This window comes from Rhizobium beringeri, assembly GCF_004306515.1.
Lineage (GTDB): Bacteria > Pseudomonadota > Alphaproteobacteria > Rhizobiales > Rhizobiaceae > Rhizobium > Rhizobium beringeri.
Window position 1 is genome coordinate 2781909 of record NZ_SILG01000001.1, and the last position, 56343, is coordinate 2838251.

The 56343-nt window shown below is 61.4% G+C and carries 53 protein-coding genes, 1 other RNA gene and 1 pseudogene (1 of these 55 cut by a window edge); 14 read left to right on the top strand and 41 right to left on the bottom strand.

The window, feature by feature from the left end; translation table 11 throughout:
• Positions 1-18: 18 nt before the first annotated feature.
• Complete coding sequence (locus ELH03_RS14115; protein ID WP_128411005.1) at positions 19-684, top strand: dihydrofolate reductase family protein; 666 nt, start codon at positions 19-21, stop codon at positions 682-684.
• Between the two features lie 100 nt (positions 685-784).
• Here ELH03_RS14115 and ELH03_RS14120 read toward each other — a convergent pair whose 3' ends face one another.
• Entirely contained in the window at positions 785-1048 is a 264-nt protein-coding gene (locus ELH03_RS14120) for a DUF2164 domain-containing protein (protein ID WP_105008197.1), read from the bottom strand.
• Between the two features lie 133 nt (positions 1049-1181).
• Between ELH03_RS14120 and ELH03_RS14125 the strand changes: the two genes are divergently transcribed.
• Together ELH03_RS14125 and ELH03_RS14130 are read left to right on the top strand one after the other, a co-directional pair.
• Positions 1182-1913: an AzlC family ABC transporter permease gene (locus ELH03_RS14125; protein ID WP_105006755.1), complete on the top strand. Its 732-nt coding sequence runs from the start codon at positions 1182-1184 to the stop codon at positions 1911-1913.
• A gap of 3 nt (positions 1914-1916) precedes the next feature.
• The gene (locus ELH03_RS14130) at positions 1917-2225 is read left to right on the top strand and encodes an AzlD family protein (RefSeq protein WP_128400053.1); all 309 of its coding nucleotides are present in this window, start codon (positions 1917-1919) and stop codon (positions 2223-2225) included.
• A gap of 30 nt (positions 2226-2255) precedes the next feature.
• On the opposite strand, the gene ELH03_RS14135 is transcribed toward ELH03_RS14130, so the two are convergent.
• Positions 2256-4091, bottom strand: coding sequence for an aminopeptidase P family protein (locus ELH03_RS14135; protein WP_128411006.1), 1836 nt, complete (start codon positions 4089-4091; stop codon positions 2256-2258).
• 279 nt (positions 4092-4370) lie between these two features.
• Here ELH03_RS14135 and ELH03_RS37420 point away from each other — a divergent pair, with 279 nt between their 5' ends.
• A complete protein-coding gene (locus ELH03_RS37420; protein ID WP_012758267.1) occupies positions 4371-4544 on the top strand; it encodes a hypothetical protein in 174 nt (57 codons plus the stop codon).
• A gap of 427 nt (positions 4545-4971) precedes the next feature.
• Here ELH03_RS37420 and ELH03_RS14140 read toward each other — a convergent pair whose 3' ends face one another.
• Together ELH03_RS14140 and ELH03_RS14145 are read right to left on the bottom strand one after the other, a co-directional pair.
• A complete protein-coding gene (locus ELH03_RS14140) occupies positions 4972-5850 on the bottom strand; it encodes a 50S ribosomal protein L11 methyltransferase (protein ID WP_130766431.1) in 879 nt (292 codons plus the stop codon).
• A 68-nt stretch (positions 5851-5918) separates the two neighbouring features.
• Entirely contained in the window at positions 5919-6521 is a 603-nt protein-coding gene (locus ELH03_RS14145; RefSeq protein WP_128411008.1) for an SCO family protein, read from the bottom strand.
• Positions 6522-7007: 486 nt separating this feature from the next.
• On the opposite strand from ELH03_RS14145, the pseudogene ELH03_RS14150 reads away from it, so the two are divergent.
• Positions 7008-7385, top strand: a pseudogene (locus ELH03_RS14150) (methyl-accepting chemotaxis protein); the annotation flags it as partial.
• Between the two features lie 2 nt (positions 7386-7387).
• Positions 7388-7855, top strand: a complete 468-nt coding sequence (locus ELH03_RS14155; protein WP_017965084.1) for a chemotaxis protein CheW — start codon at positions 7388-7390, stop codon at positions 7853-7855.
• Positions 7856-7964: 109 nt separating this feature from the next.
• Here the strand turns inward: ELH03_RS14155 and ELH03_RS14160 are convergent, their stop codons facing one another.
• Both ELH03_RS14160 and ELH03_RS14165 read right to left on the bottom strand, forming a co-directional pair.
• Positions 7965-8459 (bottom strand): CreA family protein, encoded by a 495-nt coding sequence (locus tag ELH03_RS14160; protein WP_128411010.1) that lies wholly within the window; start codon positions 8457-8459, stop codon positions 7965-7967.
• Between the two features lie 75 nt (positions 8460-8534).
• Positions 8535-9125, bottom strand: coding sequence for a 3'-5' exonuclease (locus tag ELH03_RS14165; RefSeq protein WP_128411011.1), 591 nt, complete (start codon positions 9123-9125; stop codon positions 8535-8537).
• A gap of 284 nt (positions 9126-9409) precedes the next feature.
• Here ELH03_RS14165 and ELH03_RS14170 point away from each other — a divergent pair, with 284 nt between their 5' ends.
• Positions 9410-9946, top strand: coding sequence for a GNAT family N-acetyltransferase (locus ELH03_RS14170; RefSeq protein ID WP_128411012.1), 537 nt, complete (start codon positions 9410-9412; stop codon positions 9944-9946).
• Between the two features lie 31 nt (positions 9947-9977).
• Here ELH03_RS14170 and ligA read toward each other — a convergent pair whose 3' ends face one another.
• The 10 genes from ligA to aqpZ all read right to left on the bottom strand — a co-directional run bounded on the left by ligA (position 9978) and on the right by aqpZ (position 22804).
• Positions 9978-12134, bottom strand: coding sequence for an NAD-dependent DNA ligase LigA (gene ligA / locus ELH03_RS14175; RefSeq protein ID WP_130806689.1), 2157 nt, complete (start codon positions 12132-12134; stop codon positions 9978-9980).
• 111 nt (positions 12135-12245) lie between these two features.
• Complete coding sequence (locus tag ELH03_RS14180; RefSeq protein ID WP_128411976.1) at positions 12246-12773, bottom strand: DUF6886 family protein; 528 nt, start codon at positions 12771-12773, stop codon at positions 12246-12248.
• Positions 12774-12872: 99 nt separating this feature from the next.
• Positions 12873-14546, bottom strand: a complete 1674-nt coding sequence (gene recN, locus ELH03_RS14185; protein ID WP_130806691.1) for a DNA repair protein RecN — start codon at positions 14544-14546, stop codon at positions 12873-12875.
• A 5-nt stretch (positions 14547-14551) separates the two neighbouring features.
• On the bottom strand, positions 14552-15421 hold the full coding sequence (locus ELH03_RS14190; protein ID WP_027683752.1) for an outer membrane protein assembly factor BamD: 870 nt from the start codon (positions 15419-15421) through the stop codon (positions 14552-14554).
• A gap of 257 nt (positions 15422-15678) precedes the next feature.
• On the bottom strand, positions 15679-16635 hold the full coding sequence (gene lpxC / locus ELH03_RS14195) for a UDP-3-O-acyl-N-acetylglucosamine deacetylase (RefSeq protein WP_128400063.1): 957 nt from the start codon (positions 16633-16635) through the stop codon (positions 15679-15681).
• Between the two features lie 260 nt (positions 16636-16895).
• On the bottom strand, positions 16896-18614 hold the full coding sequence (gene ftsZ / locus ELH03_RS14200) for a cell division protein FtsZ (protein WP_128400064.1): 1719 nt from the start codon (positions 18612-18614) through the stop codon (positions 16896-16898).
• Positions 18615-18669: 55 nt separating this feature from the next.
• On the bottom strand, positions 18670-20001 hold the full coding sequence (ftsA, locus tag ELH03_RS14205) for a cell division protein FtsA (protein ID WP_003561012.1): 1332 nt from the start codon (positions 19999-20001) through the stop codon (positions 18670-18672).
• The gene (locus tag ELH03_RS14210) at positions 19998-20930 is read right to left on the bottom strand and encodes a cell division protein FtsQ/DivIB (protein WP_128400065.1); all 933 of its coding nucleotides are present in this window, start codon (positions 20928-20930) and stop codon (positions 19998-20000) included. Before ELH03_RS14210 ends, ftsA begins: the two co-directional genes overlap by 4 nt.
• On the bottom strand, positions 20918-21844 hold the full coding sequence (locus tag ELH03_RS14215) for a D-alanine--D-alanine ligase (RefSeq protein WP_128411978.1): 927 nt from the start codon (positions 21842-21844) through the stop codon (positions 20918-20920). Before ELH03_RS14215 ends, ELH03_RS14210 begins: the two co-directional genes overlap by 13 nt.
• A gap of 273 nt (positions 21845-22117) precedes the next feature.
• On the bottom strand, positions 22118-22804 hold the full coding sequence (aqpZ, locus tag ELH03_RS14220) for an aquaporin Z (protein WP_028732837.1): 687 nt from the start codon (positions 22802-22804) through the stop codon (positions 22118-22120).
• A gap of 219 nt (positions 22805-23023) precedes the next feature.
• Here aqpZ and ELH03_RS14225 point away from each other — a divergent pair, with 219 nt between their 5' ends.
• Positions 23024-24337 (top strand): MFS transporter, encoded by a 1314-nt coding sequence (locus ELH03_RS14225; protein WP_128411979.1) that lies wholly within the window; start codon positions 23024-23026, stop codon positions 24335-24337.
• Positions 24338-24505: 168 nt separating this feature from the next.
• Here the strand turns inward: ELH03_RS14225 and ELH03_RS14230 are convergent, their stop codons facing one another.
• From ELH03_RS14230 to ELH03_RS14255, 6 genes are all read right to left on the bottom strand, one after another.
• A complete protein-coding gene (locus tag ELH03_RS14230) occupies positions 24506-25384 on the bottom strand; it encodes an SDR family NAD(P)-dependent oxidoreductase (protein WP_128400067.1) in 879 nt (292 codons plus the stop codon).
• Positions 25381-26166 (bottom strand): hypothetical protein, encoded by a 786-nt coding sequence (locus tag ELH03_RS14235; protein ID WP_128411980.1) that lies wholly within the window; start codon positions 26164-26166, stop codon positions 25381-25383. Before ELH03_RS14235 ends, ELH03_RS14230 begins: the two co-directional genes overlap by 4 nt.
• Positions 26167-26176: 10 nt before the next feature.
• Entirely contained in the window at positions 26177-26770 is a 594-nt protein-coding gene (locus tag ELH03_RS14240; protein ID WP_128400069.1) for a protein-S-isoprenylcysteine O-methyltransferase, read from the bottom strand.
• Positions 26771-26820: 50 nt separating this feature from the next.
• Positions 26821-27405 (bottom strand): hypothetical protein, encoded by a 585-nt coding sequence (locus ELH03_RS14245; protein ID WP_018243379.1) that lies wholly within the window; start codon positions 27403-27405, stop codon positions 26821-26823.
• A 158-nt stretch (positions 27406-27563) separates the two neighbouring features.
• Complete coding sequence (locus ELH03_RS37950) at positions 27564-27683, bottom strand: hypothetical protein (RefSeq protein WP_018243378.1); 120 nt, start codon at positions 27681-27683, stop codon at positions 27564-27566.
• A gap of 165 nt (positions 27684-27848) precedes the next feature.
• Entirely contained in the window at positions 27849-28436 is a 588-nt protein-coding gene (locus tag ELH03_RS14255; RefSeq protein WP_164902005.1) for a L,D-transpeptidase, read from the bottom strand.
• A 230-nt stretch (positions 28437-28666) separates the two neighbouring features.
• On the opposite strand from ELH03_RS14255, the gene ELH03_RS14260 reads away from it, so the two are divergent.
• Complete coding sequence (locus ELH03_RS14260) at positions 28667-29422, top strand: SDR family NAD(P)-dependent oxidoreductase (RefSeq protein WP_128400071.1); 756 nt, start codon at positions 28667-28669, stop codon at positions 29420-29422.
• A gap of 326 nt (positions 29423-29748) precedes the next feature.
• A complete protein-coding gene (locus ELH03_RS14265) occupies positions 29749-30678 on the top strand; it encodes a UDP-glucose 4-epimerase family protein (protein ID WP_128400072.1) in 930 nt (309 codons plus the stop codon).
• 3 nt (positions 30679-30681) lie between these two features.
• On the opposite strand, the gene murB is transcribed toward ELH03_RS14265, so the two are convergent.
• From murB to ELH03_RS14355, 18 genes are all read right to left on the bottom strand, one after another.
• The gene (murB, locus tag ELH03_RS14270; protein ID WP_128400073.1) at positions 30682-31656 is read right to left on the bottom strand and encodes a UDP-N-acetylmuramate dehydrogenase; all 975 of its coding nucleotides are present in this window, start codon (positions 31654-31656) and stop codon (positions 30682-30684) included.
• Positions 31653-33068, bottom strand: a complete 1416-nt coding sequence (murC, locus tag ELH03_RS14275; RefSeq protein WP_027683743.1) for a UDP-N-acetylmuramate--L-alanine ligase — start codon at positions 33066-33068, stop codon at positions 31653-31655. Before murC ends, murB begins: the two co-directional genes overlap by 4 nt.
• Entirely contained in the window at positions 33065-34189 is a 1125-nt protein-coding gene (gene murG, locus ELH03_RS14280; RefSeq protein ID WP_128400075.1) for an undecaprenyldiphospho-muramoylpentapeptide beta-N-acetylglucosaminyltransferase, read from the bottom strand. Before murG ends, murC begins: the two co-directional genes overlap by 4 nt.
• A 6-nt stretch (positions 34190-34195) precedes the next feature.
• On the bottom strand, positions 34196-35350 hold the full coding sequence (gene ftsW / locus ELH03_RS14285) for a putative lipid II flippase FtsW (RefSeq protein ID WP_018242862.1): 1155 nt from the start codon (positions 35348-35350) through the stop codon (positions 34196-34198).
• Between the two features lies 1 nt (position 35351).
• On the bottom strand, positions 35352-36764 hold the full coding sequence (gene murD / locus ELH03_RS14290; RefSeq protein WP_130659125.1) for a UDP-N-acetylmuramoyl-L-alanine--D-glutamate ligase: 1413 nt from the start codon (positions 36762-36764) through the stop codon (positions 35352-35354).
• Between the two features lie 7 nt (positions 36765-36771).
• On the bottom strand, positions 36772-37872 hold the full coding sequence (gene mraY, locus ELH03_RS14295) for a phospho-N-acetylmuramoyl-pentapeptide-transferase (RefSeq protein ID WP_027683740.1): 1101 nt from the start codon (positions 37870-37872) through the stop codon (positions 36772-36774).
• 22 nt (positions 37873-37894) lie between these two features.
• The gene (locus ELH03_RS14300) at positions 37895-39328 is read right to left on the bottom strand and encodes a UDP-N-acetylmuramoylalanyl-D-glutamyl-2,6-diaminopimelate--D-alanyl-D-alanine ligase (RefSeq protein ID WP_130766433.1); all 1434 of its coding nucleotides are present in this window, start codon (positions 39326-39328) and stop codon (positions 37895-37897) included.
• Positions 39325-40845: a UDP-N-acetylmuramoyl-L-alanyl-D-glutamate--2,6-diaminopimelate ligase gene (locus tag ELH03_RS14305; RefSeq protein WP_130766434.1), complete on the bottom strand. Its 1521-nt coding sequence runs from the start codon at positions 40843-40845 to the stop codon at positions 39325-39327. The genes ELH03_RS14300 and ELH03_RS14305 overlap by 4 nt, the downstream gene beginning before the upstream one ends.
• A 6-nt stretch (positions 40846-40851) precedes the next feature.
• Positions 40852-42612, bottom strand: a complete 1761-nt coding sequence (locus ELH03_RS14310) for a peptidoglycan D,D-transpeptidase FtsI family protein (protein ID WP_128401188.1) — start codon at positions 42610-42612, stop codon at positions 40852-40854.
• Positions 42612-43091 carry a cell division protein FtsL gene (ftsL, locus tag ELH03_RS14315; protein ID WP_130766435.1) on the bottom strand — a complete coding sequence of 160 codons (480 nt, stop codon included), beginning with the start codon at positions 43089-43091 and terminating at the stop codon, positions 42612-42614. The genes ELH03_RS14310 and ftsL overlap by 1 nt, the downstream gene beginning before the upstream one ends.
• A gap of 1 nt (position 43092) precedes the next feature.
• Entirely contained in the window at positions 43093-44118 is a 1026-nt protein-coding gene (gene rsmH, locus ELH03_RS14320; RefSeq protein WP_128401186.1) for a 16S rRNA (cytosine(1402)-N(4))-methyltransferase RsmH, read from the bottom strand.
• Positions 44119-44135: 17 nt separating this feature from the next.
• Positions 44136-44573: a division/cell wall cluster transcriptional repressor MraZ gene (gene mraZ / locus ELH03_RS14325; protein ID WP_025395324.1), complete on the bottom strand. Its 438-nt coding sequence runs from the start codon at positions 44571-44573 to the stop codon at positions 44136-44138.
• 410 nt (positions 44574-44983) lie between these two features.
• An RNA gene (gene rnpB, locus ELH03_RS14330) (RNase P RNA component class A) lies at positions 44984-45381 on the bottom strand.
• A gap of 156 nt (positions 45382-45537) precedes the next feature.
• On the bottom strand, positions 45538-46713 hold the full coding sequence (locus ELH03_RS14335) for an NAD(P)/FAD-dependent oxidoreductase (RefSeq protein ID WP_130766436.1): 1176 nt from the start codon (positions 46711-46713) through the stop codon (positions 45538-45540).
• Between the two features lie 103 nt (positions 46714-46816).
• A complete protein-coding gene (locus ELH03_RS14340) occupies positions 46817-48007 on the bottom strand; it encodes an NAD(P)/FAD-dependent oxidoreductase (protein ID WP_130659127.1) in 1191 nt (396 codons plus the stop codon).
• 98 nt (positions 48008-48105) lie between these two features.
• Entirely contained in the window at positions 48106-48633 is a 528-nt protein-coding gene (locus tag ELH03_RS14345; protein ID WP_128401183.1) for a lytic transglycosylase domain-containing protein, read from the bottom strand.
• Positions 48634-48895: 262 nt separating this feature from the next.
• Positions 48896-49657: an N-acetylmuramoyl-L-alanine amidase gene (locus ELH03_RS14350; protein ID WP_128401182.1), complete on the bottom strand. Its 762-nt coding sequence runs from the start codon at positions 49655-49657 to the stop codon at positions 48896-48898.
• Complete coding sequence (locus tag ELH03_RS14355) at positions 49654-50361, bottom strand: J domain-containing protein (protein ID WP_128401181.1); 708 nt, start codon at positions 50359-50361, stop codon at positions 49654-49656. Before ELH03_RS14355 ends, ELH03_RS14350 begins: the two co-directional genes overlap by 4 nt.
• Positions 50362-50764: 403 nt before the next feature.
• Here ELH03_RS14355 and ELH03_RS14360 point away from each other — a divergent pair, with 403 nt between their 5' ends.
• From ELH03_RS14360 to ELH03_RS14370, 3 genes are all read left to right on the top strand, one after another.
• Complete coding sequence (locus ELH03_RS14360) at positions 50765-51976, top strand: pyrophosphate--fructose-6-phosphate 1-phosphotransferase (protein ID WP_128410752.1); 1212 nt, start codon at positions 50765-50767, stop codon at positions 51974-51976.
• A 57-nt stretch (positions 51977-52033) separates the two neighbouring features.
• Positions 52034-52669: a LysE family translocator gene (locus ELH03_RS14365; RefSeq protein WP_003561042.1), complete on the top strand. Its 636-nt coding sequence runs from the start codon at positions 52034-52036 to the stop codon at positions 52667-52669.
• Between the two features lie 115 nt (positions 52670-52784).
• On the top strand, positions 52785-53720 hold the full coding sequence (locus ELH03_RS14370) for a lytic transglycosylase domain-containing protein (protein ID WP_128401179.1): 936 nt from the start codon (positions 52785-52787) through the stop codon (positions 53718-53720).
• A gap of 29 nt (positions 53721-53749) precedes the next feature.
• Here the strand turns inward: ELH03_RS14370 and ELH03_RS14375 are convergent, their stop codons facing one another.
• Positions 53750-55174 carry a serine hydrolase domain-containing protein gene (locus ELH03_RS14375; protein WP_130766437.1) on the bottom strand — a complete coding sequence of 475 codons (1425 nt, stop codon included), beginning with the start codon at positions 55172-55174 and terminating at the stop codon, positions 53750-53752.
• 218 nt (positions 55175-55392) lie between these two features.
• Between ELH03_RS14375 and ELH03_RS14380 the strand changes: the two genes are divergently transcribed.
• Positions 55393-56343, top strand: partial view of a BtaA family protein gene (locus ELH03_RS14380; protein WP_128401177.1) — the 5' portion only. It continues 294 nt past the right edge of the window; the window shows 951 of its 1245 coding nt (coding positions 1-951); it begins with the start codon at positions 55393-55395; the stop codon falls past the right edge of the window.

Consider the following 56343-nt stretch of genomic DNA (forward strand, 5'->3'; position numbering starts at 1 on the left):
AACAATGGGAGTTGAGAGATGAGAAAGTTAGTTGCTGCCGCCTTCATGAGTTTGGACGGCGTCATGCAGGCGCCGGGCGGGCCGCGGGAGGATCCGACCGGCGGCTTCACTCAGGGCGGCTGGACCGTCAACTATTGGGACGAGCCAATGGGCGAGTTCATGGGCGGGATCTTTACCGATCCCTTCGAACTGCTGCTAGGCCGCAAGACCTACGAAATCTTCGCCGCGCACTGGCCCTTCGTCGGGAAAGACGATCCGATCGGCAAAGTCTTCAACGCCGTGACCAAATATGTCGCGACCACTTCCACAGAGCCGCTCACCTGGGCAAATTCCGTCGCCCTGCGCGGCGATGCAGCTGCCGAAATCGCCCGGTTGAAGCAGCAGGATGGCCCCGCCCTCCTGACACAGGGCAGCAGCGGCCTGTTGCAGACCCTATTGGCGCATGACCTGATCGACGAGTTCCGGCTTCTGACTTTCCCGCTCGTGCTTGGCCCGGGCAAGCGCCTGTTCGGTCAAGGCGCCAAGCCGGAGGCGCTGAAGCTCACCGCCAACACGGTGTCGACGACAGGCGTCATCATGAGCGTCTACGAGCTCGCCGGCGCAGTCAAGACAGGCACGTTCGAACTGGCGCAGCCCTCGGAGGCCGAAATCGCCCGCCGGGAGCGGATGAAGCGCGAAGGCTGAATGCCTCTGCGTTCTGCGATTACGGGCCGCGATGCCACCGCGTCCCGTTATGGGCTGCAGCGCCGCGCGCCCTTTTTATTGCGCAAGGAACGCCGTAAGCCTATGCAGCAGTGCCCTTGTTCTTGTCGTCTCGCTCCAGCAGATAGATGTCCTCGGCTAGGTCCTCCATCTTCCTCAGAAGCGCCGCATGCGCATCGCGAAGGCCCTGATTGTAATAATGGGCGCCGATCTCGTCCGCGAAGAAATCGAGCAGGAACTCCGCCGGCAGCACGCCGATCGGCTGGTCAAGCTCAGCCTCGAAATAGCGGCGAATGCTGGCAACGATCGTCGCCTTCGCCTCCTTCGAAAATTCGATCTTCTTCATCATTGCCTCTTTGCCGAATGCGATCGGGACTTTGATGGTTCAGCAAAATCGATTGGTCAATCAAGGAAATTCAATTGCCGTTGCAAGCCATAGACCATAAGGGGAAACCTGAATTCCAACAGGACAAGATCGTATGAATCGCGCCGACTTTGTTGAAGGTTTGCGGGGTGGCTCCGCCGTTGCGCTGGCATCGGCGCCCTTTGGCGCTCTCTTCGGAGCGCTTGCGGTCGAAAACGGCTTGTCGCTCTCCGAAACCGCCTTCATGAGCGCCACCGTCTATGCCGGCGCCAGCCAGATGGTCGGCATCGAACTCTTCGGTCACAATGTCCACGCCTGGCTGATCGTGCTGTCGATCCTCGCCGTCAATTTCCGCCACGTGCTCTATTCGGCGGCGCTGGCGCGCTACATCGGCCATTTCACGCCGGTGCAGAAATTCTTCACCTTTTTCCTGCTCGTCGATCCGCAATTCGCCGAAGCGGTAAAACGCGGCGAGTCCGGCCGGCAACTCACCTTCGCCTGGTATTTCGGCTTCGCCATCATCATCTACATTCCCTGGGTGCTGATCAGCGTCGCCGGCGGCATGCTCGGCGGCTTCATTGGCGATCCCAAGGCCATCGGCCTCGACATCCTGCTGCCGGCTTATTTCCTCGGCATCGTCCTCGGCTTCCGCAAGCGAGACAATTTCCTGCCGGTGGCGCTCGTCAGCGCGGTGGCTTCCGTGCTCGCCTACCGCTATGTCGGCTCGCCCTGGCATGTCAGCCTCGGCGCCGCCGCCGGCATCGTGCTCGCCGCCGTGCTGCCTTTGCCGCTGCAAGAGCCTGATCTCGAAGCCGACGCCCTTCAATCCGAAGTGCACGAGGTCTGAGCCATGGAATTCGATCTTCACATGGCGCTCGTCATCCTCGCCGCAGCACTCGCCACCTTCGCCACCCGCATCGGCGGCTATATCCTCATCACCCGAATGAAGAGCATTCCCCCGCGCATGGAAGCGGCGCTGAATGCCGTGCCGGCCGCCGTGCTGACAACGCTGGTTGCACCCGCCTTCTTTATCGGCGGCTGGGAATCGAAGCTGGCGCTGATCGTCGCCCTCTTCGTCGGCTTGCGCTTCACCCATACGTGGATGCTGGTCGCCGCCTGGATCGTCGTGATGATCTGGCGCCATGCCGGCGGGCTCTGAGCACCGGCCCGGGGCCGGCGCCTAGACATCTTAGTATTCCAGCGGCAGCGTCGCGTTTTCGAGCCACGCCCTGACATCGTGATCATGGATCAGCGGCATCAGCGCCTCGCATGTGCGGCGATGATAGTCGTTGAACCAGTGCAGCTCGTCATGGGTCAGAAGCTCGGGAATGACCAGGCTGCGGTCGATCGGGCAGAAAGTCAGCGTCTCGAATCCGAGCATCGGCGCATCGCCGCCCTCGATCTCTTCGGCCCCGCGCACATAGATCAGGTTCTCGATGCGGATGCCGAAGCTGCCGGGCCGGTAATAGCCCGGCTCGTTCGAAAGGATCATGCCGGGCAGCAGTTCCTGCGTCGAAAGCCTGGAGATGCGCTGCGGCCCTTCATGCACCGAAAGATAGGAGCCGACGCCGTGGCCTGTGCCGTGAGCGAAATCGGCGCCGGCCCGCCACAGCGCGATGCGCGCCAGCGGATCGAGATCGCAGCCGCGCGTGCCCTTGGGGAAACGCGCGGTGCTGATGTCTATCATCCCCTTCAGCACCAGCGTGAAGAAGCGCCGATGCTCTTCCGATACCGCGCCGATGCCGACGGTGCGGGTGATGTCGGTCGTGCCGTTGATATATTGCGCGCCGGAATCGATCAGAAAGAGTTCGCCGGCCTCGATCATCCGGTTGGTCTCGGTCGTCACGCGGTAATGCATGATCGCTGCATGTTCGCCGGCGCCGGAAATCGTGTCGAAGGAAATGTCCTTCAGCGGGTTCTGCATGCTCTGGCCGACGCGGGCGCGTGCCGCTTCCAGATGCTCGGCAGCTGCGATCTCGCTCACCGTGCCGGGCTTCGTCTGCGACAGCCAATAGAGGAATTCCACCATCGCCGCACCGTCCTGCAGATGAGCGGCGGCCGAGCCGTTGATCTCGACGTCGTTCTTCACTGCGCGCGGCAACTTGGCGGGATCGGCGCCCTCCACCACTTCGCCGCCGGCCTTGCGGATGATCTCCGTCAGCGCATAGGAGGCGATATCAGGGTCGATCAGCACGCGGCCGCCATCTCTCGAAACGGCAGCCAACCTCTCCTCCAGCGCCGAGGGCGGCAGCTGCGTGCAGATCTGCGCAAGATAGGCCTCCGGCTCGATGCCGGTCTTGCGCTTGTCGAGGAAGATCTCGGCCCGGCCGTCAGCATGGATGATGGCGCGCGCCAGCGGATGCGGCGTGTGCGGCACGTCGGCGCCGCGGATATTGAAGGTCCAGGCGACAGAAGAGGGATCGGCGATCAACACCGCCGCAAGATTCTTCTTCGAAAGATCGGCGGCGATCGTCGCGATCTTCTCTCTCGCCAGCACGCCGGCCTGCGCAACGTTCTGGATGCTGACCGCGCCGAGCGGCTCGGCCGGCCGGTCGCTCCAAAGCCTGTCGAGCGGATTGTGCGGCAGGAAGACCAGTGTGCCGCCGATCTGCGAAAGCGCTCTTTCCAGACGGCGCACCTCGGCACCCGCATGCAGCCAGGGGTCGATGCCGAGCCGCAGGCCGTTGCTGCCGTTTGCGGCAAGCCAGACATGCGGCGGCTCGTTGACGAGATCGCCGCCCGAAAAGACCGAACCGTCGACCTGTTCGGCAAGCTGCGTCACATAGCGCCCGTCGACGAAGACGATCGCCTGCGTGCGCAGGATGAGCGCAATGCCCGCGGAACCGGTAAAGCCCGTCAGCCACGCGAGACGCTCGGAACCTGCAGGAACATATTCGCCGTTGAACTCGTCGGCGCGCGGCACGAGGAAGGCGTCGATGCCGAGCGAATCGAAACCGGCCCGCAGCGCCGATACACGATCCCTGCCGAATTGCGGCGTGGAGGTAACCTCGAAAGACTGGAACATGCTGGAAACCCGAATGATTGAAACGAATCCGGTTAATGGGATGCCGGCCATGTTAGCGAAATTTCAACCGATGGGGAGAAAAAGCGACCAAACGAGTCGAAACCTCTGGGACCGCTCAACATTTTGACAGAACTGTGACGCCAAAAGTTAATTTGGCACGCTTTATGCATTGGCCGCATGGCTCCCATGAGCGAAACCCTCTGCCTCCGCATTTCAGAATAGCTATATAGGCGTCATCGAACGGTTCGCGATGAACCTATAAACAAAGGAATTCTTGAAATGACCGCCTCTCTCTCGCGCTTCGCATATAGCAGCCCGGTGCAGGCTGGCGAACGCCAGACCGTGCGTCACGTGATCGGCGCCCGCCGCCCGCAGAACGAGGACAGCCTCAAGCTGCTCGGCGCCGGCCAGCGGGCCACGCGCCACAAGGGCGCCCTCAGCTACGCGTTCTAAGCCTGAAAGCCAGTCCGTCTCCTCCCTCCCGGACCGGCCTATTGGAATGCAGTAGAGCCCGCTCGAGCGCTCCTCCCCTTGAGCTCGCGGGCATTGACCGGATAGACCGGTCCAAGGCGGTGCCATTGGCACCGCCTTTTTTGTTTTTTTAGGAAAGGCTTTCTTGCCCTCAGGGCAGCGCAAGAAGCGGCTTCGTTTCGATAGGTGCGCAGACCTCTCCTCACCCTCATCCCTGTGCTCGTCACAGGGATCCGGTGCGCTCAAGTCCTTGGGCGCGGGAAACTCTCTTCAAGGTCGCGGAGTCATTCACCGCGCAGACGCGCGGTGGCTGGATTCCTGTGACAGGCACAGGAATGAGGTGAGGAGGAGACGTCTCGCCTCAAATAAAGCGTGCGGTGCAGGACAAGCCTTCGCCCCGCCAAAAAACTCAGGGTCGGTCGAAGTGGATGGTCACCCAGCCGTTGCGCCAGATGGTTCTGACATGGCGAAGCCTCGCGCCGCTACAGGCGGCAATCACCTTCCAGCGCTGCCCGGCAAGGATGCCGGAGAGAATGACCGATCCGCCAGGCGCAAGATGCGTCGCAAGCTTCGGCGCCATGCGGATCAGCGGCCGGGCGAGAATGTTGGCGATGATGAGATCGAAGGGACCGTGCTCGGAAAAGGCCGTCGAATGAAAGCCCGGCGCGGTCCTGGCGACGATGCCCGAGGCGATGCCGTTGCGGCGCACGTTTTCGGCCGCCACCTTCGTCGCGATCGGATCGATGTCGGTCGCAAGCACTGGTATGTTCCTGAGCTTGCGCACCGCAATCGCCAGCACGCCGCTGCCGGTGCCGAGATCGAGTGCGTTGCGGACCGGGCGCGAGCGCACCACGGCATCGATCACTTCGAGGCAGCCCGCCGTCGTGCCGTGATGACCTGTACCGAAGGCCTGGCCGGCATCGATCTCGATGGCGATGTCGCCGGGGCGAACTTTGTCGCGGTCATGCGAACCATGCACCAGGAAGCGCCCTGCCCTGACGGGCTTCAGCCCCTCCAGCGATTTCACCACCCAGTCGACATCCGGGATGACTTCCCGCTCCAGCCGGGCATCAGGGAAAGAGGTCTTCAATGCGTCCTCGACGCGGGAATGCACCTCCGCCTCGTCCTCGGCCATCATATAGATCGAGGCTTCCCAGATATCCTTCTTCTCATCGATTTCGGTGGTGCCGATGGCAAAGTCTTCTTCACCGAAGACCGCGCTCAGAAGGTCGAGGATCTCTTCGGCCTTGCTTTCGGTCGTCGTCACGTAAAGGCGGATTTCACTCACGATAGGCGGTCTTTCCCGTTTCCGTTGCCCGCCATCGGTCGAGCCAACGCCCCATCACGCTGAAACCATCACCCCTTGTTGACGAGATTCTCCAGCTTCTTTACCGCCGTGTCCGGGTTTTCGCCATAGGCGATTGTTCCGGAAAACCGCCCGGCCGAATCGAGCAGGAAGACCGAGGCGGTGTGATCCATCGTATAGTCGCCATTCGGATCCTTCTCGTCGACCGGCACCTTTTTGGCGTAGACGCGGAACCCCTTGATGACCTCGGCGATCTTGTCAGGCGCGCCGGAAATGCCGGTGATGCGCTTGGAAACGTTGGAGACGTATTCGTTCATGATCTCGGGCGTGTCGCGCTCCGGATCGACGGTCACGAAATAGGCCTGCAGCTTGTCGCCCTTCGGATCGACCTTCTCCATCCAGCCGTTCAGCTCGAAAAGCGTCGTCGGGCAGACTTCCGGGCAATGGGTGAAGCCGAAAAACAGCGCCGTCGGTTTGCCGCGCAGCGCCTGCTCGGTGATCGGCTGTCCGCTTTGGGAGACCAGGGTGAAGGGCACGCCGAAGGGAGCCTCCGCCACCACATTCCCCGATCTGTTGAGATAGTACGTGAACCCGCCGAGAAACCCGGCCAGTATCAGGACACCGACCCAGACGGCGATGCGGAATGTCTTCATTGGCATGATCCTCGATCCAGGCGGATATGTACCGCCCGCCCCTTGCCCCGCGTGATTATCGTCTCGACCGGACGGGCGCAATTCAACAATATGTTTTCTAACCCGCGATCGATTGTCTCACCGGACACGACCAGCCGTGCCCCGGTCGGATCGGCTAAAAATTGAAAGCAACACATTTTGATGATGTGTTTCTCAGCCGAACAAACAGTTTCGAGATAGATATCGTTAGCAAAGGCTTAAGCCGTTGTATCTATATTAGCAATTGCGTGCGGCGCTCTTCTGCCGTTCTGACATGATGTCTGCCGCGTGGCGAAAACCCCGGACTCCGCATGAGGGAAGACAAACACGAATCCGAGCGGTTTGCGGGAGGGGTATTTCGTGACCAACTCAGCGGCGCGCAAGAGCCTGTCGGTCAGCCAACGGCTTTCGACGCTCGACGGCGCGGCGTTTCCAGGTTCCGGAACAGTGATCGGCGTCGGCTGGTACGAAGCGCTTCGCCAGATCGGCGAGGATGTTTTGCGCATCGATGAACATGTTAAATCAATCGTAACCTCTGCGCGCGAACAATCCGTGGGACTGAACGAAATCAATACATCCATCAGCCAGATGGATCAGGTCACGCAGACGAACGCCGCAAGCCATACGCTCGCCATCGACGCGGAAAACCTGAGGCAACTGGTCATGCAGTTCAAGACCGGCGAGGGCATGAGCGCCCGGCAAACGCCGCGAGAGGGACCTGCCGCCTCGCATTCGAGACCATCACCCGCGCGCAGCCTGATCGGTAAAGTCGCGGTCGCATTCAACGGCGGCACTGCCGCCAAAGTCATCGCTTCTCCCGTCGGGGACAACTGGGAAGAATTCTGACCATGAACAACAACGCCATCAAGCAGTCGGGCGCCTATCTCGAAATCGTTTCGTTCCACCTGGGCGACCAGGAATTCTGCATCGACATCATGGCCATCCGCGAAATCCGCGGCTGGGCACCGGTGACGCCGATGCCGCACACCCCGCCTTATGTGCTGGGTCTCATCAACCTGCGCGGTGCGGTGATCCCCGTCATCGACATGGCCTGCCGCCTCGGCATGAAGATGACCGAGCCCTCCGAGCGCTCGGCGATCATCGTCACCGACATCGCCGGCAAGCTGGTCGGCCTGCTGGTGGAGCAGGTTTCCGACATGATGACCATCAAGAGCGAAGACCTGCAGCCACCGCCGGAAATCATCCCGGAAGCTCAGCGCGCCTTCTGCCGCGGCATCGTCGCGCTCGAAAAGACCATGGTCTGCTTCTTGAACCTCGACACGGTCATTGCCGACGAACTGACCCAGGCGGCCTGAGGGCTATCCATATCTGGAATTCGAAGGCCCGGCTCGTCCGGGCCTTTTTGATTTTGGAATGAGCAAAAAAGGGAGGCGGTGCTCTTTCCAAAATCTCATCGCAGAAGGCCTATTGCGGCTTCCCATTCTTCCAGACAACGTTCTGCCCATAGAGCGGAATGGTCGAGATCGACATCTTCGCCGAACCGTCGGTCAGTTCGCGCGAATGGGCGAGATAGATCAGCGTGTCGTTCGTCTTGTCGTAGATGCGGTTGACGACCAGCGTCTTCCAGATCAGCGACATGCCCTGGCGGAACACCTCGCTGCCATCCTTGGACAGGTCGATATTACCGATCTCGATCGGCCCGGTCTGCCGGCAGGCGATGGAATTATTGGACGGGTCCTCGAACCAGTTGCCGTTCTTGAACCGGTCGATCAGGCTGCGATCGAAATAGGTGACGTGACAGGTGATGCCCTTGACCTCCGGGTCGGAGACCGCCTCGACAATGATGTCGTTGCCGATCCAGTCGACCCCGACCTTGCCGACGACTTCGGCTGAGGCAGCACCTGCGGACAGGGCGGCGAAAGAAAAGGCGGCGAGGAGAAGATTGCGCAGTCTGGACATGGCGGCTCCCTGAATAATCCGCATTTTAGATAAGCATGCACCCATGCTTTGCAAGAAATGGGCTCGCGGAAGGGATCAGCCTTTCCGGCAGGTGCAGGGCTCGTAGGCCTGCGCCGTCAGCCGGCCGGGCCTCATGCCGATCAGCGCCGGTATCGCGTGAACGGCGTTGGCCTTGACCGCTTTCGCCATCTCGATCGCTGCGGCCGCGCAGACCACAGCATCCTCGGCCGCGTTGTGGTGCACGAAACGCAGGCCGAGATGCTCGGCGATCAGGTTCAGCCGGTGCGAGAGGAAATGTGGCCAGATCCGCTGCGCCATCTTCAGGCTGCAGAGATAGGTAAGCTCCGGATAGGATTGCCGGTAGAGATCGAGGCTCGCCCGCCAGACGCTGAAATCGAAGGCGGCATTGTGCGCGATCATCGTCGCGCCGCGAAAATCTTCCTCGAACTCGTCCATCACCTCGGGAAACTCGGGCGCGTCCTCGACATGCTCCGGCCTGATGCCATGGATTGCGATGTTCATCCCGGAAAAGCGCATGTCCCGCGGCCGGATCAGCCGCTCCTCGACGCGCGTCACCCTGCCCTCCTCGATCCAGGCAAGGCCGACGGAACAGGCGCTGCCGCGTTGTTCGTTCGCCGTCTCGAAGTCAATCGCGATGGTCTTCAAATCAGCAACCCGAATCGTTTCTTCAGGAACAGGAATACCGCCCCGCTTCCGGCCGCGCAAATTCGACACGACGCATGGTTGACTTTTTAACGCGCATATCGAAACTTGTTGCCATGATCGGTTCCGTGACCATGGCAGCGCTTATCCATCACACCACGACCCTTGAAGGGTACGCGGGAGCGATGGCGCGTTAGCAGCGATCCGATCATCATCCCGAAAACCCTGCCGAGGCGAGCAGGGTTTTCGGAAACCGGCTCTCCTCCCGACACCGATGGAGAGCATGAATGTCCGAAAACGAAGAGAATGAACCTCGCAGCCGAGCGCGCCTGCCGGATGGCGTCCTTGTGCGCGCCGTCCGCCTGTCCGATGCGGAGGAGATCACGGATCTCATAAATCTGCCGGGCTACAGGGCCAGCACCTTGAGGCCGCCCTACCAGCGGGTCGAGGAGGTTCGCAAACACATGGAAAACCCGTCGCCGGACGCGCTCAACCTCGTCGTCACCAAAGATGGCAAGATTGTCGGCAATGGTGGCCTCAACCGCCTCTCCGGCCGCCGGCAGCACGTCGCCAGTATCGGCATGGGTGTACATGACGATTTCACCGGCCGCGGCTTCGGACGGATCCTGCTCGGCGCGATGGTCGACGCCGCCGACGACTGGCTCGATATCAAACGGCTGGAACTGACCGTCTATACCGACAACGATGTCGCGATCGGCCTCTACCGGAAATTCGGCTTCGAACAGGAAGGCCTGCTAAGGGCTTTCGGCTTTCGATCAGGGGAGTATGTCGACGCCTATACGATGGCGCGGCTCAGGCTATGAGAAAACGGGCTGGCGGCTTGCCGTCAGCCCCTCACCCGCTGATCAGTGCCAGCCATTCGTCCTCGTCCATCGTCTGCACGCCAAGCTCGCGTGCCTTGTCGAGCTTGGAGCCAGCACCTGGGCCGGCGACGACGATGTCGGTCTTCTTGGAGACCGATCCCGCCACCTTGGCGCCGAGGCTTTCCGCCCTCGCCTTCGCCTCGTCGCGGGTGAATTTTTCCAGCGAGCCGGTGAAAACCACGGTCTTGCCGGCGACCGGGCTGCCTGCCGTCACCGGCTGCTCGGCCTCCTCGGGCGTCACCTCCTCGATAAGCCGGGTGATCACCTCGACATTGCGCGGCTCCTTGTAGAATTCGACGATAGCCCGCGCCACGACCTCGCCGATACCCTCGATGGCGTTGAGATCGTTCCATGCGTCGCCGGCAAGCGTCTCGGCTTCCCGCATCCCCGTCTCAAAGGCGGCATAGGTGCCATAGGAGCGCGCCAGCAGCTTCGCCGTAGTCTCGCCGACATGACGGATGCCGAGCGCGTAGATGAAGCGGTGGAGCGCGATGCTGCGCCGTTCATTGATCGCCGCATATAGCTTGCCGACGCTGACCTTGCCGAAACCATCAATATTCTCCAGCTTGGTCAGCGATTGCTGCTGACGCTTCTCCAGCGTGAAGATATCGGGCGCGGTGCGGATCTGCAGCGACGCGTCCTCGTTTTCGAAGAAGAAGTCGATCTGCTTCGAACCGAGCCCTTCAATATCGAAAGCGTTGCGCGAAACGAAGTGCTTCAAATGCTCCGTCGCCTGCGCCCGGCAGATGAAGCCACCGGTGCAGCGGCGCACCGAATCCATCTTGCCGGTCTTCTCGTTGACCTCGCGCACGGCATGCGAACCGCAGACCGGGCATGTCTTCGGGAATTCGTATGGCCGGGCGTCGGCCGCGCGTTTTTCCATCACCACATCGAGGATCTGCGGAATGACGTCGCCGGCGCGCTGGACGATGACGGTATCGCCTTCACGGATATCGTGTTCCTCCGGCCGGATGCGTTCGCCGCTATTGCCGATGCCCTTGATGTAATCCTCGTTGTGCAGCGTGGCATTGGTGACGACGACGCCGCCAACCGTGATCGGCTTCAGCCGCGCCACCGGCGTCAGCGCCCCGGTGCGGCCGACCTGGATCTCGACCTTCTCGACCTCGGTGAAGGCCTGCTCCGCCGGAAACTTGTGCGCCGTCGCCCAGCGCGGCGAACGCGAGCGGAAGCCGAGACGAGCCTGCAGCTCGAGACTGTCGACCTTATAGACGACGCCGTCGATGTCGTAGTCGAGATCCGGACGCTCGAGGCCGATCTCGTCATAATGCGCCAGGATGTCGGCGACCGAGTTCAACCGCTTCATCAGCGGATTGACCGGAAAACCCCAGGCCTTGAAGGTCTGCACCATGGCAAATTGCGTGTCGGCGGGCATCTCCGACATCTCGCCCCAGGCATAAGCGAAGAATTTCAGCTTGCGGCTCGCCGTCACCTTGGCGTCGAGTTGGCGCAGCGATCCGGCCGCGGTGTTGCGCGGATTGACATAGGTCTGCTTGCCCTCCGCCTCCATCTGCCGGTTCAGCGCCAGGAAATCGCTCTTGGCCATATAGACTTCACCGCGGATCTCCACGACCGCGGGCACGCCTTTCGGCAGCTCGCTGGGGATCTCGGCGATGGTCCGGATGTTGGCGGTAACATTCTCCCCCGTCGTGCCGTCGCCACGCGTCGCAGCTGTCACCAGCCTGCCATTCTCGTAACGGATCGACATCGAGAGACCGTCGATCTTCGGCTCGGCGGTAAAGGCGATCGACTGGTCAGGCAGCCGGCCAAGGAAGCGATAGACGCCGGCGACGAAATCCTGCACGTCCTCCTGCGAGAAAGTGTTGTCGAGCGACAGCATCGGCCGCGCGTGGATGACGGGCGAGAAAGTGACGGAGGGCGCTGCACCGACATGGCGCGATGGGCTGTCTTCGCGGATCAACTCGGGAAACCGCACTTCCAGCGCATCATTGCGGCGCTTCAGCGCGTCGTAATCGGCATCCGAAATCTCCGGCTGGTCCTTGCCGTGGTAGAGCGCATCATGATGCGCAATCTCCTTTGCCAGCCGTTCAAGCTCGGCGGCAGCCTCTTCGATCGTCAACGTGTCGACGGCGGAACCTTCGGTGGACATGGAACATCACTCCAGAGAATCTGGTCAGAAAATCTGGATTGTTTTTAGAGCAAAATTGCCGGATGAAAAGAGAGGCCGCGGTCCTTCGAAAGGAAGATCGGTCTACCCGGCCTATTCCCAATCCCTGGCATTGCGCAACCGGATCCCGCTGACATGCAGGCTGGTGCTCCAGAGGTTCTTCAACGGCCGCAGGCTATCGACCACCCGAAGCTCCACCCCGCGCGGCGCAAACTCTTGATCGAGCCGTAAGATGGTGGTCCTCTCCATGGGAATGACGCGTCTGCGGGCTACCCACATGCCCGCATCATCCAGATTCTCGAAGCCCTCAGTCGGCATTTCATAACGATGGATCGTCTCTGCCGAGAGCCTTTCCATCCACTGGCGCTCGATAAAGGCCGCAGCCCGCCACTCGCCGAGCCAGCGCCGCCGCTCCGTCTCCAGCGTCTCGGGTTTCGCCCATAGCAGGATGCGGGGGCAGTCACGCGGAAAGAGATACATAAAGTCATGATCGGCATCGATTGCCCAGACGAGCGGACCGTTCAGCCATTCCCGGCCGGGCGCGCGGGCGGAGGGAATGCGAACCGGGCGCGGTTCGAACGCTACGATACCGGGATCGTCGCTGAAATGGAAAAGTCGCATGACTTGAGCTCACCGCCGATCGGGAAGCTTCAGCGCATATCGCGATGCGCGGTGATTGTCATCCCGCCGGCCCGGGCGGAAAGAGCATCGGAAGAAAAGTCAGCCGTTGCCGGCCAGCAGCCGCTTCGCCGCCGCTCTCGCTTCCTCGGTCACCGAAGCCCCTGCCAACATACGGGCAATCTCCTCGGTGCGGTCCTTCGGCGCCATCGTCGCGACGCGGGTGGCGATCTTTTCCGAACCGTCGGCCGCCGGCCCCTTGGAGATCAAGAGATGCGTCGCCGCCCGTGCCGCGACCTGCGGCGCATGCGTAACCGATAGCACCTGCACCCGCTCAGACAGCCGCTTCAGCCGCTGGCCGATCGCATCGGCCACCGCACCGCCGACGCCGGTATCGATTTCGTCGAAGACCAGCGTCGGAGCCGATCCGCGATCGGCGAGCGCCACCTTCAGTGCCAGCAGGAAACGCGAGAGTTCGCCGCCCGAGGCGACCTTCATGATCGAGCCTGGACGCGTGCCTGGATTGGTCTGGACATGGAATTCGACGACGTCGATGCCTTCGGCCAGCGCCTCCCCCGCATCCGTGCTGATCTCGACCATGAAACGGGCGCGTTCGAGCTTCAGCGCCGGCAGCTCGGCCATGACAGCCGCAGCCAGTGCGGTGCCGGCATGATGTCGCTTGTCGGACAGCGAGCGCGCCGCCGCATCGTAATTTTCCCGCGCCAGGCCAACCTCGGCTTCGAGCCGCGCAAGCCGCTCCTCGCCAGCGTCGAGATCGGCAAGATCGGCGATCATGCGCAAGGCAAGCGCTGGCAGTTCGGTGACGGGCACGGAATATTTGCGCGAGGCGGCCCTGAGCGCGAAAAGCCGCTCCTCCACCCGCTCCAGCTCTCTCGGATCGTATTCAGTCTTGCGGAGTGCCGCCTCGACTTCCATCTGCGCGTTGGAAAGCTGATCGAGCGCGGCATCGAGCAGCATCACGGTGTCTTCGAGCAGTCCCGGCGCCTCGTGGCTCTTACGCTCCAGCCGGCGCACCAGCGAGGCGATATGGGGCACCGGCGAGGCATTGCCGTTCAGGAATTCGGACGCCTCGGCGATATCGCCGGCGATTCGCTCGGCCTTCATCATCTTCTGCCGGCGATCGGCGAGCTCTTCCTCCTCGCCATCCTGCGGCGAGAGCTTCTCGAGCTCCTCGACCGAAGAGCGCAGGTAGTCGGCTTCGCGCGCAGCACTTTCAACCTTCTCCCTATGCTTCTTCAGCATCCGCTCGCTGTCGCGCCACAGGCGATAGAGCCGGGAAACCTCCGAAACCTCGTCGGTGAGGCCGGCGAAAGCATCAAGCAGGGTGCGATGGGCATTGGTGTCGACAAGGGCGCGATCGTCGTGCTGTCCGTGGATTTCGACTAGCAACTGACCGGCCTGGCGCATCAACTGCACGCTGACCGGCTGGTCGTTGACATAGGCCTTGGTGCGCCCGTCCGCCGATTGCTGGCGGCGGAAAATCAGGTCGCCCTCGTCATCGATGCCGTTTTCGCGCAGGAGTGTGCGGGCGCCGTGTTCCATGCCGACGTCGAACACCGCCGTCACCTGGCCTTTGTCCTCGCCATGGCGCACTAGGTCGCCGTCGCCGCGCCCACCGAGCGCCAGCGACAGGCTGTCGAGCAGGATGGATTTACCCGCCCCGGTCTCGCCCGTCAGCACGGAGAGGCCGGTCTCGAAGGCAAGATCCAGCCGCTCGATCAGGACGATATCGCGGATCGAAAGCTGGATCAGCATTGGCCTCAGGAACCGAGAAGAAGTTTCTTGCCCGCTGCGGCGATCCACGAGCCCTTGTTTTCACGCGGCTCGGCACCGCCGCTCTGCAGCAGCTTGTAGGAATCAGCATACCACTGGCTGTCGGGATAATTGTGACCGAGAACGGCAGCGGCTGTCTGCGCCTCGTCGACGATGCCCATGGCGTAATAAGCTTCGACGAGACGCGCTAAGGCCTCTTCGATCTGGTTCGTATTCGGATATTTCTCGACGACGATGCGGAAGCGCGAGATCGCGGCGAGATATTCCTTCCGCTCCATGTAGTAGCGGCCGATCTGCATTTCCTTGCCGGCGAGCTGATCGCGCGAGAAGCGGATCTTGGCCTGTGCATCGTCGACATATTCGGAGTTCGGATAGTTGTCGATGACGGCCTGCATCGCCTCGATCGTCTTGGCCGAGGCGCGCTGGTCCTGCGTCACGTCGACGATCTGCTTGGAATAGGTGAGACCGATGAGATACTGCACATAGGCAGCATCCTGGGACTTCGGATATTGCGACATGTAGCGGTTGCCCGAAGCAAGCGCATCGTCCAAACGGCCCTGCCGGTATTTGACGAAGGTGCTCATCACAAGCGCCTTGCGCGCCCATTCGGAGAACGGGTTTTCGCGGTCGATCGCGTCGAACTTGCGCGCCGCTTCCGCCATGTTGCCGGCCTTCATATTGGCAAGGCCCTGGGTGTAGAGCACGTCAGGCGGATCGGTTTCGAGACCGAGCTTGGTGATGTCGATATCGGGATCCGACTGGCAACCGGAGATCGAGGCGCCTGCGCTGAGCACCAGAAGCGATGCGAACAAAGCGCGCGCTGTCTTCATCATACCTTCAGATCCTGCATAACCCATTCGAAAGAACCCCACTGCTGCCGCTCTCTCCACGGCAGCCACGCCTCGCTGGCGTTTCTAGCCACAAATGTGCATCAAGAGCAACGCAATGATAAGGCATTAACGCATTTTTGTGGCAACAGCCGCAGAATGATCGGCTTTTCAACTTCTTCCCGACCTGTGGCGGCCAAGCATCGGTCTATTGCCGCAGACACGGCCGGACATAAAAAAACCGCCTCCGGGAAAGAGGCGGCCTGGTCTTGAGAATATGCTGGAGGTCATGCCGACCAGGGAGCGAATTCCGAAGCGCTGACTGCAATCAGTTCGCGGGCAGCAACGCGCTGGCGCGGCGTCGACGTCTCCACAACCTCGTAGGCGGAGGGATCGGCGAGCAGCGCCTTCAGCGCATTGGCATTCATCTTGTGACCGCCGCGATAGGAACGGTAGCAGCCGATGAACTGGACGCCGGCAAGCGAGAGATCGCCGACGGCATCGAGCGTCTTGTGGCGGACGAATTCATCCTTGGCGTAACGCAGCCCTTCGACGTTGATGACGGTGTTGTCGTCCGAGATGACGACGGAATTTTCAAGCGAGGAGCCGAGCGCGTGGCCCGACGCCCAGAGACGCTCGACATCGCGCATGAAACCGAAGGTGCGGGCGCGGGAAAGCTCGGCCTTGAAGACGGCGGCGGTCATGTCACCGGCCCACTTCTGCCGGCCGATCAGCGGGCAGTCGAAATCGATCTCGACTTCGAAGCGCGTACCGTCATAGGGACGGAATTCACTCCAGGAGCCGCCATGCTCGATGCGCACCGGCTTGGTGATACGGATATAACGGCGCTTGACGCCGAGCGAGACGAGACCGACCTGCTCGATCGCCTCGACGAAAGGCAGCGAGCTGCCGTCCATGATCGGCATTTCGGAGCCCTGCACCTCGATCACCACATTGTCGAGGCCAAGCGCATAGACGGCGGCCATGACATGCTCGATCGTCGCGACCGAATGGGCCGGCGAGAAGCCGAGGACAGTGCAGAGGTCAGTATTGCCGACCTGCGAGGAGACGGCCTTGAGTTCGGTGATGTCGCCATTGTCATGCAGGCGCTGGAAAACGACGCCGGTGTCCGATTCGGCCGGGTTCAGGGTGATCGAGACTTCTGCGCCCGAATGCACTCCGATGCCCGAAAGCGTCACGGGACGCGATACCGTCGTTTGAAAACCCAGCAAGCCAATTGCCATAAATTCTGCCTTTTATTCTTCCGTACCGGCGGTCTGCCCGATCGGCACGGTCATCGTTCATTCTGCAGAAGGAGCTGTTGAAAGCCTCCTAGGGCAGTTTTCTTGCCCCATACTTACGTGCGCCGGCGCTCCAATCCAAATCACTGTTTCTTTCGCTTTGTTACGAAGTCAGACGATTGAAATCGCTTGCGAATCATAGGCTGAAAAACAGCAATGCCCGGGACCTTGATCCCGGGCATGAACGGTGCCGAAGCACGCACTCAGTTCGACTGGCGACGCAGGAATGCCGGGATCTCCAGCTGGTCGTCTTCCTGCATCATCCGGGCCTGCGGAACTGCCCGGCCCTGGTCGTCGAGGTTGCCGCGACGCGGTGCGTAGAGGCTTGCCTCCGGCGACAGCGGACGGCGCTGCTGCGAAGCGGCCGGCGGTGCGGCGGTCATATCGGCGGCAACGGCGTCGTCGTCACGGCGGCCAAGCGAATTGGTGATTCGCTTGAGCAGGCCCATCGGACCGCGCTCCTCTGCCGCATGCGCGGAGGCCGGCTGCGTGCGGTGGTCGAGTTCGGCCTGGACGACCGGCGGGAAATCCTCGACCTTCGGCATGCGCATCGGTTCGGGCGCCTGGCGGATGGTCGGCTCCTGCCGGACCGGCTGCTGCTGAACCGGCTGGCTTATGACCGGCTGGCTCATGACGGGCGCCGGAGCCTGCTGCTGAACCGATGCCGGACGCATTGCCGGAGCTTCCGGTGCAGGCGCGAAGATCTTGCTCTGCGGACGGAAGGTCTCCTGCTGTGGAGCCGGCTGCTGCAGCGGTGCGGCAGCACGCGGGGCCGGAATTTCGAGCTCGCGTTCCATCTCGGCTTCGCGGATGGTCTGCGCGATCGGATCCATGGCCTTCGGTGCCTGCATCACGGGGGCAGGCTGAACTGCGGCCGCTGCCGGAGCAACAGCCGCGGAGGGACGGATAGCGGGCCTTGCTGCCGGCTGGAGGTTCCGCTCGGCGGCTTCGTTCATCGCCCGGTCGATGCCGGTTGCGACGACCGAGACGCGGATGATGCCCTCGAGCGATTCGTCGAAGGTGGCGCCGAGGATGATGTTGGCGTCCGGATCGACTTCCTCGCGGATGCGGGTCGCGGCTTCGTCGACTTCGAAGAGGGTGAGGTCGCGACCGCCGGTGATGGAGATCAGCAGGCCCTGAGCGCCCTTCATCGAGGTTTCGTCAAGCAGCGGATTGGCGATCGCAGCCTCTGCGGCCTGCAGCGCGCGGCCGGAGCCGGAGGCTTCGCCGGTGCCCATCATCGCGCGGCCCATTTCGCGCATCACCGAGCGGACGTCGGCGAAGTCGAGGTTGATCAGGCCTTCCTTGACCATCAGGTCGGTGATGCAGGCAACGCCCGAATAGAGAACCTGGTCGGCCATAGCGAAGGCATCGGCGAAGGTCGTCTTGTCGTTGGCAATGCGGAAGAGGTTCTGGTTCGGAATGACGATCAGCGTATCGACAGACTTCTGCAGTTCCTGGATGCCCATCTCGGCCAAACGCATGCGGCGCCCGCCTTCGAAATGGAACGGCTTGGTGACGACGCCGACCGTCAGGATGCCCTTGTTGCGGGCCGCCTGCGCGACAACGGGCGCAGCGCCCGTGCCGGTGCCGCCGCCCATGCCGGCGGTGACGAAACACATATGCGTGCCGTTCAGGTGATCGACGATCTCGTCGATGCACTCCTCGGCGGCCGCGCGACCGACTTCCGGCTGCGAGCCGGCACCGAGGCCTTCGGTGACATTGACGCCGAGCTGGATGATGCGCTCAGCCTTCGTCATCGTCAGCGCCTGCGCATCCGTGTTGGCGACGACGAAGTCGACGCCCTGGAGGCCGGCGGTGATCATGTTGTTGACGGCATTGCCGCCACCGCCGCCAACGCCGAACACGGTGATGCGCGGCTTCAGCTCTGTGATGTCAGGCTTTTGCAGCTTGATGGTCATGGTACCTGTTCCTTCTCTCTCTGGCCGCATCGCCACGCCGGCCAATTACTCAATTTCAAAAACTTTCCTTCAGCCACTGGCCCATGCGAGCTATGCGGCTGTTATTTCCCCCAAGCGACATGAGCAGACCGCTCTGTGACGCATGTGTCTCCATGTCCGCGACCTGCGGATAAATCATCAGGCCGACGGCCGTCGAAAAGGCCGGACCCTTGGCAGCCGTCGGCAGCCCCGAGACGCCCATCGGACGGCCGATGCGGACGTTGCGGGCAAGGATGCGCCGCGCCACGTCGGCAAGGCCGGTCAACTGGCTCGCCCCGCCGGTCAGCACGACACGCTTGCCCACGATCGGGCTGAAACCGGAGCGCTGGATACGGTCGCGGATCAGTTCCATCGTCTCTTCGATTCGGGCCGATACGATGCGCGAAACTAGCGCCCGCGGCACTTGCGACGGCTGGTCGCGATCGTCCTCGCCGATCGGCGGGATCGAGATCAGCTCGCGCTCGTCGGAGGAATTCGAAAGTGCCGAGGCATGCACGACCTTCAGCCGCTCCGCATCCTCGATGCGGGTCGAAAGACCGCGCGCCAGGTCGGTGGTGACGTGATGGCCGCCGAGGCCGACGGCGTCCGTATGAACGAGCTTGCCTTCGGCAAAGACCGAAATCGTCGTCGTACCGCCGCCCATGTCGATCGCCGCGCAGCCGAGTTCGACCTCGTCGTCGACGAGAGCCGCAAGACCCGATGCATAAGGCGTCGCGACGATACCCTCGACCGACAGATGCGCACGATTGACGCTGAGTTCGAGGTTCTTCAGCGCCGAGCGCTCCGCCGTCACCACATGCATGTCGACGCCGAGCGCATCGCCATACATCGCCAGCGGATCGCGGATACCGCGCTCGCCGTCGAGCGAGAAGCCGGTCGCCAGCGAATGCAGCACCGAACGGTCCTGGCGCAGCGACTGCTGGCAGGCGGCCGACAGCACTTTCTTCAGATCGTTGAGCTCGACTTCCTGGCCGCCGAGATCGATCGTCGCAGTGTAGATGTCGCTGCCGAGCCGGCCAGCCGTCAGGTTGACGATCAGGCTCTCAACGGTCAATCCCGCCATGCGCTCCGCCGCGTCGACGGCAAGGCGAATGACGCCTTCCAGCGCGTCGAGATCGGCGATGACGCCGGTCTTGATGCCGCGGGAACGCTGGTGGCCGATGCCGATGATCTCGATATTGTGCGTGCGGCCCGGCAGGATCTGGCTTTCCTCGCGCGGCGTCAGCCGGCCGATCATGCAGACGACCTTGGTCGAGCCGATGTCGAGCACCGAAACGACATGCGACCGCTTCGACGAAAGCGGCTTCAGGCGCGGCAATCCGAAATGGGATGAACCGAACAAGCTCATATATTCTGCCCCGCCTTCTTCAATTCTTTCGTACGCTCCGTCACTGCCGTCTGCCTGCGGACCGCCGCCTCCGGCGTCAGCTGGATCGCGGTTCTGTCGGACAGTCTGAGATCGACTGCGGCAATGTCCCGCTCCAGGAGCTGGTGCTCCTTGTCGAACTTCGAAAGCGTCGCCAGTGCCTGGTCGATACCATCTTCCGGCAGCTTGACGACGACACCATTGTCCATGTGCAGGTCCCAGCGACGGCCTGATATCCAGACATAGGCCTTCACGCGGGCCTTCACGTCGGGCCACTTCGAGAAGGCATCGTCGAGCGAAGCCGCCGCCGTTTCGGCATCGCGGCCGACGACGAGCGGCAGCGCCGAAAACTTGTTGTCGCGCAGCGGCGCAATGACACTGCCGTTCTTCTCGATCAGGGAAAGCTCCTGCCCGTGCTGCCAGATCGCATAGGCCTGGCGCTCCTTGAGCTTCACCTCGATCGTTTTCGGATAAATCTTGCGCACCTCGACATTTTCGACCCAGGGAAGATGCGCGATCTTCCGGCGGGCGGCATCGACGTCGAGGGCGACCAGCGAGGTCGTGCCATCAAGGCCGATCAGCTGCAGGATCTCGATTTCAGAGGTCTCCGAATTGCCGGAGACTTTGACGTCCTCGATCGCAAAACCCGCGGCCGTCGTCGTCGCCTGCGCGACGGCTTCCGTGTGGCCGCCAAGCGACATTCCGTAAAACCCCGTCGCAGCCAGGAAGGCAAGCGCCGAGACCGTGCCCGTATGAACGGGAATATGGATGCGGCCGCTGCAGAGGCTGATCAGGAAGCGCGTGACCCGGCGCAGCGGACGCGGCAGCACGAACCGCTCTTCGGCTTCCATGATCGGAAGCACGGCATGATGGCTGGGGCGCCCTATCCTCTTGACCGTCAACGCAAACAAGACGCGTCCTCCACCATCCACCGGAGAAACTGACCAAACGAATAGCCGGCATGACCGGCCATTTCGGGCACGAGCGAGGTTGGGGTCATACCTGGCTGGGTATTGACCTCCAGCCAGATGATTTCGCCGTCTTCGGAGAAACGATCGTCGTAACGAAAGTCGGACCGACTGACGCCGCGACAACCGATTGCCTGATGCGCCCTTAGGGACAATGTTTGTATTTTTTGGTAAATATTCGGTGAAATTTTCGCGGGGATGACGTGTTTTGAACCGCCTGCCGCATACTTGGAGTCGTAATCATAAAAATTGTGTCCCTGCGGCACCACTTCCGTGACACCGAGCGCAGTTTCGCCCATGACACCGCAGGTGAGTTCGCGACCGTAAACATAGCGCTCGACGATCACCTCCTCGCCGTAACGCCACTCGGGCGAGCTGACGATCTGCGGCGGATGCGCCTGATCTTCCGTGACGATGACGACGCCGAAGCTCGACCCCTCGCGGACGGGTTTCACCACATAGGGCGGCTTCATCGGATGCGTCGAGGGAAAGGCGAAACGGTTGACCACCTGCGATTCGGCGACCGGAATGCCGGCAGCAGCGGCGACACGCTTCGCCTTGGCCTTGTCCATCGCCAGCGCCGAGGCAAGCACGCCCGAATGCGTATAGGGGATTTCGAGATATTCGAGGATGCCCTGAATTGTGCCGTCCTCGCCGAACGGGCCGTGAAGCGCATTGAAGACGACATCGGGTTTCAGCGCGGCAAGTTTCTCGGAAACGTCTCGCGCGACGTCGATGCGCGTCACGTCGAAGCCTTCCGCTTCGAGGGCTTCTGCGCAAGCCTTTCCCGAGGAAAGGCTGACGGGCCTTTCCGAGGAAAATCCGCCCATCAGGACAGCGACATGCTTGCGACTCATCAACACCCCCAAAAATAACTTTCATTTTCGAAATCGACGCTTGCGCGAAGCTGTCTGCGCCGTTTCAGGCCTTTGTCCGACCTGGGTGCATTAGAGCATCATTATGGTTAATGAAGTGTTTACTTTCGTTAACTCCGTCTTGCCGCGCCCATGATTTTTTAACCTTCGCGTCTTCGGGAGTGTCGGAGCGAAGGTGCCCACCGATCCGTAGAAACAGAAAAGCCCGCGCGGAAAAACCGCGCGGGCTCAATGGGATAGTTCGATATCCTGCAGTCAGTCGGCGTCGTCGAGGAATTTCCAGACGAGTCCGCCGAGCGCCCCACCCGCAAGTGGCGCAATCCAGAACAGCCAGAGCTGCTGCAGCGCCCAGCCGCCGACGAAAAGCGCCTGGCCGGTGGAACGCGCCGGATTGACCGAGGTGTTCGTCACGGGGATAGAAACGAGATGGATCAGCGTCAGTCCGAGGCCGATCGCAAGCGGCGCGAAGCCGGCAGGCACCCGACTGCTGGTCGATCCCAGGATGATGATCAGGAAGAACATGGTCAGCAGCACTTCGATCAGCAGCGCCGAAAGCAGTGAATAACCGCCTGGAGAATGATCGCCATATCCGTTGGCGGCAAAGCCGCCGAGTTCGAAACCCGCCTTGCCGCTGGCGATGAGATAAAGCAGCGCCGCCGCGGCGATGGCGCCGACAACCTGCGCGACGACATAGGGAACGAGGCGCGCCGCGGGAAACCGTCCGGCAACAGTTAGGCCAAGCGAGACGGCGGGATTGAAATGACCGCCGGAAATGCCGCCCACGGCATAGGCCATGGTGAGCACTGTCAGACCGAACGCAAAGGCCACGCCGACAAAACCGATCCCAAGCTCGGGATAGGCCGCCGCCAGCACGGCGCTGCCGCATCCGCCGAAGACCAGCCAGAACGTGCCGAGAAACTCCGCAACTAGACTCTTTTGCATGCTCGCCCCCTTAACCTCAACCAAGAGTTTAAATCAATCCGTTACAATTCGATTCCGGTCAAGCGCGCGGACATTGCCGCGGCAAGCTTCACGCAAGGATCGAGAAACGGGTGGAGATGCGGTGCGTGCGGCGCGAGGAGACGTTTTCTCAGACCTGAAATTGCGTTAAGACCCGCCAGCCTCCCAAGGCACTCCATAAAAATACTGATTGGAATGAAAATGACAGACGCGATCTCCGCATCGCCGACTACCGCCTCGAACAGCGCGCAAGTCAATTCCCCGGCTCGCGTCCTCATCGCCAGCCTTGTCGGCACTACCATCGAATTCTTCGACTTCTACGTCTACGCGACGGCAGCCGTCCTCATCTTCCCGCATCTTTTCTTCCCGGCAAGCGATTCGAACGCCGCAACGCTGCAGTCGCTCGTCACCTTCTCGATCGCCTTCTTCGCCCGCCCCATCGGCGCCGTGGTCTTCGGTCATTTCGGCGATCGCATCGGCCGCAAGGCGACACTCGTCGCTGCGTTGATGACGATGGGGCTTTCGACGGTCCTGATCGGCATGCTGCCGGGCTATGATGCGATCGGCATCGCCGCGCCGCTGTTGCTGGCGCTTTGCCGGTTCGGTCAGGGCCTCGGCCTCGGCGGCGAATGGGGCGGCGCCGTCCTGCTTGCCACCGAAAACGCTCCTCCCGGCAAGCGCAGCTGGTACGCCATGTTCCCGCAGCTCGGCGCGCCGATCGGCTTCATCCTCTCCTCCGGCTTCTTCCTCATCCTGGCGGAAACGATGAGCAACGAGGATTTCCTCGACTATGGATGGCGCATTCCCTTCATCGCCAGCCTCGCCCTCGTCGCCGTCGGCCTCTATGTCCGCCTGAAGATCGCCGAGACGCCTGAATTCCGCAAAGCCGTCGAAAAGCACGAGCGCGTCGCCGTGCCGATCGAGGTGGTCTTCCGCGGTCATCTGCGCAGCCTGATCCTCGGCACCTTCATTGCTGTGGCGACCTTCGTGCTGTTCTACCTGATGACAGTCTTCACGCTCTCCTGGGGCACGACACCCTTGGAAAAGGGCGGGCTCGGTTATACGAGAGAGCAGTTCCTGGTCGTCCAGCTTGTCGGCGTCGTCTTCTTCGGCCTGACGATCCCACTCTCCGGCTGGCTCTCCGACCTCTACTCGCGCCGCCTCATCCTGACGCTGACGACGATTGCCATCGTGATCTTCGGCTTCTTCTACGCGACGCTGTTGACGAGCGGTCTCACAGGCGCTTTCCTGTGCTCGATCATCGGCCTCGCCTTGATGGGCTTCACCTATGGTCCGATCGGCGCTGCCCTTGCCGCTCCCTTCCCGACCATGGTGCGCTATACCGGCGCCTCGATGACCTTCAACCTCGGCGGCATCTTCGGCGCTTCGCTCGCCCCTTATATCGCCACCTGGCTCGCCACCCATTACAGCCTGGACTATGTCGGCTACTACCTTGCCGCCTCTGCCGTGATCTCACTGGTCTGCATCCGGCTGTCGGGCCGCGAGGAAGTCTGAGCCATCTGCCGTGCAAACAAAAAAGCCGCGACACTCGTCGCGGCTTCAGACTGCTATCCAGCGTGCTTTTTGCGTTTATAGCCCGGCAATCGCGAGGAAGATCATACGGCGGATTAGGATCTCTGCGTGGCCGGCATCATCGGTCGGCTTCACCCTCGTCGACAGCCACTATTTCTGCAGGTTGCTCCGTACCGGGGAGCGGCTACCGCAACATTCCTTAAGGTTTTTCCCTGAACCGCAAGGACATGGATCTTTGCTCCTGCGCTGCAGGCGACCGATCAGGGGGAGAATAACTGCGGTCGGCAAGAATGCGGCGACAAGAGTAAACAACTTGGCTGAAATACCGGGAACGACGCGGCGACGGCCGGAGTTGAAACCGCTCCAGGCCCGCTCAGCGACATATTCAGCGTCCAGCTTGGGCAATATCTTGAAGAGAGCCGCCCGGTTCGCGCCGGCCTTTTCAAGGAATTCGGTGGATACCGGTCCTGGCGCCACACATGTCACGGTAACGCCAAAACGGCGCACTTCCTGATGGAGCGCGTCCGAAAAAGAGCGCACAAAACCCTTGCTTGCGTAATACAATGCCATGTACGGCCCGGGAACGAGACCCGCTATGGAGCCGAGATTGATCACGCCGCCACGTCCGCGCGCCAGCATTCCAGGCAGGAAGCGAAGGGTCATGTCGGTCAGGGCGCGTATATTGACATCGATAATCCCCATCTGATCTTTGACGGGGAGTAACGTTGCTGCGCCTCGCAGACCATAGCCGGCACTGTTGACCAAGACGCCGCAGACCAAATCGTTGGCGATTAGAAAAGCCTCAAGACGCGCCGACGCATCGGCTGCGAAGAGATCCAACTCCAATGTGAAGGGCTCACCACCGGCCTGCTGTACGTCGGCCGCCGCAGCGGCGAGGCCTTCCGGCGAACGCGCGACGAGCACGACGACATTGTGTTCGCGTGCCGCAACCTTTGCGATTGCTCGTCCAATGCCGCGGGAACCGCCAACCACGACGACAGCCGAACGGAACTCGTTGTGCGGGGTCACTTCGATGGTCCTACCGACGTTATGATGGTCGCGGCTCCCCTCTGGACGAGGCCTTTTACTTCGTCGGTGACCTCGCCGTTCAAGATCCTTTCGAATCGTTCCAATGCCCGTGCCACATTCGCTCCATCCATAACCCTATGGTCGTAGTGAATGCGGACAGTAACCGATCCATCCTCGCCGATCGGGCCGTAGTTGAAAAGTGTGGTCAACGGACTGAGGGGGTTGAGAGACTCCGCTCCGAGACCCGAATAGACAGACAGTTGGAAGGTGCCGAAATAGCGCGCTCGCTTCCGTCCTATATTGAGTCCGAGCCACATGAGCAGCCACCTCACAGGGGCAGGTGCGCGAGCAAGCTTCAGGGAGCGCCGAAACTCCTTGATCTCCAGAACCGGAAGTGACCTCGCCGCACGGATCAGCGTCTCCAGCTCGGTGATTGAGCGTTGCTCGGGACCTTTGATGGTGCTCAGCAGAACGACCCGCTCTCCGTCATGCTCGCGCTCATGGGCAATAGAGGCCACGCTGGCCGGATATTCATAGAGCTGTGGCCACGGAAACTTGATATAAGCACGCCGCAATTCAGGAATTTCTTGAGAGAGCAGGGCGTATCCCTTCAAGAAAAGCACCGTCCAGGACGGCCGGGCATCCGCTCCGTCTCTGGCATCCAGGAGGGGCCGAAGGTTCATTTGTCGCTGGACCGTCACACGCGGCACCCCGATCGAGAATCTCATCAGATCTCCGACAAGGCGTCGCGATGCCGAGAGCTTGATCGTTCGGCCTCTCATCTTTCCACCTCTAGTAAAGATAAGGAATGATGCGCTTGGTCTTCGCCATATACGCTTGATATTGCGGGCCGAAAACTTCCAGCATCATACGTTCTTCCTTGTCCACCCTTAGGAAGAATAGAACGGCGAAGCCGATCAGGCCCGCCATGCCTGCCACCCAGTTCGGCAGCAGAAACGCTTGTGAAAGCCCCATCAGAAGAAACGACGTGTACATCGGGTGGCGGACAAGGGAGTACGGGCCAGCGCATATCAATTCGTGCTGCTGGCGGATCTCCAGTGTAATCGACCAGTTTCGTCCTAATTGCTTGTGGGTTCTTCGAAAGACCCACATCGCGGCGCAGAAGAGTATTGTCCCGATCACGACGGCCCACAAATGGGCGGTATAGTCGGCTGCCTCGGGGATGCCGGTCGCGACGTAAAATCCCGGCACGATCGCAAGTCCGGCGAGGGCTGCCGCAAGCCCGACCGCCTCCGAACCGGTACGGCGGTTACTGACGACCGGCACTCGCTTTGCGCGACGCTCAAATGGGTATCGAATGATGCACCATGCAACAATTCCGAGAACCCAGACGCCCTCGCCGACGACGGCTGCTGATAAGTTCAAATCAAGTCACCAGAACCTTTCCATGATCTGCCTTCTTGGATGCCCGGTAATCAACCTGTATTCATCTCCCGAAGGTTTGTAATGAACTGTTGCGGCCTTAGCCAAATGCTGGGCGCCTTATAACCCATGTGCCGCGCGATATCCGCCACAAAGGCATTGCAGTTGTATACCGATGCCTCCCAGAGACGAGAGGTTGCCTGCAGTTTGCGTATATACGCAACTGTGTCGTTATATTCATTATCACTCAGCATCACACGCCAGCTTGCTGATCTGTACTGCTCTTCCAGGTCACCGTCCGTCGCTCCGGTCGAGGCCGGAACCGGTATGAAGTGGCCTATTACATACTGCGCGGCATCGGGAGAAGCTGGGGCAAGCCCTGCAACTTCGGGATTGATCATATTTCCGTTTTTATCCGCCTGCCCAAAAACGACGTAGGTGTGGCCGTAGGTCAGCGCATAGCGTGAGCGGAATTCGATGAAATGCCGATTTGATTTGTTTTCAGCCGTATTGGTTGGAGCTACGCCTCTGCCGTTGGAGGTATAATGCGGTAAAGGCCTTTTGTCTTCTGTCTGGCATGACGATGCCACGAACGCCAACATAACAACTAGCGACACACCGCCTCTTCCAAGCGCCATCACTAAGCTCCATATGCAGGCCCTGACGAATGCGAGCCCGAAGTCAGCATATAAAAATGCCACTCTTGCGCTGTGAGTTACGAAGGAGCGCAGCTTGGCGGTTTATGTAAGAAGAGGAAGGGTCTATGTGACCCTTCCTAAGAATCAAACGCGATATGCTACTTGTAGACTGCTTCTGCCGGCGGCGGGGCCTTCCCCTTGCCTTTGCCAATCGACCCGCAAGCACTCAGATTGGCCACCGCAAACATCGCAACGATTACGATTAGAATTCTGCTCATCAGGAAGTCCTCTCCTCATCATGGCATAGCTTTTCAGGCTACACCTTAAAGTTTAGCGACAATCAGTACCCTGGATAGGGCAGACATGATGCAACATGCAACGAATCTACATTAGCAGATACATATTGCTATGGCCAACCCCGCGATTTCAAATGGTAAACACCATCAGATGACAACCACGCGCGTGCCTACGCGTGCACGGGAGTAGAGGTCGACGATGTTTGCGTTCGTCAGGCGAATACACCCATTCGAAACGGCACGGCCTATCGACCAGGGGGCATTCGTTCCGTGCAACCGAAACAGGGTATCTTGTCCGCCCTGGTAGAGGTAGAGGGCCGCTGCACCGAGAGGGTTGAGCGGTCCTCCCGGTACTCCATCGGCATACTTGGCCAGCCGGGGCTTGCGCTGAATCATGTCATTGGTGGGCTTCCACGAAGGCCACTCTGCCTTATAGCCGATGGTGGCCTCGCCCTTGAAACTCAGGCCTTCCTCGCCGACGGCAACGCCGTAGCGAGTCGCCAGTCCGTCTGCCTCCACGAAGTAAAGGTAGCGGCTCGCCGTATCGACGACGATAGTTCCGGGCGGTTCACTCCCCGTATACGCGACCTCCTGTCGTCGATAGCGGGGATCGGCATCCGGATCCCTAGCGAATCGGTAGCCCAGTGGCGGCCCATCGCCCGAAGTACATCCAGAAAGCATTAGAGCCAGGCTCCCCAGCACGAGCCCCCGGCGTGTAATATGCTGTTTGTCCATTTCCACCTGCCAAGTAACGCCGTCGATCCCGTTCATTCCAAATTAGCCCGTTCATTCCAAATTAGATTGCGACATCTTTTGATAAAGACACTCAACTCTGTGGAGGATGAGTTCGCAACACTGGCAACATCTGAAGCTGCGCAATACCATGCCCTTCTATTTATCCGTGAAACCCCTTGCATCAATAATCGCGCCGATCGAATATTAGCATATCAACAAGGACGGAGACGATGAAGCTTTGCCTGGAAGGAAAAATCGCGATCGTAACGGGCGCAGGTTCCGGAATTGGTGCTGCCGTTTCCCGACACCTCGCTGAGGAGGGTGCCGAGGTTGTTGTCGCCGATATCAATGCTGACGCAGCACACACGATTGCCGCCGCAATCAGATCAGAGGGAGGCCGCGCCCGTGAATTTGTCGTCGATGTCAGTGACAGTGAAAGTGTGCAGAGACTTGTCGATTTTACCGTCGAGACATGTGGCGGCTTGGATCTGGCGGTCAATAATGCGGGAATCGATGGGGTGCGCGCAGCGGTCGCAGACTATCCGCTCGACAATTGGCACAAGGTGATGAACGTCAATCTGAACGGCGTCTTCTATTGCATGAAGTCCGAAATTGGCGCGATGCTGAAGCTGGGCGGCGGTGCAATCGTGAATATGTCTTCCACTCTCGGGACCGTTGGATTACCCACCGCGGCGGCATACACCGCGGCCAAGCACGGGGTTGTTGGACTGACGAAAGTCGCTTCGATGGAGTATGCGAGATTGGGTATCCGCATAAATGCCGTCGGTCCCGGCTGGATCGAAACGCCACTTTTGTCAGAGCATCTTGAGGCGGCGAGTACGCGACGCATGGCGTCGCTTCAACCAATGGGCAGGCGTGGAAAACCGGAAGAGGTCGCGACTCTTGTGTGTTTCCTCCTGTCCGAGCAGGCCAGCTTCATCACTGGGGTGCACTATTTGGTGGACGGGGCCTATACCGCTCACTGAAGAAGGGGCTGGGAAGTAGGCGGTGATTTCCAGACTACCTCCATTTGGCCTGATGCTGTGCTGCTGACTGGGGGACCGGTGTTCTGCGCTCATATTGCGGTCTCTCTGCTGAGCTGTGTCGGCTGTCGGGCCGCGAGGAAGTCTGAGCCTCGAGCAGCAAATGAACAATAAGCCGCGACGGCTAGCACATCGCGTAGATTCAAAGTGCTAGAGCGTCCTTTGTGGGTCCGAAAGGACGCACGGCGCTCTAACGTCGCGGCTTTTTTATTGATGCCGTGAGCACTTCCGGTTAACCGGAGCACTCACGGTAAAACGGGGAACAGATCATGCGATGCCTCATTACCGGCGCAGCCGGCTTTGTCGGTGGGCCTCTCGTCGAAAGACTGCACGGAGAGCGGATATGCGAGCTTGCGGTAACGACGCGATCTGCAACCGCCAGCTTCCCGACATCTGTAAGGCATTTCCCCATCGAGATAACAAGCGAAACCGATTGGACAGCGGCTCTCGAGGGTATTGATGTCATCGTCCATCTCGCCGCTCGTGTTCACATCATGAACGACCGCGCAGCCGATCCGCTGGCGGAATTTCGTCGGATCAACACCGCTGCCACGTTGAACCTCGCCGAGCAGGCCGCCCGCGCGGGCGTAAAAAGGTTCGTCTTCATCAGCAGCATCAAGGTCAATGGTGAGGAGAACGATCGGCCCTTCCGGCACGACGATTCGCCAAAGCCGATCGATCCCTATGGCATCTCGAAGCTGGAAACTGAAATCGGGCTGCATGAAATCGCCGCCCGAGCAGGCATGGAGGTCGTCGTCATTCGCCCGCCGCTCGTCTATGGACCCGGTGCGAGGGGCAACTTCGCCCTCCTCGTCGGACTTATCAGGAAGAAGATACCGCTCCCCTTCGCGTCGCTGAAGAACCGCCGAACACTGGTCGCGCTTCCAAATCTCGTCGATCTGATCATCACCGGGATGAAGCATCCCGGTGCAGCCGGCGAGACCTTTCTCGCAGGCGATGGAGAAGATCTTTCGACTCCAGGGCTTATTGAAGGGATTGCCGCAGGCCTAGGTGTCAAACCGATGCTGCTCCCCTTCCCCCCCGCCTTGTTGCAGATGGGCGCGAGAGTCACGGGAAAGGACGCCGTCTACCAACGTCTTTGTGGCTCCCTCCAGGTCGACATATCCCATGCCCGCGACGTGCTCGGCTGGTCGCCCCTCGTCACGCCGCGCGAAGGCCTGAAGCTTGCGGTGACGTAACCGTTACTCGCTCGTCACGCCGTGGAACGGACGCACTTCGCGGCCGGGCATGAAGACGCCGAGGCGTTTGATTTCCCATTCGAGCTTGATACCGTCTTTTTCGAAGACCTCGCGGCGCACCTGCTCACCGAGATATTCGAGGTCGTAGCCGGTCGCCTGCCCCATGTTGATCATGAAATTGCAGTGCAGCGACGACATCTGCGCGCCGCCGATGACGAGGCCGCGGCAGCCTGCCTCGTCGATCAGTTTCCAGGCCGAATGGCCGGCGGGGTTCTTGAAGGTCGACCCGCCGGTCTTTTCACGCACCGGCTGCACCGTCTCGCGATGATTGCGCACGGCGTCCATCTCGGCGCGGATCTGCGCACGCTCTTCCGGATAGCCCTCAAACAGCACGGAGGTGAAGATCAGATCTGTCGATGCGGTCGAATGCCGGTAGGAATAGCCCATCTCGGCTTTGGAAAGCACATGCTTGTCGCCCTTGCGGTCGACCGCATGGACTTCGATCAACCGCTCGCGCGTCTCTACGCCGTTGGCCCCGGCATTCATGCGCGCCGCGCCGCCGATGCCGCCGGGAATGCCGTAGAAAAAATGGAAGCCGCCGATGCCGTTGTCCATCGCCATCGCCGCCACATGTTTATCAGGGCAGATGGCGCCGGCCAGGATGCGGTTTTCGCCGGCAAGCTCGACGAAACCGAACCCCTTGGCCGACAAGCGCAGCACGACGCCGGGAATGCCGCCGTCGCGCACCAGGATGTTGGAGCCGACGCCGACCACCGTCAGCGGCACCTCTTCCGGCAATATCTTCAGGAAGGCGATGAGATCGTCGATGTCATGCGGCTGGAACATCAGCTCGGCCAACCCGCCGGCCCTGAACCAGGTGACGCGGTCCATCGGGGCATCCGGCGTGATACGACCGCGGATATCCTTTACACCGTCTCCGAGAGACGCGAGAAGCTTTTCCCCATTCACCTGTTTCATACGGACTTTCCCGATAGGCCTTCCAGTTGCTTGGGCAGTGCCGCTGCCCAGGATGTAATGCTCCCAGCCCCCAACAGAACCACGAAATCGCCAGGCTTTGCAACCTCCGCGACCATCTGCGGCAGAAGCTCCGCCGAGCTTAGAAAGCGGGCGTCGCGATGGCCGCCGGATTTTATGCGCGAGACCAGCGACACGGAATCGATACCCTCGATCGGATCCTCACCCGCCGCATAGACGGGTGCCAGGAAGATGCTGTCGGCATCGTTGAAGCAGGCGGCGAATTCCTCGAACAGGCTGGCAAGACGGCTAAAGCGATGCGGCTGGTGGACGGCGATGACACGCCCCTTGCAGGATTCTCGAGCGGCGCGCAGCACCGCCTTGATCTCCACCGGATGATGGCCGTAATCGTCGAAGATCTGCACCCCGTTCCATTCGCCGGTCAGCGTGAAGCGGCGCTTGACGCCGCCGAAGGAGGCAAGCCCCTTGGCGATATCGGCGCTCGATATGCCGAGCCGGTTGGCAACGGCAATCGCCGCCGTCGCGTTGGAAATATTATGCCGTCCGGGCATCGGCATGACCAGCCCCTTGAGCTCGATCACCTGGCCGGTGCGGCGGCGGCGGATTTCGACGTCGAAGATCGAGCGCGTGCCGTCGATGCGGACATTCTTGAAGCGCACGTCGGCCTGCGGGTTCTCGCCATAGGTGATGATCTTGCGGTCCTCGATGCGGCCGACCAGCGATTGCACCTCGGGATGGTCCAGGCACATGACGCCGAAGCCGTAAAACGGCACATTCTCGACGAACTGCCGGAAGGCGGCGCGCACGGCGTCGAAATTGCCGTAATGGTCGAGATGTTCCGGGTCGATATTGGTGATGACGGCGACATCGGCCGGAAGCTTCAGGAAGGTGCCGTCCGATTCGTCGGCCTCGACCACCATCCACTCGCCCTCGCCCATGCGGGCATTGGTGCCGTAGGCATTGATGATGCCGCCATTGATGACGGTCGGGTCCAGTCCGCCGGCTTCGAGCAGCGTGGCGACCAGTGAGGTGGTGGTCGTCTTGCCATGCGTGCCGCCGATGGCGATCGCATTGCGGAAGCGCATCAGCTCGGCCAGCATTTCGGCACGGCGCACCACCGGCAGCAGCTTTTCGCGCGCGGCGATGAGCTCCGGATTGCTCTTCTTGATCGCCGTCGAGACGACCACGACTTCGGCCTCACCCAGGTTTTCAGCTCGGTGACCGACGAACACCTCAATGCCCTTGTCGCGCAGGCGCTGGACATTGGCACTGTCGGCTTGGTCCGATCCCTGCACCTTGTGGCCGAGATTATGCAGCACCTCGGCAATACCGCTCATGCCGATGCCGCCAATGCCGATGAAATGGACGAGACCGATCGTCTTCGGCAGTTTCATGCGCGTGTCCTCTTGAATTCCGCAATTGTCCGTCCGGCGGCAATAGCCTCAACCATGTCGGCAAGCAAGTTTGCGGCGTCGGGTTTCCCGGCGAGTTTCGCCGCCGCGGCCATGTGCGAAAGCTTTTCCGGATCGTTCATCACAGCCGTCAGGATCGCCGCGATCTTCTCCGGCGAAAGCTCCGACTGGGCAATCACCTTCGCCCCGCCGGTCGCAGCGAGTGCCGCGGCATTCGCCGCCTGGTCGTGATCGAGAGCGTGCGGGTAGGGCACGAGCACGGCAGGCCGCCCGATGACGGAGATTTCCGAAACCGTCGAGGCGCCCGAACGGCAGATGACGAGATGCGCCTTCGCCAGCCTCTCGGCCATGTCGGTAAAGAAGGGTGCGATATCGGCCCCCATCTCCAGCTTGGCGACGCAGCCGCTGACCATCTCCATGTCCTCGGGACGCACCTGCTGGGTGATGCGGAGGCGCACGCGAAGCGCGTCGTCGAGCAGGCTGATCGCCGTCGGCAGCGCCTTGGAAAAATATTGCGCGCCCTGGCTGCCACCGAAGACGACGAGGTTGAAGGCCTCACCCGGATGCGACGGCGTGTAAGGCACCTCGGCCGCGGCAATGATCGCCGGGCGGACCGGATTACCCGTCGTCACCGTCTTGTCCGGAAAGGCGGCACCGCCCTCCGGCAGGAACCCGCCGGCAATGGCCTGCACGCGGGTTGCTAAGGCCTTGTTGGCACGGCCCATCACGGCATTTTGCTCGTGGATCATCGAGGGCACGCCGAGCCGGGTGGCGGCAAGCAGCGGCGGCACGGTGGGATAACCGCCGAAACCGACGACGATGACCGGTTGCAGCCGCTGGATCAGTTTCTTTGCGGCCCGCATGCCGCTCCAGAGCGTCCACAGCGAGCGGGCGACGGCAACCGGGTTCTTCGAGCCGATCGTCGCCGACGGCACGACATGGATCTCCTCGGCCGGGAACTTGCCGGCATAACGCTCGGCCCGGCTGTCCGTGACGAGATGCACCGAATAGCCGCGCTCCTTCAGCTTGAAGGCCAGAGCCTCCGCCGGGAACACATGGCCGCCGGTTCCCCCGGCGGCAAGCAGCACGATGCCTTTGCTCATGGTCTTCTACTCCGCCGGCATGCCGTGCGGGACGCGGAAGAGGCTCCGGTCCTGCGCGCGTTTTTCCGGTCGATGGCGCGTCAGCGCCAGAATGAAGCCGGCGGTGACGCAGATCGCCACCATGGACGAGCCGCCGTAGGAAATCAGCGGCAGCGTCATGCCCTTCGCCGGCAGCAGTTCGAGATTGACGCCGATATTGATGATCGACTGGATACCCATCTGCAGCACCAGGCCGGCGACGGCGAAGCGGTTGAAGTCGTTCCGCTCGCGATAGGCATGCGAGAGGCCGCGCAGCACCAGCACGGTAAACAGCGCAACGAGCGCCATGCAGAAGACGATCCCGAATTCCTCGGCCGCGACCGAGAAGATGAAGTCGGTATGCGCATCCGGGATGATGCGCTTGACGATACCCTCGCCCGGCCCCTGACCGAACCAGCTGCCGCGGATGATCGCCTCGCGCGCGGTGTCGATCTGGAAAGTATCACCCTCGCCGGTCATGAACTTGTCTATTCGGCCGGCGACGTGCGGGAAGACGTAATAGGCGCTGAGCAGGCCGCCGGCGCCGCCGATGCCGAGCAGCATGATCCAGATCCATGGCATGCCGGCCATGAAGAACATCCCGCCCCAGACGGCCGTGGTCAGGATGGTCTGGCCGAGGTCCGGCTGCGCAATAAGAAGGGCCGCAACGATGCCGAACAGGATAATCGCAAAGAGATTGCCGGGGATTTCCGGCTGGCGCGCATGTTCGGCAAACAGCCAGGCGCAGACCACGACGAAGGCGGGCTTCATGAATTCCGACGGCTGGATGGAAAGGCCGGCGATCCAGATCCAGCGCCTGCCACCCTTGACCTCCTGCCCGACGAACAGCACCAGCACCATCATGGCGACGGAGATGATCAGGATCAGGATGGCGGTTCGCCGCACCTGCCGCGGCGTCAGGAACGACAGCCCGAGCATGACGCCGATCGAGGGGATCATGAAGGCCGCATGGCGCTTGACGAAGTGGAAGGGTTCGAGCCCGATGCGCTCGGCGACCGCGGGAGATGCCGCAAACGACAGCATGAAGCCGATGCCCATCAGGAAGATGAACATCGCCAGGAAGAAGCGGTCGATGGTCCAGAACCAATCGGCCAGAGGCCCACGTTCCGCGCGGCTTACCATGTCATTTCTCTCCTGTTGCCGGACCGATCAGCATCGCAATCCCGTCAAGGGCGGCCACATGGCCGACGAAGGCTTCGCCCCTGACTTCGAAGTTCTTATACTGGTCGAAGCTTGCGCAAGCCGGGGATAACATCACCGCTGAAGCGGCGTTCTCGTCGCGTTCGGCATCGGCGGCCGCATGCGCGACGGCGCGCTCCAGCGTGCCCGAGATCTCGTAAGGCACGGCCTCGCCGAGCGTCGCGGCGAATTCCGCTGCCGCCTCGCCGATCAGATAGGCCTTGGCGATCCGCGGGAAATAGGGAGCGAGCGTCGTGATGCCGCCAGCCTTCGGCAGGCCGCCGGCGATCCAATAGATGCGATCATAGCTCGAAAGAGCCGGTGCCGCGGCATCGGCATTGGTCGCCTTGGAATCGTTGACGAAAACGACGCGGCCACGCTGACCGACCGGCTGCATTCGGTGCTTCAGTCCGGGGAACGAAGCAAGGCCGGTACGGATGTCGTCGGCGGAAATCCCGACGGCAAGGCAGGCAGCGACGGCGGCGGCGGCGTTCTGCGCATTATGGCTGCCGCGCAGTGTCTGGATACCGTCGAGGTCGACGAAAGGCAGCATGGCGCCGCCGCCGGCCTGGATGAGTTTGGTGCCCTCGGCATAGATGCCGTCGGCCACCACGTTGCGGCGCGAAATACGCATCACTTTGACGCCTGCCCGCTCGACGCGGTCAGCGATCAAGGCCGAATGGCTATCGTCGACGCCGACGATCGCGACATCGCTGCCGGCGACCAGCCGTTCCTTGACATCGGCATAATGCTGCATCGTGCCATGACGGTCGAGATGATCGGGCGTCAGGTTGAGCAGGATGCCGGCCGACGGGTTCAGCGTCGGCGCGAGATCGATCTGGTAGGAGGAGCATTCGACGACATAATAGCGCTCGGCCTTCGGCGGATCGAGCGTCAGTACGGCCGTGCCGATATTGCCGCCGAGCTGCATGTCGTAGCCGGCGGATTTCAGGATATGGGCGATCAGCGCCGTCGTGGTCGACTTGCCGTTTGTGCCTGTTATGGCGATGAAAGGGCAATCCGGCGCATGGACGCGGCGTTCGCGCACGAAGAGCTCGACGTCGCCGACGATATCGACGCCGGCCGACCGGGCAAGATCGACAGTCCAGTGCGGCTTCGGATGGGTGAGCGGCACACCGGGCGACAGCACAAACAGCGCCTGCTGGCTCCAGTCGATGTTGTGCAGGTCTTCCGTCTTGATGCCTTCGGCCTCGGCCTTGGCGACGCTGTCGGGATTGTCGTCCCAGGCGGTCACCTGCGCACCGCCTGATATCAGCGCCCGGGCGGTGGCAAAGCCGGAGCCGCCGAGCCCGAAGAGTGCGACCTTCCTGTCCTTGAGCGTCGTGACCGGGATCATCGCCGCCTCACCGGAGCTTCAGTGTCGAAAGGCCGAGCATGGCAAGGCCGACGGCAACGATCCAGAAGCGGATCACCACCTGGCTCTCGGTCCAGCCCTTCTTCTCGAAGTGATGATGGATCGGCGCCATCAGGAAGACGCGCCGGCCAGTCATTTTGAAGAAGCCGACCTGGATGATGACGGACAGCGTCTCGATGACGAAGAGGCCGCCGATGATCGCCATGACGATCTCGTGCTTGGTGGCGACGGCGACGGTACCGATCGTGCCGCCGAGTGCCAGCGACCCCGTGTCGCCCATGAAGATGGCGGCCGGCGGTGCATTGAACCAGAGAAAGCCGAGGCCGGCGCCGATGACGGCGCCGAGCACGACGGCGAGCTCGCCGGTACCGGGCACGAAATTGATCTGCAGGTAGTTCGCAAACACCACGTTGCCGGCGAGATAGGCGATGACGCCGAAGGAGGCAGCGGCGATCATGACAGGCACGATGGCAAGCCCGTCGAGACCGTCCGTCAGGTTGACGGCATTGCCGGCGCCGACGATGACGAAGCCGCCGAAGACGACGAACATGATGCCGATATTGATCATGAAGTCTTTGAAGAAGGGAAAGGCGATCGAGGAGCCGAAAGTCGAACCGGCAAGCCCCGAGGCAAGGGCGGTGCGCATCATGAAATAGACGGCGATGCCGGCGATGACAAATTCGATGCCGAGACGCGCCTTGCCGGAAAAGCCCATGTGGCTCTGCTTCGTGACCTTAAGATAATCGTCGTAGAAACCGATCGCGCCGAAGCCCAGCGTCACCAGCAGCGTGGCGACGACATAGACGTTGGAAAGATCGGCCCAGAGCAGCGATGCGCCGACGATACCGGCGAGGATCATCAGCCCGCCCATGGTCGGCGTGCCGGCCTTCTTGAAATGCGTCTGCGGCCCATCGGCGCGGATCGGCTGGCCCTTGCCCTGCCGGATGCGCAGCGAATTGATGATCGTCGGCCCGAACAGGAAGACGATCAGTGCTGAGGTGAAGAGAGCAGCCCCCGTGCGGAAGGTAATATATCTGAACAGGTTCAGAAATTTGAAATATTCCGACAGTTCGACAAGCCAGATCAGCATTCAGGGCCCCTTGTTTACCCGATCAAAATTCGCGTTGCGTGTCGGCAAATGCCGGGAACTTGTCAAGGAGCGCGGCGACGATCTTGCCGAAACCGATGCCCAGAGACGATTTCACCATCAACACGTCGCCTGGCGCGACCGAGTTCAATACATAGTCCGTCAATTCGTCCGTGTTCTCGCGATATTCGACATGGACGCTTTCCGGCAACGATTCCTTGAGCGCAGCCATCTCGGCTCCGGCCAGCCAGACATGCTCGATGCCGGCCGCAAGCAGGGGCACGGCAAGGTCGGTATGGACCTTCTGCGCATACTCGCCCATCTCCAGCATGTCGCCGAGCACGGCGATCCGGCGTCCGCGGCCGGTCGGCTCGGAGGCGGCCAACAGCGCGATCGCCGCGCGCATCGAGGCCGGATTGGCATTGTAGCTCTCGTCGATCAGCGTGAAGCTGCCGCCGCCGATCAAAAGCCGGTGGCGCTTGCCCCTGCCCTTTTCCGGCCTCAGCGTCGCAAGCGCTTCGATCGCCTTCTGCATATCGGCGCCGACGATCCTGACGACCCCGAGTGCTGCGAGCGCATTCTCGGCGATATGGCGGCCCGGCGCGCCGAGCGCGACTTCGAGCGTCTCGCCACCAATCGTCAGCCACAGCGTCGAATTCTCGTCCGAGCCATTGAATTCTGCGAGCCGGAATTCGGCCTTGGCATGCTGGCCGAAGGAATGGACATGCTCGATGCCGAGCGATTGCGCCGTGCGGTCGAGGAAATTGAACTGGTCGTTGTCGCGGTTGAGCACGACATGGCCGCCGGGTTCGAGCCCCTCGAAGATCTCCGCCTTGGCGGCGGCGATTTCCTTGATGTTCTTGAAATTGCCGAGATGCGCCGGCGCGATCGTCGTGATGATGGCGACATCGGGACGGATCATCCCCACCAGCGGCCGGATCTCGCCGGGATGGTTCATTCCGACTTCGAAGACGCCGTAATCCGTATCCTCGGGCATGCGCGCCAGCGTCAGCGGCACGCCCCAATGATTGTTGAAGGAGGCGACGGAGGCGTGCACTTTGCCGGAGGGCGCCAGCACATGCCGCAGCATTTCCTTGGTGGTCGTCTTTCCCACAGATCCGGTCACTGCGATGATCTGGGCCTGCGAGCGCTCGCGCGAGGCAAGGCCGAGCCGGCCAAGTGCCGCGAGCACGTCTTCCACGACGATCATCGGCACCGTCAGGCGGCCCATGGCGGGAAGTCTCGCCTCGCTGACAACGAGAAGGGAGGCGCCGTTCGCCGTCGCCATCGATGCGTAGTCGTGACCGTCGACACGGTCGCCCTTGATCGCGAAGAAGGCTTCGCCCGGGGTAATCGAGCGGCTGTCGATGGAAATGCCGGTGATGCCTTCGGGCGGAGTGCCGAAGGGGCGCCCCGCCGTCGCTGCGATCATGTCTTCGGTCGTCCAGAGCCAGCTCAAGATTTCAGGTCCTCCAAGGCCTTGCGCACCTCCGCATGATCGGAGAACGGCAGGGTGACACCGCCGATCGTCTGCCCTTCCTCATGCCCCTTGCCGGCAACGATCAGCGTATCGCCGGATCTCAGCATGCCCACAGCCTCGCGGATCGCCGTGGCGCGGTCGGCGATTTCCGAGGCGCAGCCTGCTGCCGCCATGATCTCCGCCCGGATCGAGGCCGGCTCCTCAGAACGCGGATTATCGTCGGTGACGATGACGACGTCGGCAAGTCGGCAGGCGATTTCGCCCATGATCGGCCGCTTGCCGCGGTCACGGTCGCCGCCGCAGCCGAAAACGACGATGACGCGACCGGTGGTGAAGGGTCTGACCGAGCCCAGCACCTTTTCCAGCGCATCCGGCTTGTGGGCGTAGTCGACATAGGCGAGCGCGCCGCCTTTTGTATGGCCGACGAGTTCGAGACGGCCAGACGCGCCGACGAGCTTCTCGAGGGCGGCCATCGCAACCTTCGCCTCAACGCCGGTCGACATGGCGAGCCCTGCTGCGACCAGCGCGTTGGCCACCTGAAAATCGCCGGCCAGCGGAATGTCCACCTCGAAGATCTCGCCGCCGATATGGATCTCGGCCATCTGCTTGTGGCGGAAGTGCTCGACGCGTTTCAACGAGAGGTAATCGCCCTTTCGCCCGACAGTACGAATGTCGTGACCGGCATCGGTCGCCGCCTTGATCGCCTGCGCCGACCACGGATCGTCGGCGAAGATTACCGCAGGCGACCCCTTCGGTAACAACGTTTCGAAAAGCCGCATCTTGGCGGCCATATAGGCCTCGATCGTGGGATGATAATCCATGTGGTCTCGGCCGAGATTGGTGAAGGCGGCGGCAGCAAGCTTCACGCCATCAAGCCGGCACTGGTCGAGGCCGTGGCTGGAGGCCTCCATCGCGGCATGCGTCACACCCTCTCCGGCAAGTTCCGCCAGCAGCGCGTGCAGAGACACCGGATCGGGCGTCGTCAGCGAGCCATATTCGTTGCGCGTCGGCGAGACGACGCCTGTCGTGCCGATCATCGCGGCCGCGTGGCCCGCATGTGCCCAGATCTGCCGGGTGAAAGAAGCGACGGAGGTTTTGCCCGCCGTGCCGGTGACGGCGACCATGGTATCGGGCTGCCTGCCGTGGAAACGTGCGGCGGCGATCGAAAGGAAGCGGCGCGGCTCCTTGACCGCAAGCACTGGGATCGAAGCATCGACGGCTTGGGAGGCGATCGCGACGGCAGCGCCGCGGCCGGCGGCATCCGCGATGAAGCCCGCGCCGTCCGCCTTGGTGCCGGCGACCGCGACGAAAGCATTGCCCGGCGTCACCTTGCGGCTATCCGAAGACAGGCCTGAAATATCAAGCAAGCCTGCCGGGCCTTCGAGCTGTGCTTCAAGTTCCGGAAACTGATCTCCGGCCAAGTCTCGCAATTTCATCGAATGCACTTTTCTCTCTTGAAGCCGGTTCACCCCTCGCGAATCGGCGTCGATATTCATTCACACTCAATAAGACACCAGCAAGGCCGATCCGCCCTCCCCGAATTTCGGCTCGATGCCGAGAATGGGGGCTGCACGGCTGATGATCTCACGAGCGATCGGGCCAGCAGTGCCGGCGGAGATCGTTCCGCCATATTGCTTCTCACCGGTCTTCGGCTCGTCGCAGAAGGTGATCACGGCGTATCTCGGATCGTTGATCGGGAATGCGGCAATGAAGGAATTGAAATTCAGCGTCGCCGAATAACGCCCGTTCACCACCTTGTCGGCCGTACCGGTCTTGCTGCCGACGGCAAAGCCCGGCACGCGGGCGACACGTCCGGATCCCTTGTACCCGTTGAAGTCGAGGAGATAGCGGATGTTGTCGCTGGTCGACTTCTTGATCACCTGCGTGGCGATCTGATCGGCCTGTTCGCGCGTGCGCGGCAGGAATGTCGGCTCGATCAGCTTGCCGCCGTTGACGAGGGCGGCGGCGGCCACCCCTGTCTGCAGCGCCGTCGTCGAGACGCCATGGCCGAAGGAAATCGTGATCGAATTGATCTTCTTCCAGACGCGCGGCTGGCTCGGCATCTTCACTTCGGGTAGTTCGGTCTGCATCTTCGTCAGTAGGCCGAACTTGGTGAGATAGTCCTTCTGCGCGTCGATGCCGACGATGTCGATGACGCGCGCCGTACCGATATTCGAAGAATACTGGAAAATCTCGGGAACGGTCAGCCAGCGGCGCTGCCCATGAAAATCGTGGATGGTGAAGCCGCCGATATAGATCGATTTGCTGGCATCGAAACTGTCAGTCATCTTCACCTTGCCGCTATCGAGCGCCATGGCCAGCGAAAAGGTCTTGAAGGTCGAGCCCATTTCGAAGGTGCCGTTGGTCATCCGGTTGAGCCAACCCTCCTTGGCGCCCTCCTGCGGATCGTTCGGATCGAAATCCGGCGCCGATGCCATCGCCAGCACTTCTCCCGTATGCACGTCGATGACGGCGGCACCCGCGCCCTTGGACTGGAAGTTGTTGACGGCGTTGACGACCGCGTCCCGCACGATGTTCTGCACGCGCAGGTCGATCGATAGCCGCACCGGCTCGAGCGGCTGGTCGCTGGTCATGCCAACCGAGGCGAGATCGGCAAGCCCCTGGTCGTCGATAAATTTCTCCATGCCGGCGACACCGCGGTTGTCGATGTTGACATAACCGAGGATATGCGCGGCGGTCGAGCCGCCCGGATAGAAGCGGCGCTTCTCCGGCCGGAAACCGATGCCGGGAATGCCGAGCGCCAGGATCTGGCTCTGCTGCTTCGGCGTCAGTTGCCGGCGCAGCCAGGCGAAATGCGAGGTCTTGACCGACAGCTTCTTATAAGTGTCCCTGACGTCGAGCTCGGGCAGCACCGTTGCAAGCTTCTCGACCGCCTCGTCGGCATCGACGATCTTGTTGGGTTCGGCAAACAGCGAGACGGTGCGGATGTCGGTCGCCAGCACCTCGCCGTTGCGGTCGAGAATGTCGGGGCGCGAGGCCATCAGCCGGTCGGGCGGCAGAATGCTGGAGACGACCTCCTGATCCTTCATCGCATATTCGACGAGACGGCCGCCGATGACGGCGTAGACACCCATGAAGCCAAGGATCAGCAGGCCGACGCGGCTTTTAGCCTGCCCTGATTTCTTCTTGCGCGATCCCTCGATCGCCAGGCCAGCGGGGGAAGGCCCCCCGAACCGGTTATAGACGCCGGCGGAGAAATGCGCCTGGCTCTTCAAAACCATGATGCGGGAAAGAAACGACATTATTCCTCCACCGATCCGGTTTCGATCTGGTCTGCATCCTCTGCCTCGCCGCGTGGCGCAGGCATCGGAATGGGCTGCGCCTTGGCGGTGGCTTGTGCGCTCTTGGCGGTGTCTGGCACCCCTTTGGCGCTGGCCACGGTCGCGCTCTTGGCGCTGGCCTTGGCCTCCGTCACGTCAGGCACGGGAACCTCGGATTTCAGCATCGGCAATTCCTTGGCATGCACGAGCGCCGTCGATTCCGTCGGCTGCAGCTTCAACTCGTCATTATAGGCCTTGACCAGCCGTTCCAGCCGGTTCGGCTGCGATTGCAGCGCCCAGTCGGCCTTGAGAAGGTCGATCGTGTCTTTTTCAAGCTTGATCTCGGCTTCGAGGCGATGAACCTCCTCGAGCTTCAATTCAGCGCGGTGCTTGATCGTGTAGGTCACGGCGGCGGTGGCCGTCATGACGCCGATGAGCACGAGATCGAACGTTTTCAGCATATCAACCACCAAGCTTTCCGAGACTGGCAAGATTGGGAAACCCGAAGAGCGACATATCCGCGGCTTCGGCGGCGGCGTCCGTCCTCAGGCCGGCACGCAGCTTGGCGGAGCGGGCGCGCGGATTGATCTCGGCCTCTGCCTCGCTTGCCGAAACCATCGGCTTGCCGATAGCCGCAAAGGTTGCCGCCCGCTCATGCGCCACCGGCAGATGCCGCGAACCCGACGCCTTGCCGGCGCGGTCGGAGAAGAATTTCTTGACGATACGGTCTTCGAGCGAATGAAAGGTGACGACGACGAGCCGCCCGCCCGGCTTCAGCGCCGTTTCCGCCGCAAACAGCGCCTGCGCCAGTTCGCCGAGTTCGTCATTGACGAAGATGCGCAATGCCTGGAAGACGCGTGTTGCCGGATGGATCTTGTCCTTCATCTTGCGCGGCGTAACGAGCTCGATGAGACCGGCGAGATCGCGTGTCGTTTCAAATGGCTTTTCGGCGCGGCGCTTCTCGATCGCATGCGCGATGCGCGGCGCCTGGCTTTCCTCCCCGAGAAAATGGAAGATGCGGATGAGATCTGCGACCTTGGCGCGGTTGACGACGTCGGCGGCCGAAACACCTTCGGCCGACATGCGCATGTCGAGCGGTCCATTCTTCTGGAAGGAGAAGCCGCGCTCGGCCTCGTCGATCTGCATGGAGGAGACGCCGATATCGAGCACGACGCCATCGAGCCCGCCCTGCGGCGCATGATCGGCGAGATGCGAGAATTGCGAACGAACGAGCTTGAGACGACCACCATGGGCGGCGACCATCGCCTGCCCTGATGCAATCGCCGTTGGATCGCGGTCGAGCGCAATCACCTCGGCGCCGGCCGCAAGGATGGCCGAGCTGTAACCGCCCGCACCGAATGTACCATCGAGGATGAGTTTGCCGGGCGCGGGCGCCAGCGCCGCAAGGACTTCTTCGAGAAGAACAGGAATGTGACGAACCGGTCCGCCACCGGCATCAGTTGAACCTCCGCCAGGATTCGCCACCATTCCGTTCCCTCGTTCTTTCAGGAACGCTTGCCCGCCAGCTTGCGCTCCCCTCGTGCTTGCGCCTGTGCGGCCACAAAAGCCTGCGGCTGCCAGAGCTGAAAATGATCCGCCCGACCGACGAAGGTCACCTCGTCCGAGATACCGGTGAAGCCGCGAATGAAATCCGTGACCATCAGCCGCCCCTCGGCGTCGAGCTTCATGAAGACCCCGCCTCCATGAATAAGAAGCGACATCTCGTTCGCATCCGGCGAAAACGGATCCTCCGCAGCAATCTGCCGTTCGAATCTTTCGAGAAGATCCGGACCGCCGATGCTGATCGCCGGAAACACAAAGTCCTGAAAGCAGTAGAGCTCCTGGACGTTGCGCTGCGCCAGCACGGACCGAAAAGCCGAAGGCACGGAGACCCTGCCTTTGGCGTCGATCCTGTTGGTCGCGTTCGAAAGGAAGCGGCTCATCACACGAAACATCCGTTCCCGCAGGGATCCGGACCAAAAGACGCCCGAAACTCCCGATATCAGGCACAGCTTCGCAAGCCGGATGAGCAAAAACCCCTCCGACGCTTCCGGAGGGGAAGGCGCCTTTGCTTTGCGATGAATGGGCAGGTAATTGCCCTGGTGCAGTGCGCATTTGGGATAGCATGGGACCATATGGGCGTCAATGGGATACGCCCATTTTGCAATGGACGCATGATCAAAAATTTATAAGCCGTTAAGTTTAACAAAGGGTTAGCATCGCCATCTTACAAACGACACGCACTGGTGGCTCCGCGAGAAAAATCCACCATTGGATGCATGAACATCCGTTTGCTAACAGTCGGTTTCAGCGACTTACGGTGAAAATCCGGCCGACGCGCCGCAAGATGTTAATCGCCAGTTGGCCTGTAAGCCGGGTTCTGTAAGGCTCCGGCGTGAACCGGAACGTGGCAGCCATTCCTCTGGGACAGCGTTCGCACGCTGCCTCGCGCAACCCACCCGGATGACTGGCCTGGAAACCAGCCGGAAGGCCTTTCGGCCTGCCGCGTCATCCCTATTCGGTCTTGCTCCCGGTGGGGTTTACCGTGCCATTTCCGTTGCCGGAGATGCGGTGGGCTCTTACCCCACCCTTTCACCCTTACCTGTCATGACAGGCGGTTTGCTTTCTGTGGCACTTTCCCTGAGGTCGCCCTCGCCGGACGTTATCCGGCACCGTGTTTCCGTGGAGCCCGGACTTTCCTCACCCTACCGCCTTTCGGCATTGGTAAAGCGCGGCTGCCCAGCCAACTGGCAGGGCTCCCATAAACGAGAGAGATCGCAATTGCTATCGAAATAAAAGATATCGCTTAGAGCAATTCCAGCAAAAGTGCGCGGCGGTTTTGCGTCCGCAATCGCATAAGAACAAAAGAGAAAGCACTTCCGTGATTCGGAAAAAAACAGAAATGCTCTAGCGAAATTGCGGTGTGAAATCCGTGGAATAGCCCTCTTCGCCGATTCCGCCCGATAAAAGCAGCTCGGCCCCAAGCCGGCCGATTTCGTCCGAGCTCTTGGCCGACGTGCCGGCGCAGCCCGTCAGCACCGCGATCTCGGGCGAGGAAGTATAGCCAATCATCGGATAGCCGCTTTCCGTATGCGACACGACGCAGGCGGCCGTCGAAATCGAAAGCGGCACGATATTGGGCACGAGACCTTCAACGATGCGTTTGAGATGTGCGCGCACCGTATCGCGCCCCTCAGTCTTGAACCAGGCGCGCATCTCCGCGTCGTCGCTGAGCGCCAGATCGTCAGGATCGCCGCCGATCTTCAGGTAGAATTTGCCATCGGGATACCGGATCGGCGGCAGCAGGTAGATATCGATGCCGGGCGCCCTGAAAATGAGCGACGGCATCGCGGCCAGACGCACCGCGTCGGCATCGCTTACTTCAAAGAGCGTCACGGTCCGGGCATAAACCGTCATGGCAACGGGCCGCGGCAACAGATTCTTCGCAATGGAAAATCCGCCCGCTGCCAGCAGCACCTTTTCACCGCGATAAGTGCGGCCACCGGCCGTCTCGACAACAGCCGATCCACCCTCGCTGCGGATCGAAACAACATGATCGCGGATGACGGCAGCACCTGCCTTTTCCGCCAGCAGCGATTGGGCTTTCACAAGCTTGCGCGGACTGATGTGGCCGGCCCCCCTCGCCTCGAAGACGCCCGTACCCCCATCAGGAAAGGCGAAGAAGGGTAAGGCGGCCTTCAGCCCGGCCTCATCGAGAAGGCTGGTTTCGACGCTCAGCGAAATGGCGGCCCGCCGGGTCTTCTCGATATAATCGCCTCCCGTCGGCGCGACGACGACGCAGCCGACCTCCCGATAAAAATCGACACCGCTGTCGCGGGCGATCTCGCCATAACGGCCGATCGAGCGGTTGGCAAGCAGTGCCCAATTGCGGTCGGGATCGATGGTACGAGTGATGCGTCCTTCGTCATAATGGCTGGCGAAGACGCCCTGATGCGCCTTGCGATCTTCAGGCTCGTCCGGGCCAATCACCGCGACACCGTCCACTTGGCGCGCCAGATGCCGCGCCGCCGCTGCCCCCATCAGCCCGCGGCCGACGACGATGTATTTGAAATCGACTGCCATGCTCTTTCCTCTCAACAGCGCCGCGTCTTTTCAGACGCGCAAAGGGCGCTGCAACACTTTGAATTGCTGTATAATTCATTAAATCGATTCCGATTATAAGGAATTATACAGCGGCGAAAACCGGCGTCAGTGCGCCGCCGAAATCCGCTTCGCCGAGCTGCCCTTCCGCAAGAAGCACGGCCCCTAACCGGCCGAGCTCGTCGGAGGATTTGGCCGCGACGAAATTGCCGCCGGTCAGCACCGCGATGCGCGGCGACTGCGTAAATCCCGCATAGGGATAACCGGTCGGAGTGAAATTCGCCACACAGGGCGCCGATGTGACAGTGCAGCCGGCAAGCTCCGGCATCAGTTGCAGGGCGACACGCGAGAGATGATCGCGCTCGGCAGCATTGCCGTCGGAACGGAACCACGCGCCGGCATCCTCCACCTGGCTAAAGGAAAGCGCCTCAGTGTCGCCACCGAGTTTCAGATAGGTCTTGCCGTCGGGATAACGCACCGGCGGCAGGATATAGATGTGATCCTCTTCCCGGTCACCGAGCACGATCGTCGACGGCATATCGCCGAAAATCGTCATCTCGCGTTCGCCGAGTTCGTAGAAGGCGACCGTGCGCGCCGTGACCCTGGTATCGACGGGACGCGGCAGCAGGGTATGGAAATTGCTGAAACCGCCGGCGGCCACCAGCACACGTTCGGCGCTGTAGCGTCTGCCGCCGGCCGTCACCTCGACATGGGAACCGGTATCGCGCACCGATGTCGCGGTTGCCTCGATCAGCGAGACGCCGCCCTGTTCGGCAAGCCTGGTCTGCGCCCGCACCAGCGCCCGCGGGTTGATGTAGCCCGCGCGCTTGCGCTCGAAATATCCTGTGAAATCAGGATCGACGGCAAGATAGGGAAAACGCTGGCGAAGGTCTAACGGCGCAATCGTCTCGACATCGCTGCCAAGTGTCCGGCTGACGGTCAGAGCCCTTTTGATATAGTCCTGCTCGTCCTTCTCAGGAGCGGCAAAGAGGCAGCCGACCTCCGAATAGAAGGAAATGCCGCTCCTTGCCTCGATCTCGCGGTAGCGGTCGAGTGCGCGGGCGGCGAAGGTTCCCCAGGCAAGATTGCCATCGAAGGTACGGGTGATGCGCGCTTCGTCGTAATGGCTGGCGAAAACCCCGTGATGAGTCTTGCGCTCCTCAGGCTCGCGCGGGCCGATCAGCGCGATGCCGTCGGCCATCGAGGAGAGATGCCGTGCGGCGGCAGCCCCCATCATGCCGCGTCCGATGATGATAAACCTGAAATCGACTGCCATATCCCACCTCGTTTCAAGGCGGGATATCACGGCAAGCGCACTGATTCACATCGCAAAATTGCCGCAAGGGAATTTCGTCAGGACGCGTCAGACTATGCTCAGTCGAGCATCGCCAGGACCTTGCCGCAGTAGGTCTTCGACACCGGGTTCATGCGTGTGGCGGCATGGCCGGCATTGTATTTCAGAATAGTGTTGCAGGTCTGCCCGCCGCCGAGCTGATGGGCAGCCGCCAGATACTTCATGCCGTATTTGATGTTGGTCTCCGGATCGAACAGGCCCTTCTTCGAGCCGGAATAACCCATCATCCGCGCCGTCGCCGGCTTGATCTGCATCAGGCCGACTTCACCGGCGCTGCCGCGGGCGTTCGGATTGAAATTGCTTTCGACGCGCACGACAGCCTGGGCGAGCGCGACGGGCACGTCGTATTCAGCGGCATATTTGTTGATCAGTGCGGCATAGGGAATGCTCGTGGAAAAATCCGGCATGGCATAGCCGCTCTGGCGATCGACGGTTTTCAGCGAGATGGTTTCGGCCCGGGCACCCCAGTCATCACCAGCCAAGGCAAAACTATATCCCGCCAGCAGCATGCCAACGCATGCCGCAGCACCAACAATCATATTCTTCATGTAGTCTCTTCACTCCGACCCAAAGAATTGCATGACTGCGCGCCTCGCTGTCATCCGGTCACACGCAACCAAGGACTGGTCGCGTTCCGTAGCAATTCTTATCGTTTCATTTGGCGCTCATGGTTACACTTGAAAACAGCCGCGAGCGCTGTTCAGCGGGCGTTCTTAGACCATCGCAATGAGGAGATAATAGGGAAATGATGTGGCGAGGCGGTTTTCTCGCCGGTAGTCAGAAAACCGTCCTGATATCCGGTTCTTCCGGTCAGGAATAACGCGGCAGCGCCGACAGCAGCCGGTGCAGCGTGTCGATCGTCGAGAAATCGGCGATGCCATCTACCCGCTGAGGCCGGAAATGGCGCTGGAAAGCTTCGACGTCGCCTGCCGTTTTTTCGGAGAATTCACCCGTGATTTCAGTACCGTAACCATAGAGCGACAGCATCGACTGCAGCGCCTCGACAGGCTGGCCTGTATCGCCGCGCTGGAAGAAGCGCCCGCCGGTGATCGTTGCCGGCTCGACCCAGTGCCCGATGCCCGCCCGGTGGAGCTCGGCCCAGGGGAATTTCTCGCCCGGATCGACCTTGCGGATCGGGGCGACATCGGAATGCCCGAGCACCCGTTCCGGCGCGATCGACCAACGTTTGACACAGTCGCGACACAATTCGATCACCGCGGCGATCTGCTCTTTCGGATAATCAGGGAGCCCGCCGGGATGGCCGGCATTGGCGATCTCGATGCCGATCGACAGCGAATTGATGTCCGTCTCGCCGTGCCAGCTGCTTTTCCCCGCATGCCAGGCACGCCGCGTTTCCGGCACGAGCTGCACCACCTCGCCGTTTTCATGCACAAAATAATGGCTGGAAACCTGGCTTTCGGCGCGACAGAGCCAGTCGAGCGCGCCATCGGCTGTCGGCATGCCGGTATAGTGCAGCAGGATCATATCGGGATGGCGCCCGTCCGCCCGCTCGCCATGGTTCGGCGAAGGTTGCACGCGGGCGCTTCTGCAGTCGGCCTCGAAAGAGGTCATGCGGCGCGGCGTTCCTTCTCGATCGCCTCATAGGCCGCGTTCAGCGCCGCCATGCGCTCATTGGCGATCACGTGGAATTCCTTTGGCACGCCGCGCGAGATCAGCCGGTCAGGATGATGTTCGCTGACAAGACCATGGTAACGGCGGCGGATGGTCGGGAAATCGTCCGAAGGCGAGACGCCGAGCACCTTGTAGGGATCGCCGCCGGACGAAACGTGGCGGGCGGCAATCTGCTCGAAGCGGGTCTCGCTCATATCGAAGATCTCGCCGATATGACGCAGGAAATTCAGTTCCTTCTCGTGGATCAGCCCATCGGCCTTGGCGATGTGGAAGAGGCCGTCGAGCACGTCTTCCAGCACCGTACAATTGGCTGCGCAAGTAACGCAGAGCGTGGAAAGCCGTTCGGCATAGGCTTCGTAGCCGGCGACGTCCTGGCGCGCGAGGTTGTAAAGCCTGGCGACGTTCTTTGCCTGATCCTGCGGGAATTCGAAGATTTCGCGGAAGGCTTCGACCTCCTTCTCGCTGACGATGCCGTCTGCCTTGGCCATCTTTGCCGACAGCGCGATGATCGCCACGGAGAAAGCCACTTTACGCCGGGTCTCGGGATCGCCTTCGAAAACCGTGCGGATAGCCTCGACCACCGCAGACAGCGCATTGCCTGCGGTATTGCCAATGGCATTCAACAGTTTTTCCCAGAAGGACATCGAAAATCTCACACACTTGTCAACTTATAGCAAACAGCTTGACCAAAGAATCGTAGCCTTTGCAAGGCGACTATTGGTCGTAGGGCCGAACACAGTTTTCACGATTTGGTAATTGTCGCACCGCAGCAAACGATTCATCGCCCCCGCTTCACTTACCTCAAGACCTGGCTAGCGGTCGCCGCACCTTGGCCAGGCACGTGGGCTGCGGAGCGCGCGATAGAAATTTCCACAACAGTTCCCGACAGGCAGACCGGGCTTGAAACGATTATATCCGCACTTCCAGTCGCCTTTGCAGTCCAGCACGGCAGAAAGGCGCATTTTTCGTAAATTCTTTACTTTACAGGGCCCTTTCCCTGCCGCATCCATGCGCTAGCTAACGCTGCCGAACACCGTAGGAGGGATCATGGCCAAACAGAAAGTCGCAATGCTGACCGCCGGAGGCCTGGCGCCCTGTCTTTCTTCCGCCGTCGGCGGCCTCATCGAACGCTACAGCGACATCGCACCCGATCTCGACCTAGTCGCCTACAAGTCCGGCTACCAAGGCGTGCTCATCGGCGACAGCCTCGAGATCACCCGCGAGATGCGCGAAAAGGCGCCGCTGCTGCACCGCTACGGCGGCTCGCCGATCGGCAATAGCCGCGTCAAGCTCACCAATGCCGCCGACTGCGTCAAGCGCGGCCTGGTCAAGGAAGGCGAGAACCCGCTGCGGGTCGCCGCCGAACGCCTTGCCAATGACGGCATCACCATTCTCCACACGATCGGCGGCGACGACACCAACACCACGGCCGCCGACCTTGCCGCCTACCTCGCCGCCAACGGCTACGATCTCACCGTCGTCGGCCTGCCGAAGACTGTCGACAATGACGTCGTGCCGATCCGCCAGTCGCTCGGCGCCTGGACGGCCGCCGAAGTCGGCGCGCATTTCTTCGACAATGTCAGCAACGAACAGACGGCCGCCCCCCGCACCCTCGTCATCCACGAGGTCATGGGCCGCCATTGCGGCTGGCTGACGGCCGCCACCGCCCGCGCCTATCTCCAGCGCACCAGCCGCAACCAGTATGTCGATGGCTTGATGATGGACGCGCATCTGAAGAGCATCGACGCCGTCTACCTGCCTGAGATGGCCTTCGACCTCGACGCCGAGGCCGCCCGCCTAAGGGAAAGCATGGATCGCAACGGCCATGCCACGGTCTTTGTCTCGGAAGGCGCATGCCTCGACGCCATCGTCGCCGAGCGCGAAGCCGCCGGCGAGACCGTCAAGCGCGATGCCTTCGGCCATGTGAAAATCGACACCATCAATGTCGGCGCATGGTTCCAGAAGCAGTTCGCCAATCTCTTGAACGCCGAGCGTTCGCTCGTGCAGAAATCAGGCTATTTCGCCCGCTCGGCGCCCGCCAACGGCGACGACCTGCGGCTGATCCAGAGCATGGTCGATCTCGCCGTCGAAAGCGCGCTCAATAAAGTCTCCGGCGTCACCGGCCATGATGAAGGCCAGAACGGTAAATTGCGCACTATAGAATTCCCGCGCATCAAGGGCGGCAAGGCTTTTGACCTTTCGACGGCATGGTTTGCCGAAGTCATGGACAATATAGGCCAGAAATACAAAGAAGCGTGATTGACGGATGGTTAATATGATGTCTTTGCTTGTTCCCGAGGAATAGGAGGAGACACCATGTCACTTGAAGCTTGGCTCGCTTTTGCGGCGGCATCCGCAATCATGCTGGCCATACCGGGGCCGACGATACTGCTCGTCGTTTCCTATGCGCTCGGTCATGGACGTAGGACGGCGTTTGCGACGGTAGGCGGCGTGGCGCTCGGTGACTTCACCGCGATGACGGCTTCTCTCTTCGGTCTCGGTGCCGTTCTGGCCGCCTCCGCGACCCTCTTCACCGTGTTGAAGTGGATCGGCGGCGCCTACCTGATCTGGCTGGGAATCAAGCTCTGGCGGGCTCCCATCATCGGCGAACCGATTGCCGACAACGACAATCTGCCCGAGGAGAAATCCCTCAAGATCTTCCTCCACGCCTATGTCGTCACCGCCCTCAATCCGAAGAGCATCATCTTCTTCGTCGCCTTCGTGCCGCAGTTCCTCAATCCGGCTCTGCCCTTCCTCGGCCAGATGGCGATCATGGAAGCGACCTTCCTCGTGCTGGCGATCCTCAACGCTTCCACCTACGCGTTTCTCGCCCATGCCGCGCGCGGACTGATTCGCAAGGCGAGCATCCAGCGCGCCGTGAACCGAACCGGAGGCACTCTGCTGATCGCTGCAGGTGCCGTAACGGCCGGGTATCGCCGTATTGCAGCCTAGTAATATTCCGTGGTTGCCGGAATGCCACGAATAGGTTAATGGGGTCGCCAGGGCTTAAGGATTTTGGTAACTTTTATACGCTGCCGGGGCGGCGCGATTTCACGAAAGTGGCGGAATGGTAGCGATCGGATTATCCGGCCTGAAACGCAGTCTTGTCGTTTCCACGATACTCTGCGGCGTGATGACGGGATGCACGAGCGTCGAATACACGTCCCAGGCCGAACTGACAGCCGCCCAGACCGTCGTACCGATGCCGAAGCCGGGCGAAGATGCAACGCTCGCCGCGATCCCGACAGCCGAAGGCACAGCTGTCGCTGGCGCCACCATTCCTCAGGCATCAGCCCCCTCCCTGACCGCAACGGCGATGCCGACCGTGGCAACCTCTCAGGCTGCCGATCTCGCCATGCAGGCAGGCATACAGCCGGCAGCCTATGCGCAGATTCCGCTGACGCCCGAGATGACGGCGATCCAGTCCGTCGTGCCGACGCCGCGTCCGGGAGCGCCCGCACAGCCGACGACGCAGCTTGCCTTTGCCGCGACACCGCAAAACAGTGCGCTTGCAGCACTTGCCGCAGTTGACACCACGCCACGCGCCAGCATGGATTATGGTTTCGACGAATCCGGGCCGATCGATCCGCCGACGGCGCCCCCGATGTTCAGCGACGACGACAAAGACGATGCGCCGACGGTCGAGAAGAGCTTCGTCACCAAGCTCATCGCCAAATATTCGAAGGTCTACGAGATTCCCGAGACGCTGCTCCACCGCATCGTCCATCGCGAGAGCCGCTATAATCCGAAGGCTTACAACAAGCGCGGCTATTTCGGCCTCATGCAGATCAAGTACAACACCGCCAGGTCGATGGGCTATGACGGCGCTCCGGGCGGCCTCTTCGATGCCGAGACCAACATCAAATATGCCGCGAAATATCTGCGCGGCGCCTGGCTCGTCTCCGACAATAAGGAAGACGATGCCGTCCGCCTCTATGCGCGCGGCTATTATTACGACGCCAAGCGCAAGGGCATGACCGACATCGCCCAAGGTAATTATTGAAACCTGGAGATAACGGCTGAAGCCCCGGCCTATGGCTGCGGCTGTGTCTGCCGTTGCGATCCCGCCTGCTGTTGCGACCCACCCGGTTGCGGCAATGCGGCCAGGATCGCCTTGAGCAGCATCTGCGGCTGGTAGTCGAGCCGGCTTGGCGTCAGGCCAAGCCTGACGACGACCAGATTGGCGGAAGGCACGATCGCCATGCTCTGCCCGTCATGCCCCGTCAGCCAGAACGTATCCTCCGGCAGACCAAACGCGGCGCTTGAGCCGCCAGGAGCGAGCCAAGCCTGACCCTGCGTATAGCGCCCGTTCGACGCTGCCGTCGGGGTGCGCATGGCGCCGACGAAGCCCTCCGGCAACAGTCGCTGGCCGTTCCACACGCCATCCTGCAGCAGAAACTGCCCGAAGCGCGCCCAGTCATGCGCCGTCGCATAGAGATAGGAGCTTCCGGCAAACGTGCCGCGCGCATCGAGTTCGAACACCGCGCTCGTCATGCCGAGCGGCGAAAACAAGGCGTCGTGCGGATAGGAAAAGGCTGCTTGCGCATTGCCGACCCTGTCCATCCAGATGCGCGAGAGCAGCACGGCCGTGCCGCTCGAGTAGCGGAAGCGTTGGCCAGGTGCTGCCTCCATCGGTGCATTGGCCGGCAGCGATACCATGTCGGGATCGAGATAGAGCATGCGCGTCACATCAGCGACGTCGCCATAGTCCTCGTTGAAGGCAAGGCCGCTCTCCATGCCGAGCAGGTCGGAAACCTTGATTCTGGCGCGCGCATCGTTCTTCCACTGCGCCAACAGGTTATCATCGTCGAAGGAGATCTTGCCGCCGAGCATCAGCCGGCCGAGGACCGCCGCATTCACGGTCTTCGTCATCGACCAGCCGATTAGCGGCGTCTTTGCCGAGAAGCCGGGGCCATAGGCTTCGGCGACGATGCGGCCGTTGCGCACCACCACGATCGCCCGCATTGCCGGGCCGGCAACGCCGGCATCGGCAAGCAGCGCGGCGACCTTCCCGTCCGCCGGGTTGTCGATGCCCTCGCCCTCCGGCCACAAGGCGTCATTCGCCTGCATCTTGGCCGGCGGATCGAAGGGCGCCGCATTCGCCGCCGCCTCGAAATTACCGTCCGGCACGCTCGTGCAGCCGAAAGCGCCGCGATAGAGCGCATAACTCGGCGCAAACAGCCCCATGAAGCGCGCCGTCACACGGTCGTTGTCGCGGTCGACGCTGACACGCACCAGCCGCAGCAGCGGATTTCCAGGCGCCTGGACATCGTCGTGAAACACATCCTCGGCCCCTCGGCCGGCGATGAAGACATTGGAGCAGACGATCTTGGCGGCATAGCCGTCGCCGACGCGCAGCAGTTCCGGCGGCCGGATGAAGAGCCAGCCTGCCGCGGCGATGACGACGAGAACGAGAAGGAGAGCAAGCGCCTTCAGGATACGCAGGACAAATCGCATGGCATTCCTCCATGCCGGGAGAGAAGCAGGAATCACACGCGCCGGAAAGGGCCTGAAGCGAAGAACGGCCATCGTCCCGATCACTTTCCCAGGAGAGCCATACGGTCGGTCGCCCGAGGAGGTCGAAGCCTCCGAAGAACGGCGCCTCCGCAGCCCGCGTCATCAAACTGTAGCAGAGGCGCGCTACACGCCCTGAACGCTAAAAAGGTGACAGACTCATGTCAGAATTTGCACCGGATGCCGGCTTCCGCAAGAACCGGAAACTCAAGGACGCCCTTCTCCGCCACAAGGCTTTTTCGAAGGATGGCTTTTCCGAGCGTCTCTTCGGCCTTCTCTTCTCCGGCCTCGTCTATCCGCAGATCTGGGAGGATCCGGATCTCGACATGCAGGCGATGGAGCTGAAGCCCAACCATCGTATCGTCACCATCGGCTCCGGCGGCTGCAACATGCTCGCCTATCTCTCCAAGGCGCCGGTCTCGATCGACGTCGTCGATCTCAACCCGCACCACATTGCGCTGAACCGCCTGAAGCTTGCCGCCTTCAAGCACCTTCCCGGCCATGCCGATCTCGTCCGCTTCCTGGCGATGCCGAACGAGAAGTCGAACAGCCGCGCTTACGACCAGCATCTCGCCGCCCGCCTCGATGAGGCGACCCGCAGCTACTGGAACGGCCGCAAGTTCGGCCGCCGCCGCGTCACCGTCTTCGACCGCAACATCTACGAGACCGGCCTGCTTGGCCGCTTCATCGGCGCCGCCCACCTTCTTGCCCGCCTGCATGGCGTCAAGCTGCGCGAGATGACCAAGACCCGCTCGATCCGCGAGCAGCGCCAGTTCTTCGACGAGCAAATCGCACCGCTCTTCGAAAAGCCGGTCGTGCGCTGGATCACCGGTCGCAAGAGCTCGCTCTTCGGCCTCGGCATTCCGCCGCAGCAATATGACGAACTTGCAAGCCTTGCCGCTGATCATTCGATCGCGCCGGTGCTGAAGCACCGCCTGGAAAAGCTCGCCTGTCATTTCCCGATGAGCGACAACTATTTCGCCTGGCAGGCCTTCGGCCGCCGCTACGGCACCGAAGCGGAAGGCCCGCTGCCGACCTATTTGAAGTCGGAGCACTATCAGGTGATCCGTGCCAATGTCGACCGCGTCAACGTCCACCACGCAAGCTTCACC

What these genes read in the sequence shown, in the direction of transcription:
- ELH03_RS14245 (WP_018243379.1), bottom strand. Translation starts at nt 27,405, where the DNA reads ATGGCGCTTGGAAGAGGCGGTGTGTCGCTAGTTGTTATGTTGGCGTTC.
- aqpZ (WP_028732837.1), bottom strand. Translation starts at nt 22,804, where the DNA reads ATGCAAAAGAGTCTAGTTGCGGAGTTTCTCGGCACGTTCTGGCTGGTC.
- ELH03_RS14255 (WP_164902005.1), bottom strand. Translation starts at nt 28,436, where the DNA reads ATGGACAAACAGCATATTACACGCCGGGGGCTCGTGCTGGGGAGCCTG.
- ftsW (WP_018242862.1), bottom strand. Translation starts at nt 35,350, where the DNA reads ATGGTAAGCCGCGCGGAACGTGGGCCTCTGGCCGATTGGTTCTGGACC.
- murD (WP_130659125.1), bottom strand. Translation starts at nt 36,764, where the DNA reads ATGATCCCGGTCACGACGCTCAAGGACAGGAAGGTCGCACTCTTCGGG.
- ELH03_RS14260 (WP_128400071.1), top strand. Translation starts at nt 28,667, where the DNA reads ATGAAGCTTTGCCTGGAAGGAAAAATCGCGATCGTAACGGGCGCAGGT.
- lpxC (WP_128400063.1), bottom strand. Translation starts at nt 16,635, where the DNA reads ATGGCAATTGGCTTGCTGGGTTTTCAAACGACGGTATCGCGTCCCGTG.
- murB (WP_128400073.1), bottom strand. Translation starts at nt 31,656, where the DNA reads ATGAAACAGGTGAATGGGGAAAAGCTTCTCGCGTCTCTCGGAGACGGT.
- ELH03_RS14115 (WP_128411005.1), top strand. Translation starts at nt 19, where the DNA reads ATGAGAAAGTTAGTTGCTGCCGCCTTCATGAGTTTGGACGGCGTCATG.
- ELH03_RS14180 (WP_128411976.1), bottom strand. Translation starts at nt 12,773, where the DNA reads ATGCGACTTTTCCATTTCAGCGACGATCCCGGTATCGTAGCGTTCGAA.
- ftsL (WP_130766435.1), bottom strand. Translation starts at nt 43,091, where the DNA reads ATGCTGAAAACGTTCGATCTCGTGCTCATCGGCGTCATGACGGCCACC.
- recN (WP_130806691.1), bottom strand. Translation starts at nt 14,546, where the DNA reads ATGCTGATCCAGCTTTCGATCCGCGATATCGTCCTGATCGAGCGGCTG.
- ELH03_RS14365 (WP_003561042.1), top strand. Translation starts at nt 52,034, where the DNA reads ATGTCACTTGAAGCTTGGCTCGCTTTTGCGGCGGCATCCGCAATCATG.
- ELH03_RS37950 (WP_018243378.1), bottom strand. Translation starts at nt 27,683, where the DNA reads ATGAGCAGAATTCTAATCGTAATCGTTGCGATGTTTGCGGTGGCCAAT.
- ELH03_RS14120 (WP_105008197.1), bottom strand. Translation starts at nt 1,048, where the DNA reads ATGAAGAAGATCGAATTTTCGAAGGAGGCGAAGGCGACGATCGTTGCC.
- ELH03_RS14265 (WP_128400072.1), top strand. Translation starts at nt 29,749, where the DNA reads ATGCGATGCCTCATTACCGGCGCAGCCGGCTTTGTCGGTGGGCCTCTC.
- ELH03_RS14130 (WP_128400053.1), top strand. Translation starts at nt 1,917, where the DNA reads ATGGAATTCGATCTTCACATGGCGCTCGTCATCCTCGCCGCAGCACTC.
- ELH03_RS14350 (WP_128401182.1), bottom strand. Translation starts at nt 49,657, where the DNA reads ATGACCTCTTTCGAGGCCGACTGCAGAAGCGCCCGCGTGCAACCTTCG.
- ELH03_RS14225 (WP_128411979.1), top strand. Translation starts at nt 23,024, where the DNA reads ATGACAGACGCGATCTCCGCATCGCCGACTACCGCCTCGAACAGCGCG.
- ligA (WP_130806689.1), bottom strand. Translation starts at nt 12,134, where the DNA reads ATGTCCACCGAAGGTTCCGCCGTCGACACGTTGACGATCGAAGAGGCT.
- ELH03_RS14340 (WP_130659127.1), bottom strand. Translation starts at nt 48,007, where the DNA reads ATGGCAGTCGATTTCAGGTTTATCATCATCGGACGCGGCATGATGGGG.
- ELH03_RS14310 (WP_128401188.1), bottom strand. Translation starts at nt 42,612, where the DNA reads ATGTCGTTTCTTTCCCGCATCATGGTTTTGAAGAGCCAGGCGCATTTC.
- ELH03_RS14190 (WP_027683752.1), bottom strand. Translation starts at nt 15,421, where the DNA reads ATGGGTTATGCAGGATCTGAAGGTATGATGAAGACAGCGCGCGCTTTG.
- ELH03_RS14360 (WP_128410752.1), top strand. Translation starts at nt 50,765, where the DNA reads ATGGCCAAACAGAAAGTCGCAATGCTGACCGCCGGAGGCCTGGCGCCC.
- ftsA (WP_003561012.1), bottom strand. Translation starts at nt 20,001, where the DNA reads ATGAGCTTGTTCGGTTCATCCCATTTCGGATTGCCGCGCCTGAAGCCG.
- ELH03_RS14215 (WP_128411978.1), bottom strand. Translation starts at nt 21,844, where the DNA reads ATGAGTCGCAAGCATGTCGCTGTCCTGATGGGCGGATTTTCCTCGGAA.
- ELH03_RS14370 (WP_128401179.1), top strand. Translation starts at nt 52,785, where the DNA reads ATGGTAGCGATCGGATTATCCGGCCTGAAACGCAGTCTTGTCGTTTCC.
- ELH03_RS14170 (WP_128411012.1), top strand. Translation starts at nt 9,410, where the DNA reads ATGTCCGAAAACGAAGAGAATGAACCTCGCAGCCGAGCGCGCCTGCCG.
- ELH03_RS14135 (WP_128411006.1), bottom strand. Translation starts at nt 4,091, where the DNA reads ATGTTCCAGTCTTTCGAGGTTACCTCCACGCCGCAATTCGGCAGGGAT.
- ELH03_RS14160 (WP_128411010.1), bottom strand. Translation starts at nt 8,459, where the DNA reads ATGTCCAGACTGCGCAATCTTCTCCTCGCCGCCTTTTCTTTCGCCGCC.
- ELH03_RS14355 (WP_128401181.1), bottom strand. Translation starts at nt 50,361, where the DNA reads ATGTCCTTCTGGGAAAAACTGTTGAATGCCATTGGCAATACCGCAGGC.
- ELH03_RS14145 (WP_128411008.1), bottom strand. Translation starts at nt 6,521, where the DNA reads ATGAAGACATTCCGCATCGCCGTCTGGGTCGGTGTCCTGATACTGGCC.
- murG (WP_128400075.1), bottom strand. Translation starts at nt 34,189, where the DNA reads ATGAGCAAAGGCATCGTGCTGCTTGCCGCCGGGGGAACCGGCGGCCAT.
- ftsZ (WP_128400064.1), bottom strand. Translation starts at nt 18,614, where the DNA reads ATGACCATCAAGCTGCAAAAGCCTGACATCACAGAGCTGAAGCCGCGC.
- ELH03_RS14375 (WP_130766437.1), bottom strand. Translation starts at nt 55,174, where the DNA reads ATGCGATTTGTCCTGCGTATCCTGAAGGCGCTTGCTCTCCTTCTCGTT.
- ELH03_RS14125 (WP_105006755.1), top strand. Translation starts at nt 1,182, where the DNA reads ATGAATCGCGCCGACTTTGTTGAAGGTTTGCGGGGTGGCTCCGCCGTT.
- mraY (WP_027683740.1), bottom strand. Translation starts at nt 37,872, where the DNA reads ATGCTGATCTGGCTTGTCGAACTGTCGGAATATTTCAAATTTCTGAAC.
- ELH03_RS14305 (WP_130766434.1), bottom strand. Translation starts at nt 40,845, where the DNA reads ATGAATATCGACGCCGATTCGCGAGGGGTGAACCGGCTTCAAGAGAGA.
- ELH03_RS37420 (WP_012758267.1), top strand. Translation starts at nt 4,371, where the DNA reads ATGACCGCCTCTCTCTCGCGCTTCGCATATAGCAGCCCGGTGCAGGCT.
- mraZ (WP_025395324.1), bottom strand. Translation starts at nt 44,573, where the DNA reads ATGAGCCGCTTCCTTTCGAACGCGACCAACAGGATCGACGCCAAAGGC.
- ELH03_RS14335 (WP_130766436.1), bottom strand. Translation starts at nt 46,713, where the DNA reads ATGGCAGTCGATTTCAAATACATCGTCGTCGGCCGCGGGCTGATGGGG.
- ELH03_RS14155 (WP_017965084.1), top strand. Translation starts at nt 7,388, where the DNA reads ATGAACAACAACGCCATCAAGCAGTCGGGCGCCTATCTCGAAATCGTT.
- rsmH (WP_128401186.1), bottom strand. Translation starts at nt 44,118, where the DNA reads ATGGTGGCGAATCCTGGCGGAGGTTCAACTGATGCCGGTGGCGGACCG.
- murC (WP_027683743.1), bottom strand. Translation starts at nt 33,068, where the DNA reads ATGAAACTGCCGAAGACGATCGGTCTCGTCCATTTCATCGGCATTGGC.
- ELH03_RS14235 (WP_128411980.1), bottom strand. Translation starts at nt 26,166, where the DNA reads ATGAGAGGCCGAACGATCAAGCTCTCGGCATCGCGACGCCTTGTCGGA.
- ELH03_RS14345 (WP_128401183.1), bottom strand. Translation starts at nt 48,633, where the DNA reads ATGAAGAATATGATTGTTGGTGCTGCGGCATGCGTTGGCATGCTGCTG.